Source organism: Streptomyces griseoruber (assembly GCF_001514205.1).
Classification (GTDB): domain Bacteria; phylum Actinomycetota; class Actinomycetes; order Streptomycetales; family Streptomycetaceae; genus Streptomyces; species Streptomyces griseoruber.
The window spans coordinates 55,034-111,366 of the sequence record NZ_KQ948786.1; the positions used below are offsets into that span (position 1 = coordinate 55,034).

Below are 56,333 nucleotides of genomic sequence, written 5' to 3' on the forward strand. Positions count from 1 at the left end.
GGCGACGGGCTGCGCTTCACCGCGCCGGTGACGTTCCTCGTCGGCGAGAACGGCTCGGGAAAGTCGACCCTCGTCGAGGCCCTCGCCGAGGGCTTCGGCCTGGACCCCTGGGGCGGGTCCCACGACTGGCGCTACGCCGCCCACCGCCCGAAGTCCGTCCTGGGCGAGCTGATCCGCTTCGACGCGGCACCGCGCGGACGGCGCATGCTGGGCAACTGGTCGGCCCGCAAGGGCTTCTTCCTGCGCGCCGAGACGGCGAGGGACGCGCTGGACCGGGAAGGGTTCGCCCCGGACTCGGTCAGCCACGGCGAGGGCTTCCTCGCCGCCTTCCGGGGGAAGTTCCTCCAGCCCGGCCTGTACGTCCTGGACGAGCCCGAGGCCGCGCTCTCCTTCTCCTCCTGCCTCGAACTGATCGGTCACCTCGACCAGTTGGCGGCCACCGGCGCACAGGTCATCTGCGCCACCCATTCACCGCTGCTGACCGCGCTCCCGGGCGCCGACATCATCGAGGTCGGCGACCACGGCCTCCGCCGCGTGCCCTGGCCCGACCTCACCCTGGTCGACCACTGGCGCCGCTACCTCACGGACCCGCAGTCCTACCTGCGGCACATCCTCGGCTGAGGCCGGCTCAGGGCCACACCAGGCAGTACGGCTGATGCCCCGCCTCATGCAGCCGGTGCGAGAAGTCCTGCCACTCGTGCAGCAGCTGGTACACGTTGAACGCGTCCCGCGGGCCGCCCCGGTCCGGGACCGTGGACCAGATGAAGGCGGCCGCGCCCACCGCCTCCTCGCCGATGTCGCGGAGGGGGTCGACGACCGTCATGGGGAGTTTCACGACCGCGTAGTCGGGGTGGAGGACGACCAGCTCGAGCGGGGGGACCTTGTGCAGGGGGACGCCTTCGATGCCCGTGAGGACCATCGCGGCCATCGTCTCCGGCTTGATCTTGGTGAACATGCCGTTCATGCCGAGCTCGTCGCCGCCGAGCTCCTCGGGGCGCATCGAGATCGGGACGCGGGCCGCCGTCGCGCCGTCCGGCGCGCCGAAGTACTTGTACGTCACCCCCACCCGACCACCATTCCCGCTCCCGGGCCCATTCGGTACACCCTGGTCCTTACCCGGGCTCATGCCCTGGCTCTGACGTGCGTCGTCGCGTCCCTCGTTGACTTCCTCCACGTCGCGCCGGTGCCTTCCCCGCCGGGCACGTCGAGGACCCAGGTCATCAGTCCCCTCGCCCAGTCCGCCACCGCGATGCATATCTCCACCCGACTGCTTTTCTAGGACGCGTGGCCCCGGCCGCGCAACCCGATCATCGTGTCAGTGACCTCCCCCACGGCCGCCCGCCGAAACGTGCGTTGAAACACCTGTCCGCAGGATCTTCGCAGCCCCTCGACACCCGGTCGTTGTGAGCTACGTCTATCAGCCTCAGTCCGTCTCATATCAGGCTCAGTCCATCTCAGTTTCTCAGATGACGGCCGGTGCGGGAGGGGCCAGTGCCTTCCTGCCCCGCGGGCCCGCACGCCCCCTGGCCTACCCTGGGGAGTCACTGGCAACCGGAGTCCAACAAGTCGGAGAAGGTCGGAGAAGTCGCAGGTCATGAGCGAACTGCCCTATTCATACGATGCGCCTGTCTCGCAGGCGTTGTTCGACCGAGCGGCCGCCGTCACCCCGGGCGGTGTGAACTCGCCGGTCCGCGCCTTCCGTGCGGTGGGCGGAACGCCCCGCTTCATGGTGTCCGGCAACGGTCCGTATCTGACCGACGCCGACGGGCGGGAGTACGTCGATCTCGTCTGCTCGTGGGGGCCCATGATCCTCGGGCACTCCCACCCCGAGGTGATCGCCGCCGTGCGGGAGGCCGTCTCGCGCGGTACCTCCTTCGGTACGCCCGGTGAGGGCGAGGTCGCCCTCGGCGAGGAGATGGTCGCGCGGATCGAGCCCCTGGAGCAGGTGCGGCTCGTCAGCAGCGGGACCGAGGCGACCATGTCCGCGATCCGCCTCGCCCGCGGGTTCACCCGGCGGACCAAGGTGATCAAGTTCGCCGGCTGCTACCACGGCCACGTCGACTCGCTGCTCGCCGCGGCGGGGAGCGGGGTCGCCACGTTCGCGCTGCCCGACACCCCCGGCGTCACCGGCGCCCAGGCCGGCGACACCATCGTGCTGCCGTACAACGACCTGGAGGCCGTGCAGGAGGCCTTCCACCGGCACCCGGGTGAGATCGCCTGTGTGATCACCGAGGCCTCCCCGGGCAACATGGGCGTCGTCCCGCCGCTGCCCGGCTTCAACCAGGGGCTCAAGGACGCCTGCCGGGCCAACGGCGCGCTCTTCATCTCCGACGAGGTGATGACCGGGTTCCGCACCAGCCGCGCCGGGTGGTTCGGGATCGACGGGGTACGGCCGGATCTCATGACCTTCGGGAAGGTCATGGGCGGGGGCTTCCCCGCCGCCGCCTTCGGCGGGCGGGCCGATGTGATGGCGCACCTCGCGCCCGCCGGGCCCGTCTACCAGGCCGGCACCCTCTCCGGGAACCCGGTCGCCACCGCCGCCGGCCTCGCCCAGCTCCGCCTCCTCGACGACGCGGCGTACGCCAAGGTGAACGCCGCCTCCGAGCGGATCCAGACGCTCGTCTCCGAGGCGCTCAGCAAGGAGGGCGTCGCGCACACGTTGCAGAGCGCCTCCAACATGTTCTCGGTGTTCTTCACCGACCGGCCGGTGCGCACCTACGAGGACGCCAAGGCGCAGGAGTCCTTCCGGTTCACCGCCTTCTTCCACTCGCTGCTGGCGAACGGCGTCTATCTGCCGCCGTCGTCCTTCGAGTCCTGGTTCGTTTCCACGGCCCACGACGACCGGGCCATCCAGCGGATCGCCGACGCCCTCCCGGCGGCGGCCCGAGCGGCTGCGGAGGCCACAGCGGCATGACCACCCCGGACAACAGCCTTGACGGCAACAGCGACATCACCGTCGTCCACCTCATGCGGCACGGCGAGGTCGCCAACCCGGACGGGATCCTCTACGGCCGTCTCGCCGGCTACCACCTCTCCGAGCTGGGCCGGCAGATGGCCGACCGGGTCGCCGAGCACCTCTCCTCCCGGGACGTCCGGTACGTCGTCGCGTCCCCGCTGGAGCGGGCGCAGGAGACGGCGACCCCGATCGCCAAGGCGCACGGGCTCGACCTCGCCACCGACGGGCGGCTCATCGAGGCGGACAACGTCTTCCAGGGCAAGACCTTCGGGGTCGGCGACGGCGCGCTGAAGAAGCCCGAGAACTGGAAGCACCTCGTCAACCCGTTCAAGCCGTCCTGGGGCGAGCCGTACGTCGACCAGGTCGTCCGGATGAAGGGGGCGCTGGACGCCGCCAAGGACGCGGCGCGCGGCCATGAGGCGGTGCTGGTCAGCCATCAGCTGCCGATCTGGATCGTGCGGTCCTACGTCGAGCGGCGCCGGCTCTGGCACGACCCGCGCAAGCGGCAGTGCACGCTCGCCTCGCTGACGACCTTCACCTACCGGGGCGACCGGATCGTCTCGGTCGGCTACAGCGAGCCCGCCCTCGACCTCGTACCGGCCCATCTGCGGGCCGGCGCCAAGCCGGTGAAGGGGGCGGCGCCGGGGCAGGGCAAGGCCTTCGGCGCCTGAACCCCCGCGGAACCCCTGCGGAACCCCTTCGGTGCGCAACGCATTCCGGCCGTGGCTGGGTGCTTCCTGGGCGTTCACTGTTACCGAATCCGGACGTATGAGCGGAACCCGCTCGTTCGTCGTGTCCTCTGAATGGGTGACCACCAGAGGACGCGACGAACGGGACTGCCATGCGCGCCATCACCCGAAGGGGAGCACTCGGACTCGGTGCCGGGGCCGCCGCCGCTGCCGGACTGGTCGGATGCGGGAGCCTGACCGGTACCGATCCCTCCCCCGCGGGCGGTTCCGGCAAGGGCGGTTCCGACAAGAAGGGCTCGCCGAAGCCGACCGCCACCGCCAAGCCGATCGGCGACGGTTCCACCGCCTTCACCGGCAAGCAGCCCCACCAGCCCGTCAAGCCGGTGCCGCTGGAGCCCGGCCAGGAGCCGCCGCAGTTCGTCGTCTTCTCCTGGGACGGCGCCGGCGAGGTCGGCAACGGTCTCTTCCCGCGCTTCCTGGACCTCGCCAAGGAGCACGGCGCGTCCATGACCTTCTTCCTCTCCGGGCTGTATCTGCTGCCCGAGTCGAAGAAGCGGCTCTACGACCCGCCGAACAACCCCGTCGGCGCCTCCGACATCGGCTACCTCACCGACGAGCACGTCAAGATGACCCTCACCAACGTCCGCCGGGCGTGGCTGGAGGGGCACGAGATAGGCACCCACTTCAACGGGCACTTCTGCGGCGGCTCCGGCTCGGTCGGCAACTGGACGCCCGCGCAGTGGCGCAGCGAGATCGACCAGGCGAAGAAGTTCGTGAAGGAGTGGCGGACCACCACCGGCTGGACCGATCTGCCCGCGCTGCCCTTCGACTACGACAAGGAACTCGTCGGCGGCCGCACGCCCTGCCTCCTCGGCCAGGACAATCTGCTGCCCACCGCCAAGGCGCTCGGCTGGCGCTACGACGCCTCCTCGCCGGGCGGGCGTCAGGTGTGGCCGCAGAAGAGGCAGGGGCTCTGGGACCTGCCGTTGCAGCAGATACCCTTCCCCGGCCGCAGCTTCGAGGTCCTCTCGATGGACTACAACATGCTCGCCAACCAGTCGGTCAACTCCACCAACGCGCCCAGCCACAACTACCCGGGCTGGCGCAAGCAGTCCGCCCAGGCGTACATCCAGGGGTTCCGGCGGGCGTACGAGTCGAACCGCGCCCCCTTCTTCGTCGGCAACCACTTCGAGCACTGGAACGGCGGCATCTACATGGACGCCGTCGAGGAGGCGTTCAAGCACATCGCCGCCGAGAAGGAGAGCGGCGCCGACGTCCGGCTCGTCTCCTTCCGCCAGTTCGTGGACTGGATCGACGTACAGAAGCCGGAGGTGCTCGACAAGCTGCGCACCCTGGAAGTCGGCCAGCAGCCGGCCGGGGGCTGGAAGGAGTTCATGACGGACACCGCCGGCTCCGCGAGCTCCCCCAGCCCCTCCGAATCCGCCGCCTGAAATGCGGTTTTCCGCCCGCAAGGGGGGTGCGCAAGATCCCCGGAACGGGCATGCGAAACTTTTCACATGAGTGCCAGCCGCACCCCTTCGTCCATCGCCGTCGCCGCCGCCGCGACACTGCTGCTGTCCGCCTGCGCCGCCGGAGGGGTCTCCGGCGGTGGTGGTGACACCAAATTCATCATGGGCAAGGACGGCATCTCCACCGTCGCGCAGGGCAAGCGCGACGCGGCCCCCGCACTGTCCGGCAAGACCATCGACGACCAGCAGCTCGCGCTCTCCTCGTACAAGGGCAAGGTCGTCGTCCTGAACGTGTGGGGATCCTGGTGCGCGCCCTGCCGCGCCGAGGCCCCCAACTTCCAGAAGGTCTCCGAGGACCTGGCGGCCCGGGGCGTGCAGTTCGTCGGCATCAACGTCGCCGACCCCAAGGTCCAGAGCGCCCGCGCCTTCGAGAAGGGCTTCGGGGTCACCTACCCCAGCCTGTACGACCCGAGCAGCAAGCTGATGCTCCGCTTCAAGAAGGGCACGCTCAACCCGCAGGCCATCCCCTCCACGCTGGTCATCGACCGCGACGGGAAGATCGCCGCGCGCTCGCTGGCCCCGCTCAGCGAGGACAAGCTGCGCAAGATGATCGCCCCGGTCCTCGCGGAGAAGTGACGTGAGCGCGCTCACCACCCTCGCCGAGGTGACCGGTCCGAACCAGACGGTGATGAGCGGCGCCCTGATCCTCGCCCTGCCCATCGCCCTGCTCGGCGGGCTGGTCTCCTTCTTCTCGCCCTGCGTCCTGCCGCTCGTCCCCGGCTACCTCTCCTACGTCACCGGGGTGACCGGCACGGACCTGGCCGAGGCCCGGCGCGGGCGGATGGTCGCCGGCGCCTCCCTGTTCGTCCTCGGTTTCACCGCCGTGTTCGTCTCCAGCGGCGCCCTGTTCGGCTACTTCGGCCAGACGCTCCAGGAGAACCAGGGCGTCCTGTCCAAGGTGCTGGGCGTCCTCATGATCGCCATGGGTGTCTTCTTCATGGGCCTGATGCCCTGGATGACCGCGCGGGAGTTCCGCTTCCACCGGCGGCCCGCCACCGGACTCGTCGGCGCCCCGCTGCTCGGCGCGCTGTTCGGCATCGGCTGGACCCCGTGCATCGGCCCGACCCTCGCCTCCGTGATCGCCCTCTCCTCCAACCAGGGGAGCGCGGGCCGCGGTGCCATACTGACCGTCGCCTACTGCCTCGGGCTCGGAGTGCCGTTCGTCCTGACCGCGGTGGCCTTCCGCAAGGCGCTCGGCGCCTTCGGCTGGGTCAAGCGCCACTACGTCTGGGTGCTGCGGGCCGGCGGCACGATGATGATCGTGACCGGACTGCTGCTGCTGACCGGTGCGTGGGACCGAATCGTGCAGGACATGCAGTCCTGGTCCGCCGGCTTCACTGTGGGGATCTGATCCATGAGCAAGACCACGACAAGCGACGAGACGGCGGCCGCCCCCGAGGAAGGGGACCTCGGCGCCGCCGGTTCCCAGCTCTCCACCGCGCCCGCCGAGACCCTGGCGAACGTGCCCGGCCTCGGGGTCGTCGGCTGGGCCCGCTGGTTCTGGCGCCAGCTGACCTCCATGCGGGTCGCCCTGCTGCTCCTGCTGCTGGTGGCGCTGGGCGCGATCCCCGGCTCACTGATCCCGCAGACCGGCCAGGACGCCACCAAGGTCGCCGACTTCGCGAAGGCCCACCCGACCCTCGCGCCGGTCTACGAGAAGCTGGGTCTCTTCCACGTCTACAGCTCGGTGTGGTTCTCCGCCGTCTACATCCTGCTGTTCGTCTCCCTCATCGGCTGCATCGTGCCCCGCACCTGGCAGTTCGTCGGCCAGCTGCGCAACCGCCCGCCGGGCGCCCCCAAGCGGCTGACCCGGCTGCCGGCGTACACGACCTGGCGGACCGGGGCCGAGCCGGAGCAGGTCCGCGAGGCCGCCCTCGCCCTGCTGAAGAAGCGCCGCTTCCGCGCGCACCTCGCCGGGGACGCCGTCTCCGCCGAGAAGGGCTACCTGCGCGAGGTCGGCAACCTCGCCTTCCACATCGCGCTCATCGTGATGCTGGTGGCCTTCGCCTGGGGCCAGCTCTTCAAGGCCGAGGGCAACAAGCTCCTCGTCGAGGGCGGCAGCGGCTTCTCCAACACCCTCATCGCCTACGACGACTTCAAGTCCGGCAACCTCTTCGGGGTCGACGACCTGAACCCGTTCAGCTTCACCCTGGACAAGTTCAAGGGGACGTACGAGAAGACCGGTCCGAACAAGGGCACGGCCCGCACCTTCCAGGCGGCGGTCACCTACAGCGTCGGCGCCTACGGCAAGGGCAAGAAGGACGTCGTCAAGGTCAACCACCCGCTGGAGATCGACGACTCGAAGATCTACCTCACCGCCCACGGCTACGCCCCGGTGATCACCGTGCGCGACGGCAGGGGGAACGTCGTCTTCCATGACGCGGTGCCGCTGCTGCCGCTGGACTCCAACGTCACCTCCAGCGGTGTCGTCAAGGTCCTCGACGGCTACAAGAACGCCAAGGGCGTCACCGAGCAGCTCGGCATCTCGGCCTTCTTCCTGCCGACGTACACCGCCGGCAGCGAGACCGCCTCCACCTTCCCGGCGCTGGACAACCCGGTGCTGAACCTGGCGCCGTACCACGGCGACCTCGGCGTCAACTCGGGCATCCCGCAGAGCGTGTACCAGATGGACAAGACCCACATGAAGGCCTTCAAGGACTCCAAGAAGGCGCAGCTGCGGGAGAACCTCAAGCCGGGCGAGACCATGACGCTGCCGAACGGCGCCGGCACGGTCACCTACGAGAGCACCAAGCAGTGGGCCAACTTCCAGATCACCCAGCAGCCCGGCAGCGGCTGGGCGCTGACCGGCGCGATCGCCGCGATCTTCGGCCTGGCCGGCTCCCTGTTCATCCAGCGCCGCCGGGTGTGGGTGCGGGCCGTGAAGGGCGCCGACGGCGTCACCGTCGTCGAGATGGCCGGACTCGGCCGCAGCGAGTCCGCCAAGCTCCCCGAGGAACTCGGCGACCTCGCCGGGATCCTGTACGACCAGGCCCCCGGGGCGCCCGACCCCGAGAACGACTCCGATTCCCCCGACCCCCAAGTCGTCCCTGCCGAAAGGCCTGAGAAGTGACGCTCGCCGCCGTACCCGATCTCGCCGGCGCGACGAATCTCGCCGCCGCCACCAACGAACACCTCGCGAGCATCAGCAACACGCTGATCTACTCCGCGATGGCCGTCTACACCCTGGCCTTCTTCGCGTACATCGCGGAATGGCTCTTCGGCAGCCGCAGCAAGGTCGGCCGTACCGCCGCCGCGCTCACCGCCACGGCGCGGGCCGAGGCGAGGGGCCCGGCCGTCACCGTCAAGAAGGACGGCGGCACCGCCGTGCTGGAGCGCCCGCAGGTCGTGGTGCGCTCGGCGGCGGGCGCGCGGGACGTGCCCGACGGGCCCGGCGCGCACGGCGGCGACGAGCAGGGCGACATGTACGGCCGGATCGCGATCTCCCTCACGGTGCTCGCGTTCCTGGTCGAGCTCGGCGGAGTGATCGCCCGCGCGGCCTCGGTGGAGCGGGCGCCGTGGGGCAACATGTACGAGTTCAACATCACCTTCTCCACGGTGGCCGTCGGCGTGTACCTCGGCCTGCTGGCGCTGAAGAAGAACGTCCGCTGGCTCGGCCTGTTCCTGATCACCACGGTCCTGCTCGACCTCGGCCTCGCGGTCACCGTCCTCTACACGGCGAGCGACCAGCTGGTCCCGGCCCTGCACTCGTACTGGCTGTACATCCACGTCTCCACCGCGATCTTCTGCGGCGCGGTGTTCTACGTCGGCGCGGTCGCCACGATCCTCTACCTCTTCAAGGACGCCTACGAGAACAAGCTGGCGACCGGCGGCAAGCCCGGCGCGTTCGCCAACTCGGTCCTCGACCGCCTGCCCGCCGCCGCGTCCCTGGACAAGTTCGCCTACCGCGTCAACGCGGCCGTCTTCCCCCTGTGGACCTTCACGATCATCGCCGGCGCGATCTGGGCGGGCGACGCCTGGGGCCGCTACTGGGGCTGGGACCCCAAGGAGACCTGGTCCTTCATCACCTGGGTCGCCTACGCCTGCTACCTGCACGCCCGTGCCACGGCCGGCTGGAAGGGCCGCAAGGCCGCCTACCTGGCCATGATCGCCTTCGGCTGCTGGCTCTTCAACTACTACGGCGTCAACATCTTCGTGACCGGCAAGCACTCGTACGCCGGGGTCTGACCGCCGTACGGCCCGAACGGGTGCGCAACCCCCTCCCACGGGCCACTCTGGTGTCATGCACCTCCTCATCCGGCTCCCGGTCCCCATGGAGACGGTCTGGCCGGCGGTGAGCACGCCGGACGGGCTGGCGGCCTGGTGGGCCGGGGCGGACCTGCTGGAACCCCGGCTCGGCGGCGCGGTCGTGCTGCGGGGGCCGGGGGAGGGCCGGATCACCGCCTGGGACGTGGACCGGGTCGCCGAGTACACCTTCCCGGCGATCGGCCGCGTCCGCTTCCATCTGGAGCGCGACGGGGCCACCGCCTCGGTGCTGCGCTTCACGCACGAGTTCCGGGGCGGGGAGCGGCCGGACTCCGGGGTGGAGCCGGCCTGGCGGGCTCGATTCGAACACCTGATCGAGTTGCTGGCGGCGCCCTCGCCGAGGTGACGCGCCGCAACACCTTGCCCCTCGGTCGTGAGCCGTAGTTAATGGTGCCCACAGAGTGACGGGAATCACCGGCAACTCACTCACCTCATGGGGGACTTGATGACCACACCCGAACCGTCGGGACACTTCGACGTGCCACCCCCGCCCCCCGCGCCGCCGACGCACTTACCGGGTCTCGAACTGCGGGTCAGCAGGCGGCTGCTGTGGGTCGGCGGGGCCTGCTACCCCCTGGCGAACATCGCCCGGGTCTACACCCTCACGATCCATCCGCGGCGCAAGGAGGCCGTGCTGCGGTTCCTGAGGACCTTCCTGATCACCGGGGCCGTGGCCCTCACCCTCACCGTGCTCAGCGGCATCACGATGGTCGCCGACCAGGAAACCGGCAGCGGACTGATGACGTTCGTGTGGCTGGGGTCCGTCGGTGTGGTGGTGTACGCCCTGGTCGAGATGGTCCAGGTCCTCAGCGCGCAGTCGCACTACGTGATGGCCGTCGAGACCTCCGGCCCCTCCCAGGCCGTGGTCACCAGCCGGGACCCGCACTTCCTGAACCAGCTGGTCGGTCAGCTCGCCCACGCGATCGAGCACCCCGACACCGAGTTCCAGGTGCGGGTGGAGAGCATCACGATCAGCCCTCAGCACTACTACTTCGGCGACAACGTGAACATGTACGGCGGCAGCGGCAACGTGGGGATGGCAGGCGCATGAGCACGCACAACTACTACGGCGACAACGTGAACATGCACGGCGGCACCGGCAACGTCGGCATGATCAAGAACCAGGTTTCCGCCGCCCCCGCCTCCCCCGAGCTGGAGGCGGCCGTACGGGAACTGCTGGCGCTGCTGCGGGAGGTGCGCCCGCGGATCCCGGCGGCCAGCGCCCAGGCGCTCGACGAGTCGCTGCCCGCCCTCACCGCCGACTCCACCGCGCCCGCGCAGGAGCGGCACCGCGCCCTCCTCGCCGTCGCGGGCATCGCGGCCACGATCGGGGCGCTGGGTCAGCCGGTGCTCGAAGCGGTGAACCGGGTTCTGGCGCTGGTCGGCCCATGAGTACCGGGCAGGGGGCGGCCGGCGCCCCCTGCCGTGTCCCCACGGCTCACCGCAGCCGGGACGACGACAGGATCGACAGCAGATGGGCCGGGACCATCAGCCAGGTGATGGCGGCGATGGCGGCCAGCGCCCAGCGCGTCGGCTCGATGCCGCCGGTCGCCGCGTCGGCGAACGCGACGACGAGGAGGACCAGGGAGGCCTCGATGCCGTTGGTCACCCGGTGGATCTTGAAGGCGGCGGCGAGCCGGCGGACCGAGGCGACGCCCTGCGAGCGGGGCGCGGACGCCTCGTCGTCGGCCACGGAGAGCCCGCGCCGGGCCCGGGCCACGTCCACCAGGTCGGTGGAGGCCTTCAGCAGGACGACCCCGAGGGCGGTCGCGAGGCCCAGGGACACCCAGCCGTTGAAACCGTGCCAGTCACCGATCCCCGACCCGGCCGCCCGGAAGCCGAAGCCGATCATCAGCGCCGCGTCGGCGAGGTACGCGCCGAGCCGGTCGACGTAGATGCCGGTCGCGCTGTTCTGCCCCTTCCAGCGCGCGACCTCGCCGTCCACGCAGTCGAAGAGCAGGAACAGCTGCATGAGGAGCGCGGCGAGCACCGCCCCCGCCAGGCCCGGGACCAGCAGCGCGGCCCCCGAGAGGACCCCGCACACCACCATCGTCCAGGTCAGCTGGTCCGGGGTGACCGGGGTGCGCACCAGCTGACGGGTGAAGCGCAGCGATATCCGCCGCATGTAGAGGCGGCCGGCCCAGTGTTCGCCGTTGCGGCTCGCCAGCTTGGCCTGCGGCTGGCAGACCTCCCGCAGATCCTCGAGCACCGGCGCAGCAACCATGACCCGTTCCTCCCACACACCCAACTGGACGATTCCCGGGGAATTTTGACACGGTGAAGCGCGTCCGCCGGCCCGAGCCGCGTCACGCTGCACCGACCCGGGCCCTGCCGAGGGCCGCCGCACCGGCCGTCCCCCGCACCACCCGGTGCGCACAGGCCGCCGACAGCAGCTCCCCCAGCAGGTCGGGGTCGTCGATCTCCAGGCCGAGGAGGGACTCGATGCGCTCCAGCCGCTGGTAGAGGGACTGCCGGCCGATGTGCAGGAGGGCGGCCGTGCGGGTCGGCGAGCAGCCGTTGCGCAGATGCACCTCCAGGGTGCGGACCAGGTCGCTCGGGTGTGCCGCCTCCCACTCCAGGAGCGGCCCGAGGGCGTGCTGGACCATCCCCGCGAGCCGCTCCCGGTTGGCGGGGACGCCACCGCGGGTCAGCTCCCGCTCCAGGGCGAAGGCACGTGAGGACGTCACCAGCGGCCCCCCGGGCGCGGCGGGCTCGGCGGGCGGCACGGTCAGCGCGAGCTCCAGCGTCGTACGGGCCGCGCGCAGCGTCTCGCTCCAGTGCAGCCACCCGCTCCCGGCCGCCACCGCGTGCCCCACGGCGACCGTGAGCCCCGGCTCGGCCACCGCCCGGAACGCCTCCTGCACGGCCCGCACCGGATCCCCGGCGCCCCGGCCCTCGGACAGCGCCAGCAGGGCGAGTACGTCCCCCGGGAACGCGGCCCGCAGCGCTCCACCGCCTCCCAGCAGCCGTACGGCCCGGTCGACCGCCCCCGCCTCCCGGGCACCGTGCACGGACACCCCGATCAGCCGCGCCCCCGGCCCCGGATGGAACCCGGCGAGCGCCGCCCGCGCCTCCACCTCCGGCTGGTTCAGCGCGGCCCGGTCGGCGAGGTCGGCGAGCAGGGCGGCCGTGTGGTCGTCGCCCCGGGGCCGTACGACCGAGCGCCCCGACAGTCCCCGGGCCACGATCGCCCGGTTGGCGGCCTCGGTGATCCGTACGAAGGGCACGACCCGGTGCAGCGCCAGCAGGGGCAGCTCCAGCCGGCGGGCCTCGTCGACCACCTCACCGGGCATGCGCGGCAGCGACCGCCCCACCTCCACCGCGAGCCCGACGGCGCCCCGCGCGGCCAGCTCCCGCACATACCGGCGCCGCACCCCGTCTGTGGCGTCCGTCAGCCCGAACCCGTTGGTGAGCAGCAGCTCCCCGCCGTCGAGGAAGTTCGCGCCCTCGCACACCTCGCTGCTGTGCACCCAGCGCACGGGACGGTCCAGGCCGCGGGCCCCGGCGAGCAGCTCGGGCTCGGTGGCACGGACCGGGTCGAGGGCCAGGACTTCACGGAGGGTGAGTGCGGGCACGAGGACCTCCAACGTGCTGACAGAACGTCCGGCTGCCGGCTGCCCGGAGAGTACTTTCCGCACGTTGCCCTGGTGTTTCGACGGCACCAGAGTGGAGTCTTGACTTCCTCCCTCGCCTAAAGACGGGGGATTTCAGCGGTCGCCCGCTGGGTTTCCTGCTTCACCGACGACCGCCCCGTCCGGGAGGACTCCCGTTGAGGTCTTACACCGTCTCCACAGGCAGACACCGCCAGCCCGGCGGCCAGAATGGTGCGGGCCGCGTTCACATCGCGGTCATGCACGGCGCCGCACTCGCACGTCCACTCACGGACGTTCAGCGGCAACTTCGCCGCGACCGTGCCGCAGGCTCCGCACAGCTTGGAGCTGGGGAACCAGCGGTCGATCACGATGAGTTCGCGCCCGTACCAGGCGCACTTGTACTCCAGCATCGACCGCAGTTCCGTCCATGCCGCGTCCGAGATGGCGCGCGCGAGCCTGCCGTTCTTCAACAGGTTGCGGACGGTGAGGTCCTCGATCACGACCGTTTGGTTCTCACGGACGAGGCGAGTGGTGAGCTTGTGCAGGAAGTCCCGGCGTCGGTCGGCGATCCGGGCGTGTACCTTGGCGGCCTTCACCCGGGCCTTGGCCCGGTTGTTGGAGCCCTTCGCCTTCCGCGACAGCTCACGCTGCGCGCGGGCCAGGCGGGTGCGGTCACGGCGCTCGTGCCGGGGGTTGGCGATCTTCTCCCCGGTGGACAGGGTCACCAGGGAGGTGATTCCTGCGTCGATGCCGACCGCCGCCGTGGTGGCGGGCGCGGGGGTGATGGTGTCCTCGCACAGCAGGGATGCGAACCAGCGGCCCGCAGCGTCGCGGGACACGGTCACCGTGGTCGGCTCCGCGCCCTGCGGGAGGGGACGCGACCAGCGGATGTCCAGCGGCTCGGACATCTTCGCCAGGGTCAGCTTCCCGTCGCGCCACGTGAACGCGCTGCGGGTGTACTCGGCCGACGCACGCGACTTCTTCCGCGACTTGTACCGGGGGTACTTGGCGCGCTTGGCGAAGAAGTTCCCGAACGCTGTCTGAAGGTGGCGCAGCGCCTGCTGGAGCGGGACGGAGGAGACCTCCGCCAGGAAGGACAGTTCCCCGGTCTTCTTCCACTCCGTCAACGCGGCGGAGGACTGCACGTAGGAGATCCGGCACTGCTCGCCGTACCAGGCCCGCGTGCGCTCCTCCAGTGCCTTGTTGTAGACGAGGCGGACGCAGCCGAACGTGCGCGACAGCTCAGCCGCCTGCTCGTCCGTGGGGTAGAAGCGGTACCTGAAAGCCCGCTTGACGTGCTGCATCACGCCTCACACCGTATCGGATTCCGTGTGAGCAGCTACCTGGGAGCTTCGTTTCCTCCCCGACCTGAAGGCTGCGGTATCCACGAAGGAGAGACCCGATGAACCCTGTGGATCCGGTCCCCCTGGACCAGCCCACGGCCAGGACCTGGCTGGCCACCGCCGTCGCCGAGGCCCGGGCCGGGCTCGCCGAGGGCGGTATCCCGATCGGCGCCGCGCTCTACGGCCCCGACGGCACCCTGCTCGGCCGCGGCCACAACCGGCGCGTCCAGGACGGCGACCCCTCGACGCACGCGGAGACGGCCGCCTTCCGCGCGGCGGGCCGGCAGCGCTCGTACCGCGGCACCACCATGGTGACCACGCTCTCCCCCTGCTGGTACTGCTCCGGCCTGGTCCGGCAGTTCGGCATCTCGCGTGTCGTGGTGGGCGAGGCCGCGACCTTCCACGGCGGCCACGACTGGCTCGCCGAACACGGCGTGGAGATCGTGCTGCTCGACGACCCCGGGTGCGTCGGGATGATGCGCGACTTCATCGAGAAGAACCCGGCACTCTGGAACGAGGACATCGGTGAGTGAACCGCGTATTCCCACGATCGATCTCACGCCCTGGCTGGACGGTGACGCGCAGGCGCGGGCGGCGATCGCCCGAACCGTCGACGAGGCCCTCCAGACGGCCGGCTTCCTGCTGGTCACCGGCCACGGCGTGGATCCGGCCCTGCGCTCCCGCATCCGGGAGGCGGCCCGGGACTTCTTCACGCTCCCCGCGGATGTCAAGCAGCCGTACGCCGTGAAGGTCGGCGGGCGGGGCTGGCTCGGCCCCGGCGCGGAGGCGAACGCCTACTCGGAGGGCACCGAGACCCCGCCGGACCTCAAGGAGTCCCTGACCTTCGCCACGCACGAGCCGTTCGACGACCCGGTGGTCGACGCGGAGTGGTACGCGCCCAACGTCTGGCCGGCGGAGGTGCCGGAGCTGGAGGCGCTCTGCGCGGAGTACCTGGAGAAGATGGCCGAGCTGGAGAAGCAGCTGCTGTCGCTGCTGGGCGAGGCGCTGGGTCTGGAGCCGGACTTCTTCTCCCGCCACATGGACCACCCCACCTACGGCTTCAACATCAACTGGTACCCGGGCACGGAGGTCATGGGCGAGCCGGAGCCCGGCCAGTTCCGCATCGGCCCGCACACCGACTTCGGCACGGTCACCATCCTCGACCGGCAGGCCGGCAAGGGCGGACTCCAGGTCTGGACGGAGGAGGGCGGCTGGGAGGACGCGCCCTTCGATCCGGCGGCCTTCACCATCAACATCGGTGACCTGATGGCCCGTTGGACGGGGGACCGGTGGCGGTCGGGCCGGCATCGCGTGCTGCCCCCGCCCGCCGACGAGCCCGCCGAGGAACTCATGTCCCTCGTCTACTTCGGCGAGTGCACCCCGGGGACCCTCGTGGAGTCCGTACCGCCACCGGTGGGGCGGGTGGCGTACGAGCCCATCGACTCGCATGTGTACCTACGGGGCCAGCTTGACTCGATCACCGTGGAGTGACCCCGGGAATGGCCCGATACCGCCGTGGTCTTCCCCCTCCCCCACACCCATACTGAATCTTCACAGCCGCTTCACAGGAGGCGGTTGCGATGCATCATGACTTCTCGGGAGGGGACCCCATCGTGAGGAAGTTATGCCTGACCGGACGCCTGAGAGCGGTCTCGGGCGTTCTCGCCGCCGGTGCGCTGATCGTCGGCCTCTCCGGTACGGCGGCGCACGCGTCGGAAACCGGCGCGCTCACCGCCGCCGCGGAGATCGGCATCCAGTTCAACCCCGACGGCGACGCCGGCCAGTGCGGCGGAACGACGGGACAGCAGTGGGGTGGGACACCGGACTTCACGCGCTCGATCCGCTTCGACACCGACAACCGCCCGGGCGGCTGTCAGCTGGCCTTCGGTGTCTACGATCCCGACAACACCCTCGCGGGCGCGTCCCTCACGTACGGCTTCCAGGCCAGCCCCGGCGGCGACGCCGGCCAGTGCGGAAGCCAGGGCACCTACCGGATACCGATCCAGCGGTTCAGGACCTTCGGCCCCAGTGTCCGGGTCGACACCGACAACCGGTCCGGCTGGTGCAACCTCACCTTCACCGTGTCGGGCCGCTCCGACGTGGTCCTCGATGTGCAGTTCTACGCCGACGGCGACGGGGGTCAGTGCGTGAACGCCCTCCCCGCCGGCCAGTACCGCTCGGCGTTCGCGGGCAGCCCGGTGACCGTGGGCATCGACGCCGACGGGCGCCCGGGCGGCTGCCAGTTCCTGCTCCGGCTGCGGACCGTCTAGCGCTCCGGCCGGTTCGGCGCCGCGTACTCGGTGAAGGCGCGGCGGTAGCGGGTGTGCCCGGTCTCCCGGGCATGCCCGCTCTGCCACTCCTCGATCTCGGCGGGGCCGGGTCGCGTGCCGGAGGCGGCGGGGCAGTGGGTGCAGGACATCTCGTACTCGGCCGCGGTGTACTCGGCCGCGGTGTACTCGGGCAGCCCCAGGAAGGCCGTGTGGTAGCGGCGTTGGTGGCGGCGGAGCAGGACGTTCGCGTCGGTCTCCGCGCTGCCGTCGTGGCGGGCGCGGGCCGCGTCGCGCAGTCCGGCCAGGTCGGCGCAGGCGGCACAGTCACGGACCGGGGTGGGCGGGCCGCCGTGCAGCGAGCGGGAGTTGGCGGCCCGCAGGCTCGCGGTGAGGCGTTCGGTGGGGGTGGCGGGGCGGAGCAGTTCGGGGCGGGCCTCCCACTCCCGGCCGCCGCCCAGGGGACGCAGGAGGGCATGGGGACCGGCCTTGCCCTGATACTCGCCCACCTTGTCCGACCTGGGGTCGTAGACGACCGTTCCCGTTTCGAACCCGCCCTCGATGTGTTCGGTCATGCCCTGTCCGTTCCCTCTCCGTACCGGCTTGGTGACTCCGGGTGTGTCGAGCGTGACGGTCGGGCACGGTGCGTATCAATGCCCGACGTGTGACAAGGGCATCTGTCACGGAGGGAGGCGAGGAGAGTGACCACCAACGCCGCCCTGTTCGGGGAACTGTTGCGCCACTTCCGTGAGGCGGCCCTGCTCACGCAGGAGGCGTTGGCGAAGACGATCCCCTGCGATCGCTCGCTGGTGGCGAGGGTCGAGGCGGGGACACGGGTGCCGCAGGAGCCGTTCGCACGGACCTGCGACGAACTGCTGGGTACGGGTGGGGCGTTGGGGCGGCTGTGGGGGCGGATCGACTGGTATCCGCAGGTGGAGCATCCGGACTGGTTCGAGCGCCGGGCGCAGATGGACGCGGAGGCTGTGGCCCTGCGGGCCTATCAGGCGCAGGTGGTGCCAGGCCTGTTGCAGACCCCCGACTACGCCGCCGCGCTCTTTGCCCGCCGTCTGCCCCACGCCGACGACGTGGAGGAGCGCGTCCGGGCCCGACTCAGCCGCCAACAGCGCTTCTACGCCAAGGGCGGCCCGTATTACATAGTCGTACTGGACGAGAGCTGCCTGCGGCATGTGGTGGGCGGACGCGAGATCATGTGGGAGCAGTGCGCACATCTGCTGCGGGTCGGGGAACTGCCCAACATCCGCATCCAGGTGGTTCCGTTGAGCCGTGCCGACATTGACCGGCCCGACACCTCGATGTCTTTGATCAGGCTGCCTGACGGGCATGAGTGGGTGTACTCGGAATCGCTGGACCGTGGCCACTTCAGCGACGATCCGTCCATCTTCCTGGCCCACAGCCAGACCTATGATGTGCTCAGGGCCGATGCACTGTCAGCCTCTGACTCCGCCGCCCTGATCTGTGGCGTGATGGAAGGGTACGGGCACTATGGCGACCTGGATCAAGAGCAGCTACAGCGGGGCCAACGGCGGCGACTGCCTCGAAATCGCCCCCGAATCCACCTCCGTCGTCCCCGTCCGTGACAGCAAGACCCCCGACGGCCCCATCCTGCTCATCCCGCGGAGCGCCTGGGCCGTGTTCGTAGCGGAGGTGCGTGCTTTCCCAGACGGACCCGGGGCCGACGAGGATGCGATCAAGCGCAGGAAGCGCGCGTCCTTCCTGGGCTGGCTCGCGGAAGGCGGGCTGCCCGACCTGACCGGACCGGTCGAAGCCTCGGCGAGTGCGGGCGACCCGCACCGGGCCGTCTGAACGACCGCTGTCTCATCGACAAGTCCGCGCTCGCCCGCTACCCCAAACCCGCCGTTCGTGCCGTGATCGACCCGCTTCACAATGCCGGGCTGCCGGCGGGTTGCGGCGCCGTCGAATTCGAGATCCTCCGCAGCGCCCGTTCGAAGGCGGACGCGGAACGGATCCGGGACGAGATGCGGGGGTTCGACCGGCTGCCCACGCCCGACGAGGCGTGGGACCGGGCGTTGGACGTGCAGACGCGGCTCATCGCCGCGGGCAACTGGAAGGCGCTGTCGGTCTCCGACCTGGTCATCGCGGCGACGGCCGAGCGTAGTGGCGCCACGGTCCTGCACTACGACGGGGACTACGACATGATCGCGGGCGTGACCGGGCAGCCGACCCGCTGGGTGGTTCCGGCAGGTACCGCCGACTGACGCGGCCCACTCAAGCACCCCCGCCGCCCCACCCTCAGCGCGTCCGGCCCGCGCGGGCGTAACGGGCCGCGAGGTCGGCGAGGGCCGCGGTCAGTTCCGGTGGGCCGATGACCTCGATCTCGGTGTCGAAGTGGCCGAGGGTCGCGGCGAGGCCGGGCCAGGACCAGGAACCGAGGGTGAGGCGGCAGCGGTCGGGGCCGAGTTCCTCGACGATGCCGTCCCGGGCGTGGGGCGCGACATCCGCGGCGGGGAGGTGGAGGACGACCTCGCCCCGGCAGGGCCAGTCCGTGGTGGTGCCGTCGTTGCCGCGGAACCGGCCGGTGAGGAAGGTGGAGACATCACCGCCGGGAAGCGCCCGCGGGGTGAAGCGGGGGCCGTTGGGGGTGCGGGGACGGATGCGGTCGACGCGGAAGGTGCGCCAGTCCTCGCGGGTGAGGTCCCAGGCCACGAGGTACCAGCGGTGGTTGCGGGTGACCAGGTGGTGGGGGTGTACCCGGCGGGGGGCGTCGGGGGTCGGCGGGTAGTCGAAGCGCAGTTCCTCGCGGGCGTGGAGGGCGCGGCTCAGCTCCAGCAGGACCTCACGGTCGACCCGCGGGGTGTCGTGGGGCGCGGGCGGCGGGACCGCGGTGATGTCCAGCAGGTCGATGCGGTGGCGCAGCCGGGGCGGCATCACCTGGCGGAGGGTGGCCAGGGCGCGGGTGGCGTCCTCGGCGACGGAGGTGAGGGTGGTGTCCGCGGCCGCGGTCCGGAGCGCGACGGCCAGGGCGATCGCCTGGCCGTCGTCGAACAGCAGGGGCGGCAACTGGGCGCCGGCCTCCAGCCGGTAGCCGCCGGCCGGTCCTTTGAGGGTCGTGATCCGGTAGCCCAGCTCGCGCAGCCGGTCGATGTCACGGCGCACGGTGCGCGCGGTGATGTCGAGGCGGCCGGCGAGATCCCCTCCCGACCAGTCGCGGTGCGTCTGGAGCAGCGAGAGCAGGGCGAGCAGCCGGGCGGAGGTTTTCTGCATGCGGTCGATCTTCCCGGGAGTACAGGACACAACCTGTCCGCTACCTCCGTCAGGGTGGGCTTCACCAACGAGGCGAGGAGCCGACCATGTCCGTCACGACCACCACCCACCTCAACTTCCGGGGCACCGCGCGCGAGGCGCTGGACTTCTACCGGTCCGTCTTCGGCGGACGTACGGTCGCCGTCACCTACAAGGACGCGGGCGCCGTGCGCGACGAGAGCGAGGCGGACTGGCTGATGTGGGGCGAGGTGGCCGGCGACAACGGCTTCCACGTGATGGCGTACGACGTGCCCGCGCAACTGCCCTGGAGCCAGGGCGAGAACCCGTTCTTCGTGTCCGTGCGCGGTGACGACGCCGAGGAGATCGGCGCCCTGTGGGGCAGGCTCGCCGAGGGGTCGACCGTGGTGCGCGCGCTGGAGCCCGCGCCGTGGGCGCCGCTGTACGGCATGCTCACCGACCGCTTCGGCGTCACCTGGGTCCTGGACGTCACCGCCCCGTACCACGGCTGAGCCGGCCGGACCCGGGAACGCCATGACCGCCGTCCTCGACAGCCGCGCCCTCAACCGGGCCACCCTCGCCCGTCAGCATCTGCTCGCCCGCGGCGACGCGTCGGTGCCCGAGGCGGTGGCCCACCTGTGCGGCCTCCAGGCGCAGGAGCCGCAGGAACCGTTCATCGGGCTGTGGTCCCGCCTCGTCGGCTTCGAGCCGGGACAGCTGGACGACGCGCTGACCGGCCGTACGGTGGTGCGCACCCATCTGATGCGCCGTACCGTCCACCTGGTCACCGCCGACGACGCGCTCGCCTGGCGGGCCCGCCACGACGCCATGCTGCGGCAGCGGGTGCTCGGCACCTACCGGCGCGAACTGGCCGGCGTCGACCTGGACGAGGTCGCCGCCGCCGGCCACGCGGTCATGGCCGACCGGCGGCCCCGCACCATGCGCGAACTCGTACAAGCCCTCGAAGCCCGCTGGCCCGGTCCACCGCGCCGGGTCCTGGGCGAGCTGCTCGTCGCGGCCCTCGTCCCGATGGTCCAGCTCCCGCCCCGCGGGCTCTGGCAGCGGACGGCCGGGGTACGCAACCTGCCGCTGGCCACCTGGCTGGAACGGGACGCCGACCCGCTGCCCGTCGGGGAGGGCGATCCCGTCGGCCGGCAGTTGCTGCTCCGCTACCTCGCCGCCCACGGGCCCGCCGCCAGTGCGGACCTGCGTGCCTGGTGCGGCCTCGCCGGGCTGCCCGCCGCCGTCAGGGCCGTCCGGGAGGAACTCGTCGCCTTCCGCGACGAACGCGGCCGCGAACTGCTCGATCTGCCCGACGCGCCCCGTCCCGACCCCGACACCCCGGCCCCCGTCCGGTTCCTGCCCGCCTTCGACAACGCCGTCCTCGGCTACCACGACCGCGGCCGCATCATCGACGCCGCCCACCTCGGTCTGTCCGTCGCGGGCCACCGCATGGTCCTGGTCGACGGACGTGTCACCGCCACCTGGGCCGCGCGCGGTGGACACCTCCGGATCGGCCCGCTGCGCCCTCTCTCCGCCCGGGAGGAGGAAGCCGTCCGTGCCGAGGCCGAGGACCTGGCCGCCTTCCTGGACCAGGACATCGAGCACATCCGGCTCGACACCGAGGACTGACGGTGCTCAGCCATCACTTCGCGGTCCTGCCCGCGGCGGGCCTCGTCGAACAGCGCGACGAGGGGCCCCGCCGGGTCAACCGGCTGCGGCGCCAGGAGTTCGACGCCCGCTTCCCGGGCCTGCTGGACCTCGTCCTGCGCGACTGAGCACGGCGTACAGCCCGGCGCTCACCAGGAACCCCACCAGCGGGGTGATGTCCCCGAACGACGGCCAGTGCGCGGGGACGTATCCGACGTACTTCTCCTGGTTGGAGAAGAGCGGGACCGACACCGCCACGCCGATCAACAGGGCGGCGATTCCCGGCCGGTTGGTGAAGGAGCGGTCGGACAGGCGGGTGGAGAGTTCCTCGTCCGAGGCCGTACGGCCCTGGAGCAGGCGTTCCGTCAGGACGACCCCCAGCCACGGAGCGACCCAGTACGCGATGACGAGCAGGAACGCCTCGTAGGCCGACCCGGCGTCCGACAGGGACGCCCACGCCGCCGCCGTACCCGCCACGCCCGAGACCACGACCAGCACGCTGCGGCTCAGCCAGGTGGGGAGGTTCAGGCCGAGGGAGGTGAGGGAGATCGCCCCGGAGTAGACGTTGAGGGCGTTCGCCGAGACCGCTCCGAGGATGATGGCGATCAGCACCAGATCGCCGAGCCAGCCCGGGAGATGACCGGTGAAGGCGGCGGTCGGGGTGGCGCCCCGCGGGGCCACGATCGTCGCCGAGGCCGCGCCGATGATCGCGACGAGGGCGACGGAGACGAAGAGGCCGGCCGCCGGGTAGAGGACCGTACGGAACTTGTCCGCCGTGCGCGGGAGGTAGCGGGAGTAGTCGGTGGCGTACGGGTTCCAGCCCGCCGCGTACCCCCAGGCCGCGCTGAACGCGAGCAGGAAGCCGCCGATGCCGCCGCCCGTGCCGCCCCCGCCGAGGTCCGCGTGGTCGAGGGTCCACCCGCCGGCCAGCAGGAAGATCACCGCGAGGGCCGGGAAGGCGTACTTCTCGAAGGTGTGCACGAAGTTGTGACCGATGAAACCGATCAGGATCTCGGCCGCCACCACGAGGAGGAGGGAGGGGAGCGGGCGCAGACCGGTGAGCGTGTTGAGGGCGAAGGCCGCGCTCACGCTGTTCACCGCGAACCAGCCGACGCCCGCGACCAGGCCGTTGGCGGCAGCGGGGAGGATGTTGCCCCGGAAGCCGAAGGACAGCCGGCCCACCACCATCTGCGGGACGCCGAACCGGGGACCGTCCAGGGACAGCACCCCCTGTGTGATCGCGCCCAGCGCGGTGCCGAGGACGATCGCCGCCGTGGCCTGCCAGAAGCCCAGGCCGAAGAAGAGGACCGAGATCACGCCGATGTAGACCGTCGCGAACTCGATGTTCGGGGAGGCCCAGGTCCACAGCAGCTGGAGCGGGGAGCCGTGCCGCTCGGCGTCGGGGATGGGGTCCGAGCCCGCCGTCTCGACGGCGATGACCTTGTCACCGTAGGCGGGGGCGAGGGCGCCGGGGGAGTCGGCGGGAGCAGTCGTCATGCGAGGTAAGTGTCCGGTTCCCACCCCTCACGGCCCAGAGGCGCATTGTCCGCTCCGGGAGCCCCGGCGGCGTACAACCTGTAGGGCTGGGCCCTGTCGGCTAGTGCCGCGGCAGGCGACGTTCGCCCCGTCGCGACGCCCGGCACGCACTCCCGCCGCACCGGCCGAAAGCCCAAGTACGTCCAGTACGAGGACTTCCGGCCGGCACGCCGAGAGCACGCACCGGACGCCGCTCCTTGACGGGCAGACGTTGCCTGCCGCGGCACTAGGGCGTGTGTCGAAAGCAGCGCCGTCCGCCCGGAGGGCGGGGCCCGCGGCGTCCGGTGCGGTGCGTCGCACGGCGGAGGGTCGTCCGCGTACCGGGCGTACGCGGACGATCCCGACAACGCGGCGAGGCGCCGTGCCAGGCGTCGCGGGCCAGACGGGACTTTCGACACACGCCCTAGGCGTCCTTGGGGTCCTCGCCCGACTCGCGGCGCTTGAGCTCCTCCTCGCGCCGGCGCAGGTCGTCCTCCCAGTCCTTCAGGAGCTGTTCGTCGTTCCTGGCCTTCTCGTCCTTCAGGGACTTCAGGAATTCGGGGTTGTCGTCGGGTGCCACCCACTTCCCGCTCCCGGCGACGGCACCACCGCCGGGCGCGCCGCGCACCTTGCCCGCCACCAGCCAGGCCACCGGACCGACCAGCACCTCGCCGAAGAGCAGGATGATCAGCACCCACACCACCTTCGGCAGGCCCCGGACCTCCTCCTCGGGGGTGTTCAGGCAGTCGATGAAGGCATAGATCCACAGTGCCAGGACCAGCAGGAACGGCAGATACCTGAGCATGGTGGCGGGTTCTCCCGGAAGACGGCGACGGGGCAGGGGACGGCCCCGGTGACGGGGCCAGGGTAGCGGGTGGCCGATACTGGGACACATGGCTTACGACGATCTTCGTTCCCTGCTCAGGGCACTGGAGCGGGAAGGCGACCTCAAGCGCGTGAAAGCCGAGGTCGATCCGTATCTGGAGGTCGGGGAGATCGTCGACCGCGTCCAGAAGTCCGGCGGTCCCGCGCTTCTCTTCGAGAACGTGAAGGGCTCCTCGATGCCCCTCGCGATGAATGTCTTCGGCACCGACCGCCGCCTGTTGAAGGCGCTCGGGCTGAAGTCGTACGGCGAGATCAGCGAGAAGATCGGCGGACTGCTGCGGCCCGAGCTGCCGCACGGGTTCGTCGGCGTGCGCGAGGCGTTCGGCAAGCTCGGCGCGATGACCCACGTCCCGCCGAAGAAGGTGAAGTCCGGGGACGCCCCCGTCCAGGAAGTCGTCCTGCACGGCGACGACGTGGACCTGGAGCAGCTCCCCGCGCTCTTCACCTGGCCGCAGGACGGCGGCTCGTTCTTCAACCTCGGCCTCACCCACACCAAGGACCCGGAGTCCGGGATCCGCAACCTCGGGCTGTACCGGCTCCAGCGCCACGACCGGCGCACCATCGGTATGCACTGGCAGATCCACAAGGACAGCCGCAACCACTACCAGGTGGCGGCCCGGCGCGGTGAGCGGCTGCCGGTCGCGATCGCCTTCGGCTGCCCGCCCGCCGTGACGTACGCCTCCACCGCGCCGCTCCCCGGCGACATCGACGAGTACCTGTTCGCCGGGTTCCTCGCGGGCAGGCGGATCGAGATGGTCGACTGCAAGACCGTGCCGTTGCAGGTGCCGGCGCAGGCGGAGGTGGTGCTGGAGGGCTGGCTGGAGCCGGGCGAGATGCTCCCCGAGGGCCCCTTCGGCGACCACACCGGGTTCTACACCCCGCAGGAACCGTTCCCCGCGCTGACGATCGACTGCGTGACCATGCGGAAGCGCCCGCTGCTCCAGTCGATCGTCGTCGGCCGCCCGCCGACGGAGGACGGCCCGCTGGGGAAGGCCACGGAGCGCTTCTTCCTGCCCCTGCTGAAGATCATCGTCCCGGACATCGTGGACTACCACCTCCCCGAGGCGGGGGGCTTCCACAACTGCGCGATCGTGTCGATCGACAAGAAGTACCCCAAGCACGCGCAGAAGGTCATGCACGCCATCTGGGGCGCCCACATGATGTCCCTGACCAAGCTGATCGTGGTCGTCGACTCCGACTGCGACGTCCACGATCTGCACGAGGTCGCCTGGCGGGCCCTCGGCAACACGGACTACGCCCGTGACCTGAGCATCGTCGAAGGCCCCGTCGACCATCTCGACCACGCCTCCTACCAGCAGTTCTGGGGAGGCAAGGCGGGCATCGACGCGACGAAGAAGTGGCCCGAGGAGGGCTACACGCGCGACGGGGGCTGGCCGGACATGGTCCTGCCCGATCCCGACACGGCGGCGAAGGTCGACCGCCGCTGGAAGGAGTACGGCCTGTGAGCTCCGCCTCCGCAGCGCTCCCGCAGCCGGGACGCACCAAGGCCTTCCTGCGGCTGGTGATGATCGAGCACTCGGTCTTCGCGCTGCCCTTCGCCTACATCGCCGCGCTGACGGCGATGTTCCAGCTCGACAGGAACATCCACTGGGGGCGGCTGCTCCTGGTCACCGTCTGCATGGTGGGCCTGCGCACCTTCGCCATGGCGGTCAACCGGATCATCGACCGCGAGATCGACGCCCGCAACCCGCGCACGGCCCACCGTGAGCTGGTCACCGGCGCGATGTCGGTGAAGCACGCCTGGACCGGCGCGCTGATCGCGGTGGCCGTCTTCCTGGGCTCGGCGGCGATGCTGAACCCCCTGTGCCTCGCCCTGGCGCCGGTCGCCGTGATCCCGATGGTGGTCTACCCCTACGGGAAACGCTTCACGAACTTCCCGCAGGCCATCCTGGGGCTCGCCCAGGCGATGGGACCGGTCGGCGGCTGGCTGGCCGTCACCGGTGAGTGGTCCTGGGACGCGGTCGTCCTCGGTCTCGCCGTCGGCATCTGGATCGGCGGCTTCGACCTGATCTACGCCTGCCAGGACGTCGAGACCGACCGCGAGATCGGCGTGATGTCGGTCCCGGCCCGCTTCGGCATCCCGGCGGCCGTATGGGGCGCCCGCGCCTGTCACGCCGTCACCACGGCCCTGTTCGTCTGGTACGCGCTCGCCACCGGCGCCGGTGCCTTCTTCTGGCTCGGACTGGTGATCGTCGTCGGCGCCTTCGGTTACGAGCACACCATCGTGCGCCCCCATGACCTGTCCCGTCTGAACAGGGCGTTCTTCTCGACGAACGGTTTCATCGGGATCAGCCTGTTCGTCTGTGCGCTCGCCGACCTCCTGATGCGCGGGCTCACGGTGTAGTCCGGTCCTGAAGACCCTCCTGCTCACCGGTACGCTCAAGGTGTGAACGCAGGAGAAACGCAGCGCGTGCCTTGGATCGTGGGGGTGTCCGGGGCGTCCGGTACGCCGTATGCCGCCGCGGTGCTGCGGGCGCTGCTCGCCGGGGGCGAGAGCGTGGACCTGGTGGTCAGCCGGGCCTCGCGGCTCACGCTGCTCGACGAGACCGGGATCTCCTTCCGGGACGGGCACTGGCAGGAAGACCTGCGGGAATGGCTCGGGCGGGGGGCCGACGGCAAGCCGGGCACCTTCGACGCCGACGTCAGCGCGGTGCGGTACTGGGCCGCCGGGGACCTGGCCGCGGGGCCGTCCTCGGGGTCGTATCCCGCGAAAGGGATGATCATCGTCCCGGCCTCGACCGCGTGTGTCGCCGGGGTCGCGCTCGGGCTGTCCAAGGATCTGCTCCAGCGGGCCGCCTCCGTCACGCTCAAGGAACGCCGGACGCTCGTCGTCGCCGTACGGGAGACCCCGCTGAACGGGCAGACCCTGCGCCATCTGGTGACCCTGGACGACCTGGGCGCCGCCGTGGTCCCGGCCTCGCCCGCGTTCTACGCGGGCGCCACCCACATCCAGGACCTGGTCGACTTCGTCGCCGGACGGGTGCTGGACGCCGCGGGGGCCGCGCACGGGCTCTACCGCCGCTGGGAGGGCGAACTGGGCGGTGGATCCGGAACCCGGAACGCCTGAGCGTCATCTGAGCAAGTCGCAGCACCCCTCATCTCTTCGTCCCTTCATCTCTTCTCGTCTCTTCAGGAACTCTGATCGGAAGGCTTCGATTCGCATGGACGCGGTGGACAGGCAGCTCATCCAGGCCCTGCGGGAGAACGGCCGGGCCTCCTACGCGGAGCTGGGGCGCCTCGTCGGCCTGTCGGGACCCAGCGTCACCGACCGCATCAACCGGCTGGAGGCGGCCGGTGTCATCACCGGTTATCGCGCCACGGTGAACGCCGCCCAGCTCGGCCTCGGCGTCATCGCCCTCATCGGCATCTCCCTCTCCGACGCCGCCGACCACGAGGACGTGGCGAACCGGCTGCGGGACTTCGGCGAGATCGAGGACTGCTGGTTCATCGCCGGCGACGACTCGTTCATGCTCAAGGTGCGGGCGAACGACGTGGACGGGCTGGAGAAGATCATCCGGCGGCTGTCGGGGACCAAGGGGGTCTCCCGGACCCGTACCACCATCGTGCTCTCCACGAAGTGGGAGAACCGGGTCGGGGAGCTTCCCGAAGAGGTCTAGAGCCTTGGGCGTACGGTTGGTCAGTCGCTGGTCGAGGAAAGGTGTGGGCATGGACGTCGGGCTCAAGCGCGAGCTGGAGGAGAAGGTCGGGGCCGGTGAGCGGCTGACCCGCGAGGACGGCATCGCGCTGTACGAGTCGGACGACCTGGCGTGGCTCGGCGGCCTCGCCCACGAGGTGCGCACCCGCAAGAACGGCGACGTGGTGCACTTCAACGTCAACCGGCACCTCAACATGACCAACGTGTGCACCGCCTCCTGCGCCTACTGCTCCTTCCAGCGCAAGCCGGGCGAGAAGGACGCGTACACGATGCGCATCGAGGAGGCGGTGAAGCTCGCCAAGGCGATGGAGAGCGAGAACCTCACGGAACTCCACATCGTCAACGGCCTGCACCCGAACCTGCCGTGGCGCTACTACCCGCGCTCGCTGCGGGAGCTGAAGGCGGCCCTCCCGCACGTCTCCCTGAAGGCCTTCACGGCCACCGAGATCCACCACTTCGAGACGATCAGCGGTCTGTCGGCCTCGGAGATCCTCGACGAGCTGATCGACGCGGGGCTGGAGTCCCTCACCGGCGGCGGCGCGGAGATCTTCGACTGGGAGGTCCGGCAGCACATCGTGGACCACCGCACCCACTGGGAGGACTGGTCCCGCATCCACCGCCTGGCGCACGAGAAGGGTCTGAAGACCCCGTGCACCATGCTGTACGGCCACATCGAGGAGCCCCGCCACCGCGTGGACCATGTGCTGCGCCTGCGTGAGCTGCAGGACGAGACGAACGGCTTCCAGGTCTTCATCCCGCTGCGCTACCAGCACGACTTCGTGGACATGAAGGACGGCAAGGTCCGCAACCGGCTCCAGGCCCGCACCCAGATGGCGACCGGCGCGGAGGCCCTGAAGACCTTCGCGGTCTCCCGGTTGCTGTTCGACAACGTGCCGCACGTCAAGGTCTTCTGGGTCATGCACGGTGTCCAGACCGCGCAGCTCGCGCTCCAGCACGGCGCGGACGACATGGACGGCTCGGTCGTCGAGTACAAGATCACCCACGACGCCGACAACTACGGCACCCCCAACAAGCTGACCCGCGAGGACCTCCTCGACCTCATCCGCGACGCGGGCTTCCGCCCGGTGGAACGGAACACGCGCTACGAGATCATCCGCGAGTACGAGGGCCCGGACCCCCTGCGCCGGGAGTCGCCGCAGCCGATGCGGGTCTGAGACGCCGCGGGTTCGACACCCTGTTGAGGTCGGGGCGGGGTAATGACTACCCTGCCCCTATGGCCCTTACCTTCGTGCTCGATCCGGCCGTCACCCCCGCCCTCCGGGACGGCATCCTCGACCTGTGGGCCGACGTGTCCAACGCGGGTGGGGCCGTCGGCTTCGTGGCGCCGGTGGAGCGGGAGGAGATCCGGCCCGAGCTGGTGAAGCACCTCGTGGCGATGGCCGAGGGGCGGCACCGGCTGCTCGTCGGGCACGACGCGGCGGGACAGGTCGCCGCCACCGCCTTCTTCTGCTTCAACACCCACCGGCTCCAGACCCACTGGCTGTGGCTCTGCACGGTGATGGTGCACCCGCGCCACCAGGGCCGGGGACACGGCCGTGACCTGCTGACGGCGGCCGCCGACGCGGCCCGCGGCTTCGACGGCATCGACGCGATCCGGCTCGGCTGCCGGGGCGGACTCGGCCTGGAGCGGTTCTACGGCTCCTGCGGCTACAAGGAGGTCGGCCGGGTCCCCGGTGCCATCCGGGTCGCCCCCGACGACGACCGCGACGACATCACCATGCTGCTGCCGCTCACCTGACCGCCCGCACCCCGTTGCAAGATCGGGAGCCCGGCGTGCTTCACTGGACGACGGCCCTTTTTGGAGAAGGAAGAGTGGATTGAGATGCTCCGCTACACGCTGATGCGCCTCGGCGTCTTCGCCGGCAGCCTCCTGGCCGTCTGGGGCCTGGTCTACTTCGGTGTCCTGCCGCGCGGCCTCGGCGACTCCAACGGCATGTGGATCGTCCTGCTCGCGCTGGTCGTCTCCGCCCCCATCAGCTTCGTCGTCCTGCGCAAGGAGCGCGACCGCGCCTCGGTGAGCGTCGTGCAGCGGGTGGACCGGATGAAGGCCAACCTGGAGGCCAACCGCTCCCAGGAGGACGAGGCGGTCGACGCGGCCGAGGCCCAGGCCCAGAGCCAGCCCTCCTGACCGAGTTCACTCCCGCCCGGTCCAACTAGGCTGGTCCCATGGGTGCCGTGAAGACCAAACGGATGCCACGCGCGGTCCGTGAGCAGCAGATGCTGGACGCCGCCGTGGAGATCTTCGGGCAGCGGGGGTACATGGCCGCGTCCATGGACGAGATCGCCGAACTGGCGGGCGTCTCCAAGCCGTTGGTGTACCTGTACCTGAACTCCAAGGAAGACCTCTTCACCGCCTGCATCCGCCGCGAGGCGAGCGCGCTGGTGGACGCGGTGCGCTCGGGCGTCCGTACCGATCTGCCGGCCGACCGCCGGCTCTGGGACGGTCTGCTGGCGTTCTTCGCCCACACCGCCGCCCATCCGCACGCCTGGTCCGTCGTGCACCTCCAGGCCCGCACCCACGGTGAGACCTTCGCCGCCGAGGCCGCCGCGATGCGCGAGGAGATCGTCGCGTTCGTCACCCACCTCATAGCCGTGGGGGCCCGTGAGGCGCACCGTGACCCCGACCTGCCCGAGCGGGAGGTCGCCGGGCTCGCCGAGGCGCTCGTCGGCGCGGCGGAGTCGCTCGCCGTCTGGGCCAACGCCACCGAGGGCGTCACGGCCCGGCAGGCGGCGGCCACCCTGATGAACTTCGCGTGGGCGGGACTGGGCGATCTGACGCAGGGACGGTCCTGGTCCCCGCCGCCCGCCGCCGACGACGTGGGACACGCATGACACTTGTCATGCAGGACGCAGGACTCCCGGCACTGGGCCGCCCCGACCCGCCGCTCCTACCGTTCTTCCCATGACGAAGCCCAGCGCGGACCAGACGCAGAAGACCGACATCAAGATCAGCCTCATCGGCGGTCACCGGCTCGACGGCGCCACCCTCCACGAGCGCACCCTCACCGTCTCCCTCGTCGGCGGAGCCGATGTCGACCTGACGGACGTGGAGATCCCGGACGGCGCCGAGCTGCGGATCACCAAGCTGAGCCTCATCGGCGGCGTCTCCCTCAAGGTCCGCCCCGACGTCCGGGTCGAGGTCCGCGGCCTGCGCCTCGGCGGCGTCCGTGACACGGGCCCCACCGAGCCGGGCGGCCCCACCGTCCGCATCGACGCCTGGGGCCTGGTCGGCGGCGTCTCGGTCCACCGCCCCTGACCCGCCCCTGGACCCGCCCTTCCCGGGCCTGCGGCCCTTCTCGTCCAGGCCGTGGCGGTGGAGGATCGGGAGGAGGTACGGGCCTCGACAGCGGCTGTCCGCCGGAAAGTTCACCCGCCTCCTCGGGGCGTGAGCGGGTTCCGCGGGTCGGCTCGGGGCGTGAGCGGGTTCCGCCCGTCCGCTCAGAACGTGAGCCGGTCCACCCGTCCGCTCACATGGAGCCGCGCCGCCGCCTCTCCCGTCCCGCGCAGCTCGAACCGTACGCCGTCCGAGGCGAACGCCACCGTGCCCGGCAGCAGCACCGGCGCCCGGAACTCCGCCCGGGTCCGTACGGCCGGCGGGGTGCCGTGGGCGGCGAGGCAGCGGGCGACGGTCCACATGCCGTGGGCGATGGCGCGGGGGAAGCCGAAGAGGCGGGCGGTGAGCGGGTGGAGGTGGATGGGGTTGCGGTCGCCGGAGGCGGCCCCGTAGCGCCGGCCGACGTCGGCGGCGAGCCGCCACTCGTCGAGGAGGGGGAGCGGCGCGGCCTCCGGTTCCTCCGGCGCGGGCGCCGGCTCACGCTCGGTGCGGTGCCGTGCCAGATACGTGCTGGTCGACTCCCATACGACGGCGTCCGCCTCCCGCAGCCGCGTCACCACGAACGCCTCCGTGCCGCGCCGGTGCGGTGTCAACCGGTCGATGTACACGGAGAGTTCGTACGTCCCGGCGGCGGTGAGCGGCCGGTAGCGGGTGATGTCGACCGAGGTGTGGACGAGGCCGAGCAGCGGGAGCGGGAAGTCCCGGCCGCTCATGAGGCTCATGGCCAGCGGGAAGCCCAGCACATGCGGGTAGGTGAGGGGCAGGGCGTCCTCGCCGGTGGGGAAGCCGCACACCCGCTCGTAGGCCGCCAGCCGGGGCAGGTCGGCCCGCAGTCCGGGCAGGACCAGCCGGGTGCCGGTGAAGTCCGCGCCGGGCCGCGGCCGTTTGAACGGCGAGCGCAGGGCGCCGCGCGCCAGCAGCGGGACGAGGGCGGGGGAGGAGGAGAGGGTCGTCACCGCTGTCATCACGCCCCCAGCAGGCTCTGGCCGCACACCCGTACGACCTGTCCGTTGACCGCGCCCGACGCCGGGTGCGCGAGCCAGGCGGTGGTCTCGGCGACATCGGCGGGCAGCCCCCCTTGCGCGAGGGAGTTCATCCGGCGCCCCGCCTCCCGGATGAACAGCGGCACCGCGGCCGTCATCTTCGTCTCGATGAAGCCGGGGGCGACCGCGTTCACCGTCACCCCGTGCCCGGTGAGCGCGCGCGGGGCGAGGGCGCGGACCAGCCCGGCCACGCCCGCCTTGCTCGCACCGTAGTTCGTCTGCCCCGCGTTGCCCGCGAGCCCGGCGATGGAGGCGGTCGCCACGATCCGCCCGCCCGGCCGGAGCGTGCCCTTGGCGAGCAGCGCGTCGGTGGTGCGCAGCACGCTCGCGAGGTTGACGTCCAGGACCGAACTCCAGCGCTCGGCGGACATGTTGACCAGTCGGCGGTCGCGGGTGACGCCCGCGTTGTGGATCAGCAGGTCGAGCCCGTCGGGGAGTTCGGCGGCGATCCGCTCGCCCGCGTCGGCGGCGGTGATGTCGAGCGTGAGGGCCCGTCCGCCCAGCCGTTCGGCGACCCGCCGGGCATCCGGCCCGGCCTGGGGGACGTCGAGTACGACGACCTCGGCGCCGTCCCTGGCCAGGGTCTCGGCGACGGCCTCGCCGATGCCGCGCGCGGCGCCGGTGACGAGGGCGGTGCGGCCGGTGAGGGGGCGGTCCGCGAAGTCGTGGTCGGCCCGCTGCCCCGCGCCGACCCCGATGACCTGGCCGCTGACGTAGGCCGACTTGGGGGAGAGGAGGAAGCGCAGGGTGGACTCGGCGGCGGCCGCGTCGGTGAGCCGTACCAGATTCACGGTCCGGCCGCGGCCGATCTCCTTGCCGAGGGAGCGGATGAATCCCTCCAGGGCCTGCTGCACGGCCGCCCGGTGGTGGTCGTCGTCGGCGTCGAGGGGGGAGCCGAGGACCACGATCCGGCCGCTCGCCGCGACCGACCGGACCACCGGGTGCAGGGCCGCGTGCACCTCGGCGAGGGTCTCGACGTCCCGGACCCCGGTGGCGTCCAGGACGACGGCGGCGGGGTCGGCGCTGCCGAGGGGGAGGCCGGTGCGGGCGAGGACCGGAGTGAGGCCGAGGGCGGACGTTCCGGCCGTAAGGTGAAGCAAGTTGCCTGTGAGGAACGGGTGTTCGGGGGACCAGCGCCTGAGCGCCGCCGGCTGCGGAAGGCCGAGCCGTCGGGTGAGGAGACGGCCGGGTGCGGTGGCGGTGAAACTCAGATAGCGGTCGGCCATGTTCGTCTCGTCTCCCACGGGCTCGGCTGACTGAAAAAGTTGCTTACTCCGGAGTAAGGTTACCCGGGGTAAGTTTAGGTCAAGGGTGAGGAGCAGGTCGAGATGAGTACCTCGGAGCCGTCGCGGGCGAGTACCCCGGAGCCGTCGAAGGTGACCTATCTGAGAGGCGCGCGGAAGCCCGCCTTCGAACCCCCGCGCGCCCGCCGCGTCGCGGTCATCGGCGGCAGCCGGACCCCCTTCGCCCGCTCCGACGGCCCGTACGCCACCGCCTCCAACCAGGAGATGCTCACGGCGGCGGTCAACGGCCTCGCCACCCGCTACGGGCTCGACGTGCCCGGGGTCGTCGGCGAGGTCGTCGCCGGTGCCGTCCTCAAGCACAGCCGCGACTTCAACCTCACCCGCGAGACCGTCCTCGGTTCCAAGCTCGACCCGCGCACCCCCGCCTACGACATCCAGCAGGCCTGCGGCACCGGCCTCCAGGCCGTCATCGCCGCCGCCAACAAGATCGCCCTCGGCCAGACCGATTCGGCCGTCGCGGGCGGCGCCGACACCGCGAGCGACGCCCCGCTCGGCGTCAACGACTCACTCCGCCGGATCCTGCTCCAGGCCCGCCGCGCCAGGACGACGGCCGGCCGGCTCAAGGCCCTCGCCCGGATCCGCCCCTCCCACCTGGCCCCCGACGTCCCGCGCAACGCCGAACCGCGCACCGGCCTGTCCATGGGCGAGCACGCGGCGGTCACCGCCCGCGCCTGGGGCATCGAGCGCGAGGCCCAGGACGAACTGGCGGCGGCCAGCCACCAGCGGCTGGCCGCCGCGTACGAACGGGGCTTCTTCGGCGACCTGGTCGTCCCCTTCCGCGACCTGACCCGCGACCAGAACCTGCGCCCGGACTCCACCGTGGAGAAACTCGCCACGCTGAAGCCGGTGTTCGGCACCGACGGCCCCAACCCGACGATGACGGCGGGCAATTCGACCCCCCTCACCGACGGCGCGGCGGTCGTCCTCCTCGCCTCCGAGGAATGGGCCGAGGTCCGGGGCCTGGAACCGCTCGCCTACCTCACCGTGTACGAGACGGCGGCCGTCGACTTCGTCCACGGCGATGTCGGCAAGGGCGAGGACGGGCTGCTGATGGCCCCCGCCCACGCCGTGCCGCGCATGCTGGAGCGGGCCGGCCTCGGCATCGAGGACTTCGACCTGGTGGAGATCCACGAGGCCTTCGCCTCCCAGGTGCTGGCCACGCTCGCCGCCTGGGAGAAGCAGGGCCTGGCCCCGGTGGACCGCGACAAGCTCAACGTCACCGGCTCCTCCCTCGCCACCGGCCACCCCTTCGCCGCCACCGGCGCCCGGATCGTCGCGACCCTGGCCAAGCTGCTCGCGGAACGGGGCGTTCCGGGGCGGGGGCTGATCTCGGTCTGCGCGGCGGGCGGCCAGGGGGTGACCGCGGTACTGGAACGCCCCTGATCTCCCCCTGACCAGGGTCAGGGGCGAACCTGAGTCCCTGTCACATAGTCTCCGAGATTGCACAGCCCTGACCCCGGATCATCCCCGAACCCGCACAAGCCCCCCACGCCAACGCCGTACGATCCCCTACCTAACCGCCGGTAACCCCATTCTTCGGGGCCATCCCGGTGAACGCCTCCATACCCGAGGCACGTACGTCTTTGCAGCAAGCAGTTCTTTAGCGCTGCACGCCAAGGGAGCCGCCCGTGTCCACGCCCTACGCCACCTCGACCGACTTCGCCGACGCTCCCCCCGCCCTCGTGGAACCCGAGACGCGCCGGCTGGACGGTCATGTACGCGAGGCCGCCGTACCGGCGTTCGCCCAGCCGGTCACCCACGGCTCCCTCGGCGACCTGCCCTACGACAACGCCGCCGCCGTCCCGCAGGCGGTGGTCCTCAGCCGCAAGGAGCAGGACGCCACCTGGACCGACATCACGGCGGAACGCTTCGCCGACCAGGTGCACGCGGTGGCCAAGGGGCTGATCGCGGAAGGGCTGATGCCGGGCGACCGGATCGCCATCATGGCCCGTACGACGTACGAGTGGACGCTGCTCGACTTCGCCGCCTGGGCGGCCGGACTGGTCACCGTCCCCATCTACCCCACCTCCTCCGTCTTCCAGACCCGCTGGATCCTCCAGGACTCCGGCGCGGTCGCCCTGGTCACCGAGACCCTCGGCCAGGCCGCCGCCCTCGGCCCCGAGCGCGACCGGCTGCCCGACCTCCAGCACATGTGGGTCATGGAGAAGGGCCATGTGGAGCGCCTCGCCGAGGCCGGTGTCCATGTCCCCGACGGCGAAGTGGCGGTACGGCGCGGGGTGCTGGGCCCCGACACCCTCGCCACCCTCATCTACACCTCCGGCACCACCGGCCGCCCCAAGGGCTGCGCGCTCACCCACGGCAATTTCTTCGCCGAGGTCGACAACGCGATCGAACTCCTCTACCCAATCTTCAAGTCGAAGGGCGACTCCCGGGGCGAGGACCTCTCCGTCCTCCTCTTCCTCCCCATGTCCCATGTCTTCGGCCGGATGGTGGCGATCGCCTGCATCCGGGCCCGGGTCCGCCTCGGCCACGCCCCGAGCCTGAAGGCCGACGACCTCCTCCCGGACCTGGCCGCCTTCAGACCCACCTGCCTCCTCTCCATCCCCTACATGCTGGAGAAGGTCTTCAACACGGCCCGCGCGAAGGCCGAGGCGGGCGGCCGCCTCACCACCTTCGACCGGGCCGTCTCCGTCGCCCGCCGCTACGGCGAGGCCGTCGAGGCCCAGAAGACCGGCACCGGCTCCGGCCCCGGCGCCACCCTGCGCGCCGCCCGCACCTTCTACGACCCGCTGGTCTACCGCCGGATCCGCAACGCCATGGGCGGCCGGGTCCGCCACGCCATCTGCGGCGGCTCCCCGCTGGGCCGCCGCCTGTCCTCCTTCTACCTGGGCGCGGGGATCGAGATCTACGAGGGCTACGGCCTCACGGAGACGACCGGCGCGTCCACGGTCACACCCCCCCTGAAACCCCGCCTGGGCACGGTCGGCTGGCCGCTGCCCGGCACGAAGATCCGGATAGCCGCCGACGGCGAGATCCTCATCGCCGGCGACCACGTCCTGCGCGGCTACTGGGACCCGGCGGCGGGCGGAGTCGTCCCCGCCGCCCCCGACGGCTGGCTGCCGACCGGCGACCTCGGCGAACTGGACGACGAGGGCTACTTGACCATCACCGGCCGCAAGAAGGAAATGATCATCACGGCGGGCGGCAAGAGCGTGGCCCCCGCCCCCCTGGAGAACTGGCTCCGCTCCCACCCCCTGATCTCCCAGGCCCTGGTCCTCGGCGACGACCGCCCCTATGTCTCCGCCCTGCTCACCCTCGACCCCGACGGCCTCACCCACTGGCGCAACATGAACGGCAAGCACCCGGTTCCGGTGGAGCTGCTGATCGGCGACGAGGAGCTGAACGCGGTGCTCCAGCGGGCGATCGACGACGCCAACAAACTCGTCTCCAGACCGGAGTCCATCCGGCGCTTCACCGTCCTGCCGGGGGACTTCACGGAGAGGGCGGGCCACCTCACCCCCTCGATGAAACTCCGCCGCGAGACGATCCTGCGGGACTTCTCGGAGGAGGTGGAGGGGCTGTACGCGCAGTAGCTCCGTCGGGGGGACCCGGAGGCGGAGGCGCGGTCACAGGAGGACCTCCGCGAGCCCGTCCACGAACGCGTTGAGGCGGTCGAGGTACGGCCCGCCGCGCGCCACCCGGAACCCGTGCCGCCGCCCGTGGAACGCGGCCCGTACGACATGGAAGTGCGCCCAGCGCCCGACCCGCTCCCGGTCCAGCCCGGCGGCCTCGGAGAAGACGTCCAGGACCCGGAGCGCGGCCTTGCCGACGTCAGCGCGGTCGTCGAGGGAGATCAGCCGCAGCCCGAGCGCCTTGAGGAGCGTCCCTCCGTCGTACGCCGGATCCCCCGCCCACCCCTTCGGATCGACGGCGAGCCAGGGTTCGCGCTCGGCGCGCAGGATGTTCCGCGCGTGCAGATCACCGTGCACCACGAGCCTTGGCTGCTCCGGCCCCAGCTCCCGTACGGTGGCCAGCGCGGCCCCGAAGGACCGCTCGGCGACCCCGTGCGCCAACTCGACGCGATCCAGCCGCAGTTCCTCCTCCCACCCGGCAGCCATGTCCCGTATCCGAGGCAGCCCGCCGGGCGCGGCAACGGCAAGCCGCCGACTGACCGTCCCCGCGACGGCGGCGACCTCGTCCGTGTCCTCCACCTCGGCGAGAGACTCCGCCCGAACCCGCTCCAGCAACATGGCGAACCGCGCGTCGTCCCGCGCCAGCAGCCGCACGGCACCGCGTCCGCCCCAGACGGCGAAGGCGTCGGGCTCATGGACGTTCCCGGGATGCGGATACGACACCTTGATCACGGCGGGCCCGTGCGCGGGCGTCATGACGGGTACGACGATCCCGACCCCGCCGTGGAGGACGTCCCCGTCGGGCACACAGCCCCACGCGTCGGCCAGCTCCCGGAGGATGCCGGGGAGTTCGCCGAGCCAGCGGGCGCCGTGGTCTCCCTCCCGGTCGATGGTCGTGCGGACGAAAGTTTCCGGCAATAAATCAGGAAAGATCATTGACGGTCGCCTTCGGTCGGGGTGGGATCGGGCGGCTGAGGAGGACAGTTGAAGACCACCGTTTCACAGAGAACAGCGCTCGTCGTCGCGGCCGGCGTCATGGGCGCGGCGACCCTCGCCACCCCGGCCACCGCCGCCACGGCCACCTACGACTGCCGCTACGGGGCGGTCACGGCGACCGACCTCGCCGGATCGGCCGTCCCGACCACCCGGCGCACAGGGGTGGCCCTGCACGCCAGGATCCGGGTGCACAACACCGAGAACGTGAAACTGACCAGGGCGACCTACGTCTTCGCCCTCGGCAACCTCATGAAGAACCGGGGCCCGGCACCCCTCGTCCAGTGGCGCGTCGGCACGGGGCACTGGCACAAGGCGAGCCTGCACTGGAACAGCAGGACGAACGGCTCGCTGCCGCTGTGGAACTCCACGGCCCTGTCCCTCGGCACGATCCCGGCCAAGGGCAATGTCGTCACGTCGCTGTCGGTGACCTTCCCCAGGAAGTCGGTCAAGGCCGTCTACTACGACTTCCTCGACTTCCACAGCGTCGGCTGCGGCACCACCCGCCTGAACTGGTACACCGGGAACGGCTTCTCCTACTGGCCGCTGACGGGCACGCCTGGCCGACCGGTGTAGCGCTCGGCGAGCGCGTGGAACGCCTCCTCGGGGCGACGGCCGGGTGAGGCCGGGCCCGTCCTCCGAAACGGGGACGGGCCCGGGCCGGGGGTCTCAGCCGATGGCGATGCGTGTCTGCCAATACGTCTTCGGTGTGACGATCTCGGTGCCGGAACCCGTCAGCGCGGTCTTGCTGCCGGCGTAGAACCGTACTTGGCCCGTGGAGTGGACGGTCCAGATGTCGGGGATGGTGTCGCCGTTGGCGTCGGGGGTGCCCATCAGCTTCGGGATGCCGGCGCGCGACCACCCGGAGCCGCCGTACACCGTGTCCGCTCCGCCCGCGGAGTTCGCGGCGGATGCCAGGGACGTGAGGTTGACCCCGCCCCCGCTCGCCGCGACGCCGGTGCGCAGCAGCAACCGTGCGGAGGGGGCGGATCGGTAGACGAGGTCGGCAACCCCGTCTCCGGAGACGTCCATGACGGTGACCAGATCGCGCGTGGTCCACGTGGAGGACGTCACCAGGAGGGTGGCCTGGTCGACGGTGGCGCCGTGGTAGCCGGTGAGGGCCCACAGTTGGTCGCCGACCAGGACGAGGAAGTCCGTCCGGCCGTCACCGGTGATGTCTCCGGCGGCGACGATCTGCGTGAAGGCGGCAGGGGCCGGAGCACCGGCGGGCAGCAGGATCTGCTGACGTTCGTCGATGTTGACCGCGCCGTAGCCGTCGCCGGGGTAGACCCACAGTTTGTCGCCGAGCCGGACGACGAGGTCCTGGAGGCCGTCGCCGCCGTAGATGTCGCCGTTGTGGGTGATGAGGGCGCCCTTGAAGTGACCGTTGGGCGCCGGCACATACGGGGGCAGGTCGTCGCCGTTGGGGTCCTTGTCCGGGTTGGCCCGGTAGGCGCCCGGCATGGAGTAGTCCAGGTCACCGTCCTTGTCGGCCTGCGCAGGGTAGAGCGCGAGGTTGCCCTCGGCCGTGACCGTCATCATGTCCGGCAGTTCGTCGCCGGTGAAGTCGCCGGCCTTGTCGGCCTGGTCTCGTGGGGTGACGTAGAAGAAGTACCTGGTCGGTTCAGAGATGTTGCCGGAGTTGTCGATGGTGCGGACGTAGAGGACGTTGGGGCCGGCGGCGGGTGGCTTGGCGCCGCTGATGGTCGCGCTGACGGTGACGGCCGTGCCGTTGGTGCGGGCCAGTGTCCCCGTGTACGAGGGCGAGTTGAAGCCGTACTCGTAGCGCACGACATCGGCGTCCAGCGCGCGCACGGTGAAGGAACCGGCCGTGCCGAACTTCTTGGCCGACCACTTGGTGTCCTCTGAGTCGACACCGAACCCGTTCTTGTTGCCGTCCGCGTTGGGGAAGTCGGTCGAGCTGACCACCGGCGGCTTGGGGGCGGCGGTGTCGAGGACGAACTGGCAGGGCACCTTCGGATACCAGGGAGATGTGACGCCTGCGTCGTCCACGGCGCGGACCCGCCAGGAGTAGGTGGTCCCGTTCGTGAGGCTGCTGGTGGAGAAGCCGCTGGTGGTGACCAGGGCGCTGCTGGTGTTGGCGCCGACGGACTTCTTGCCGGCGGTCTTCAGCAGGTCACCGGTGGTGCTCCACTTGTCGGTGGGCCACAGATCGAAGTCGAGATAGTTGAGATTGCCGTCCTTGTCGGTGGCCTTGGCGGTGAAGGTCAGGCTGCCGGAGCCCATACGCACGTACGATTTGCTCGTGGTGCACTCCCCGTCCGGGTTGAGGTCGAGGGAGTCGGTGACGATCGCCGGCGGGCGGTTGTAGACGACCTCGAGGTAGGGCGGGAAGTTGCCGTTGGCCTGGAACTTCTTCCACGCGTACTGGGCATCCTCGTCGCGGGCGCGCAGGCCGAACGTGATGGTGTCCTGGCCCTTGTCGACCGCCTTCTGGGCACCGCTCCTGACGTCGAAGTTCTCGTAGGCGTCCCGGCATCCGGACTTGTAGCCGTGGGCGAAGCTCTTGGTGACCAGCTTGTTGCCGTCGTGCAGCTTGGGCGCGTTCCTCCAGTTGGTGTGGCTGTTGACGGCGCCGGTCAGGTGCACGCTCATGGAGCGGTCCTGGCAGGACCAGGAGTAGGTCTCCAGCATGTACAGCGTGGCGCTGGTGAGCTTGGTGCCCTTGAGGTCCTTGTCGAACTCGATGTTGAAGAAGGACCGGGAGGTGCCCCAGGTGTCGGACTCGAAGCCGACGCGGGCCTCCTGGGTGCCGCCCTTGTTGAAGTCCTTGCCGTTGTAGAACGTGGCGTTGGGATAGCGGTTGTAGGCGGTGGTCCAGTTCTGGACGTGCTTCTTGACCGCCGGGTCGATGAAGACCGGGTAGGTGGTCGCCGCGTCGTTCAGGAAGTCCTGGTCGGGGGTGAGCGTCCACTGGCCGGCGGACAGGTCGGCCTTGACCAGCTCGCCGCGCGAGTCGGGCGAGGGACCGTTCAGCGACGGCAGGCTCAGGGTGGCCGAAGACCCGCTCTGCGAAGGCTGCGGCGTGGGTTCCGCGGGCGCGGACGGCAGCGGCGGCTCCGACACGGCAACGGCGTCGTCGCTGGCCGACGGCAGGACCTCGACAGCACCGTCGTTCTGCTCGTCCGACACGGGAGCCTCCTCCTCGGAGGCGCTCGGGCTGGCCGAGGGCGAGGAGGTGCCGGTAGCAGTCGGGTTGGGGGCTTCCGACGCGGTCGGCTGGGCGGTGGCGCCGACGCCACCGTCGGTCACGGCGGGAGCGCCGCTGCTGTCCCACATCAGGGGCGTCGGTGAGAGCGCGACCTCGTCGCCGTCGGAGTCCAGGGCGCTGACCAGCCCGGTCAACGGATCGAGCCGGAAGGTGAGATCGGAGGAATGGAGACCGTAGACGAGCTGCTGTACGTGCGGGTCCGTGGCAGCCTGGCGGTTCTTCACGACGACGACCTGTCCGAAGCCCTCGTCGTCAGCGGTCAGTACCAGGTCGCCGCCCGGGAACACCTCGGGGTACAGGATCCGGTTGCCGTCGACGACGGGGGTCGGTACCGGGCCCGGCCACGTCAGCTGAATCGCATGGGCGCCGCCATCGACGTACAGGGTGACCAGCGGTGTTCCGGTGTCGGCTGCTGCGGACTTGACGAGGGACACCCGCTGCACGCCCGAGCGCGAGGCCCGCGCCGTCGACGACTGGGCACCGTGCTTTCCGGAGCCGGCCGAGAACACCATCCGGGTGTTGGTGGCCTTCGGCTCCCAGCCTTCCTTGGTCCGGTGCAGGCTGGGGTCGATCTTCTTCCACTCGCCGTCGACCTTGGCGCGGACCGGGGAGGAGTAGAGCCGCTTCTCCATCAGGTGATCGGGCCGTGCCCACGTGGTGGAGTTGGCGGTGCGGGCGGCAGTGACCTCGACCCTCTTACCGGTCCTAGCGGCCTGTTCGACTGCCGCGGCCTCGGTGACCGGGCTTCGGTCCGCCGCTTTCCGCTGACCTCCGCCGTCCAGCTGGAATCCGGCGTAGACGATTCCCGTCGTGGCGACCGCAGTCGCGAGCAGCGCCGCAGTGGCCCGACGGCCGGGCCTGCGACGCCAGGTGCGCGTCATCGGGCGAGTTCCCCTTCCCCATCCCCAGTACCGGCGGACAGGACGGAGCTCCCCCACCGGGCAGCTGATGATGACCGATGAAGGTCCTGTCGTCACCCTGTGATGAACGGCCAGGACCTGTCCCACGTACAGCTCAACCGCGGGCTTCGGCGCGAGGAGCCCGGCGGTACCGCAAGGAAGCAGATGGGGTGAAGCGGCACTTTCAGTGCCAGATCAGCGGAAGCTTTCCACCCTTGCGTGAAAGAAAAATATAAGAAGTCTTACCTGTGCGGAGCGTGTCCTTACCTCCAGGTGGTAGCGCTTTCGCGTTACTTCGCTGCGTAATGAATCGCTACACACCGTGACGATCATCACATGATCACGTGCAACCTGGCGTTCCTCCACAGATCGACCACAGAATCTGCGCTGTTCAGCACCTCAACGCGCGTGGTCCGTCACCGGTCCCGCTTGGACGGTCCGGGGGGACCTAGACGTGTTCGGCCGACTTCCTCGCGCCCGGCGCCGTATCGCACGCACCACCGTGCCGGCCGTCGCAGCCGCGCTGCTCGTCGCACTGCTGCCCGCCCAGGCACTCGCGATCCCACCCGACCCGGATCCGTCTCACGAGGAAACCGGGCGCGAGACGCTCCAGTTGGAGCCGCTGGAGACCGAAGAACCGCTGCCGGGAACGACCGTCTCCGCCGACCTGGACACCCTGAAGCAGGAAGAGCCCGCACCGCAGGAAGAAGCGCCCTCGGGCACCACGCCCCCGCCGGCAGGCACGCCGGGCACGGTGAACTTCGATACGCCCGTCACCCCCGCCTCCCTACGGGCTGCCGACACGGACGACCCCGCCGCCATGCTCCAGGCAGACAACCTGCCGGTCAGCCTCGGCCAGGCCCCCGATCAGCCGAGACCGACCGGTACATGGCAGGTCACCATCTCCGACCGGACCTCGACCACCGGTCAGGGCGTGGACGGCGCGGTGCTGAAGGTGCAGGCCCCCACGACGGGCGCGGTTCCGATCTCCGTGAAGCTCGACTACTCCGGCTTCGAGAGCCTCTACGGCGCCGACTGGGCCTCCCGCCTGCGCTTCGTGCAGTTCCCCGACTGCTACCTGGAGACCCCGGAAGACGAGGCCTGCCAGACGTACGAGGAACTGGAGACCACCAACGACGCCGACGGGAACTCCATCACGGCGACGGTCGACCCGGCCGCCGACGACACGGTGACACCGGCCTCGGCCGACAGCACCACTCCCCAGAACTCGGGCGTAGTACAGGCGGCTTACCGGACGTCCACCACCGCGGCACAGACGGCGGCCTCCGGGAGCACCGCGGTCGTCGGAGCGGTCGACTCCGGTGGAGGCGCGAGCGGCGACTTCAAGGCGACCTCGCTCGCTTCCGACGGCAAGTGGGAGGCGGGTGGCTCCTCCGGGGCCTTCACCTGGTCGTACCCGCTGACCGTGCCCTCCCCGCCCGCCGGGCCGACGCCTCAGATCGCGTTCGGTTACAGCTCCCAGACGGTGGACGGCCGTACCGCCGTCTCCTCCCCGCAGGCGTCCTGGATCGGCGAGGGCTGGAGCTACGACCCCGGCTACATCGAGCGCAAGTACCGCTCCTGCAAGGACGACCGCAAGACACTCGACGCCGGTGCGCCGAACAACACCGCCAAGAAGGACAAGACGTCCGACCTGTGCTGGGTGTCGTACAACGCCGTGATGTCCCTGGCGGGCAAGACCACCGAACTGGTCCGTGACGCCTCCGCCGGCAGCAACCCGGAACGGGACAACGAGCGTTACCGCCCCGCGAAGGACGACGGCACACGCGTCGAGCACAAGGTCGGCGGCGACAACGACGACAACAACGGCGAGTACTGGGTAGTCACCACCAGGGACGGGACCAGGTACTACTACGGCCTCAACAAGGTCGGCGGCGGCCACGACGACACCGGCTCCGTCTCCACCGTCCCCGTCTTCGGCAACCACCCCGGCGAGCCCTGCCATGCCGACACCTTCGCCGACTCGCGCTGCGGTTCGGGCAAGCAGCAGGCCTGGCGCTGGGGACTGGACAAGGTCGTCGACGTCCACGGCAACACGATGATCGTCAACTGGACCCAGGAGACGAACTACTACGCCGCCCGCAAGAGGTTCAAGCAACCCGAGCAATACGACCGTTACGCATACCCGAAATCCATCGAATACGGCATCCGCACCGACTCCTCCGGCTTCACCACGCCCGCCGCACGAATCCTCTTTGACGTGCAGGAACGCTGCCTGCAGTCGACGACCGCCTGTGCTTCCGCCAACTTCGCCAAGACTGACGACCCCGGGGCCTACCGGGTGTGGTGGGACACCCCCGGCAACCTCAACTGCAAGTCCACCTCGAAGCTGTGCCCGGCGTTCCCGTCCTTCTGGACGCAGAAGCGCCTGGACAAGGTGACCACCGAGGCCGCCCGCCCCGGCCAGACCGGTCTCAAGCCGGTCGACGCCTACACACTGCACCAGTCCTTCCCCAAGGACTGGTACGACACCGCGCCGGGCCTGTGGCTCAACTCCATCACGCGCAGGGGCTTCGCGACGGGCGACGCCGTCGGCACCCTCCAGTCCGACGCCGGTGTCAGCTTCGCCCCCTACACGGTCGGCGACGACTCACCGCTGCACGGCCGTCTTCTGGACCGGCAACTCCCCAATCTGGTCCTCAACGGAAAGAAGGACAAGCGCCCCGGCTTCACCCGCCCCCGCATCGGTGTCGTGTCCAACGAGTACGGCGGCGACATCGAGATCGAGTACACCGGCGGCTGCATGAGCGAGCCCGCCGAGGACAAGGGCAAGAGCAACGGGACCTGCTACCCCGTCCGCTGGTCACCCGACGGTGACGAGAAGACCCCCAAGAAGGCCTGGTTCAACAAGTACGTCGTCGCGAGCGTGACCGAGACCGACAAGATCAGCTCGCACGGCAAGGACATCACCACCCAGTACGAGTACGACGACCCGGCCTGGGCCAAGAGCGACGACGAGTTCACCCGCCCCGCCCTGCGCACCTACAGCGACTGGAGGGGCTACCGCACCGTCACCACCCTCAAGGGTGCCAAGAGCACGTCCGAGATCGTGGACGGTGTCCGCGCGGTCAACGCGCAGTCGAAGACGGTCACCCGCTACTTCCGGGGCGCCGGCGGCACGGTGAAGGATTCCTCGGGCACGTCCACCCTCCTCTCGGACGACGCCGAGCAGTACGCGGGCATGACCGCGGAGACCATCACCTACACGGACTCCGGCGGGAAGGTCCTCAAGCGCACTCTGAACTACCCCTTCTCGCAGCTGACCGCCTCCCGCGCCCGCGAGAACGAGGACGGCACGGCAGGCGACCCCCTGCGTGCCTACCGCACCTGGGTCAAGCGCACGGACGCGATCCAGACGGTCGGCGCCTCCTGGCGCGCCGTGCGGACTCTCATCGAGGTCGACGGCACCTATGGCCTGCCGACCCAGGTGGAGTCGTACGTCGTCAAGCCCGACGGCAGCGGCGAGGCCTTCTCGGACCGGACCTGCACCACGACGACGTACGTCCACAACACGTCGGTGTGGCTGATCGGCCTGGCGAAGGACCAGAAGACGACGGCGACATCCTGCGTCGATCAGCCGACTGCGGATCCGGCGACCCTGCTCAAGGCGCAGGTGCACAACACCTACGACGACCTGGCCGACGACGCCACGCCGACCAGGGGCCTGATCACCACCCAGGCCACCAACGACGGCGACGGCGTGTCGGGTGCCGTCACCACGAAGACGACGTACGACACGCTGGGCCGGGTACGCACCGTCACGGCGCCCGGATCGGGGAAGACCGAGACGCAGTACACCCCCGAAGCGGGTGGCCCGGTCACCCAGGTCAAGGTGATCAACGCCAAGGACCAGGTCACCACCACGACCTACGACCCGGGCCGCGGCGTGGCCCTGACGGTCACCGACCCCAACGGCCGTGTCACCCGCAGCGAGTACGACGCCCTCGGCCGCCTGGTGAAGGGCTGGTCGCCGTCGGCCACCGGTTCACCCACCGTGCAGATCGCCTACCAGACAGCCGTGGCCACCCCGGATGAGACCCGCCCGGCCGCGGTCACCGTCCAGTCCCTCAAGGACGACGGCACCTACTCCCGGCAGACCACCATCTACGACGGCCTCCAGCGCGAGGTCCAGACGCAGAGCGAGGCCCACGGCCCGGGCCGGATCATCGTCGACACGCACTACGACGACCACGGCCTGGTCGCGGAGAAGACCAGCGGATACCTGGCCAAGGGCGAACCGACCACCGAACTCTTCGCCCCCAAGGCCAAGACGCTCATCCCCAGCTCCGTCAGCTACACGTACGACGGCCTGGACCGGGAGACCCGAGCCGACACCTACTTCGCCGACGTCAGGAAGTACTCGGCGACCAAGACCTACGGAGACACCAGCACCACCGTGAACCCGGCGGGCTCGACCTCCCCCCGGACCCGCACGGAGACCGACGCCCTCGGCAGGGTCACGTCGATCCGCTACTACAGCCAGAACGCCTCCGCCTCCACCGTCGGGCGCGACACGACCTACGACTACGACGCCCGCGGCAACCGCAGCAAGGTCACCGACGCCGCTGGCAACATCTGGTCCTACCTCTACGACGCCCGGGGCCGGCTGAAGTCCTCCACGGACCCCGACTCCGGCACAGCGCAGATGGGGTACGACGCGGCCGACCGCCTGAACTACACCAAGAACTCCCGCGGGCAGGAGACCTTTACCGAGTACGACCCGCTGGGCCGTGTCCGGTACGTGCGCCAGGGCTCCGCCACCACGAGCCCGGTCAGGGAGTACACCTACGACGACGTGTCCGGCGGCATCGGCAAGCTGAAGGAATCCACCCGCCACACCGCCGACGGCGACTACGTCAACCGGGTCACCGGCTACGACGCCAACTACAACATCACCGGCACCGAGACCGTCATCCCGGCGAACGCGATGACCGCGGGCGTGTCCGGCACGTACGCCCACACCTACACGTACACCCCCACCGGCAAGCAGCAGTCGGTCACCCTCCCCGCGATCGGCGGCCTGGCGAGCGAGAAGGTCGTCACCCGCTACAACAGCGACGGCCTGGCGGACACGACCTCCGGCGCGACCTGGTACACCTCCGACGCCACCTACTCCCCGTACGGGGAGGTCCTGCGCACGGTCTCCGCCCCGCAGCCCTACCGCGTGTGGACGACCAACTTCGTCGACCCCCACACCGGCCGCCTCCAGCGCTCGGTGACCGACCGCGAGACCGACGCCCCGCACCGCATCACCGACAGCCTCTACTCCTACGACGTCTCCGGCACGATCACGTCCAACAGCCGCGCCATGGCCGACGCGACCGGGACGACGTGGGACACCCAGTGCTTCACCTACGACGTCATGGGCGAGCTGGTGAACGCCTGGACGTCGAACATCACCCCGGACTCCCACTCCACCGGCTGCAAGGCGACCGACGGCACCACCTGGGGCTACGACACCGATTACACGACGTCCTCGGGACCGGTGTCCGACGCCCCCGACGCGGCGACGGACAACACGAGTCCCGACACGGCACTGACCTCGTCCCTCGCGGCCACCGCCCCGGCCTCGGGCACGGTGTCGACCGGCACGACGGCCTACCACCAGTCCTTCACCTTCGACTGGCTCGGCAACAGGGCCACCCTCACCGAGCACGACACGGCCGACGCGACGAAGAACGTCACGTACACGTACGGCTACGGCAAGACACTCGCGAATGGCGCGATCACCCAGCCGCACACGATGACGTCGATCGGCTCGACCCCGACCGGCAAGAGCAGCTCGTACGTGTACGACGCCACAGGCAACACGACCGACCGCGACCTGGTCGGCACGACCCAGGACCTGGTCTGGTCGCAGGACAACAAGCCGGAGTCGATCACCAGCAACGGCACCAAGACCACCTACGTCTACGACGCCGACGGCAACCGCATCCTCGAGAACTCGCCCTCCGGCTCCGTCCTGTACCTGGGCGAGACCGAACTGACGACCAACGCCACGGGCAGCATCACCAAGGCGTCCCGTGCCTACACCCAGGCCGGCGCCCCGACCGTCGTCCGCACCACCACCAACGGTGCGACGACCGGCCACAAGCTGAGCGTCCTCCTCGCGGACCACCTGGGCACGGCGACCACCTCGGTGGACGCCGCCTCCGGCCAGACGGTCACCCGCCGCGCCTTCAAGCCCTACGGCGAGGTCCGCGGCACGAAGCCGACAGCCTGGCCGAACAAGCGCAGCTACCTGGGCGTCGGCATCGACGACACGGGAACCGGCCTCACACACATCGGCGCCCGCGAATACGACCAGAACTCGGGTCGCTTCATCTCTGCGGACCCGATCATCGACGTCACCGACCCGCTCCAGATGAACGGGTACGCCTACTCCAAAAACAGCCCCGTCTCACAATCGGACCCCACGGGCCTGCGCCCGGACGGCCTCTGCGGCGGAAACTCGTCCACCTGTGTCCCCAGCGACTCGCTTTCCGGCCAGAGCGTTCACCACAACGAGTCCTGGGAGCGCAAGAGGGGCGGCTGGAAATGGCAGACGTACACCGAGAACAGTGAGGGCAAGCGGTACTACACCGTCGCCGGCGTCAATTGGGGTTACGCATACACCCTGAAGCGCCCGAAGATGACGGTGATCGACTGGCTCGACGTCGCGGGCACCATCACCGGTATCGATGCTCCGGCAGATGTCGCGCATGGGTATGAGGACATCAAGAACGGGGACTACGAGAACGCCATCTGGGACGCACTGGCACTCATGCCCGAAGTCCCGAATTTCCGATCCCCGAGGCCCAAGGGCTGCAAGTGCTTCCTGGCAGGCACCGACGTCCTCATGGGAGACGGCTCCACCAAGGACATCGAAGACGTAAAGATCGGCGACGAGGTCCAGGCGACCGATCCGGAAACCGGAGAGTCCGGCAAGCGCAAGGTAACCCGGCTCATCGTCACCGAAAGCGACAAGGAGTTCAACGAACTCACCCTGGCGACGAAGAACGGCCTCGAGAAGCTCACCGCCACGCACGAGCACCCGTTCTGGTCCGAGTCGGAGCACCGCTGGGTGGAGGCAGGCGACCTCACCCCGGGCATGACCCTCCTCTCCAACGACGGCACCCTGGTCACGGTCAAGGGCAACCGCGCCTACACTCAGCGGGCACGGACGTACAACCTCACTGTTGATGACCTGCATACGTACTATGTGCTGGCGGGCGAGACTCCGGTCCTGGTTCACAATTCAGGCTGTGGAAGCGCTGACCCCTTCAGCTTTAGACGTACTGAGGCGCTGTCTGGCAATGCCTCCAAGAGGAATGTCGATTCACTGGCGGCATCGATGAAGGAAAACGGCTGGCAGGGTGATCCGATCTCGGTGGCGAAGATCGGCGACGACCTCTACATCCTTGATGGCCATCACCGGGTCGCTGCCGCCAAGCGTGCAGGCATCGACGTGCCGTATCGGATCCTTCCGGACTCCGAAATCCGGGCCAGATATCCTGGGGGCGCCGATGACATCACGACTGCCTGGGCTGAGGTCGGGCCGGACAAGCTAGTGAACAAGTACAGGAAGCCGGGGTATCGATGACAGGTGAGCCTTTGAGGGAAGTCGAGGCGTACTTGCAAGCCCTGTCCCGGGTGCGCAGCGCTGTTCAGCGCTGTCACCCGGAGTTCGGGGGGCTGGCCGATCTCCTACGCCTATACCGGTCGGGAGCCCTGGAAAAGACCGGAACTATCTGCGCAGGTCTTGAATACAACTTCCATGGCTCTGGGTGTCTTTTTACTGAGATCGATGGTGCTGAAATTGACCTCGACTTCTTTGAGGAGGGGTTGGAGGTCTTTGACTCCTGGCGGATTAGGCGCTTTTTGATGAGCGTTGATGGCGAGCCGTCAAGAAGTATTGAGGAGATTACCGAAGTCTGTCGATCCTTGGTTTCTCAGGGTCGATTGGTGGAGCCGCGCAGCGGATGGTTTTCGATGGCGGCATAGTGCTTTTTCTGGGTAGCGGTGGAAGAAAAAACCACCCTCTCGTGCCAGTGCTGTAGAAAATATCGGGGCTCCCTCTCCTAAATTTCTTGGAGAGGGAGCCCCGTGGCGCGTTGACGGCAACGCTGACGGCAACGTCAGCGGACGGTGGCTGCGGCGGGTGGGTCGTCGGTCGGGCCGAGGGCGTCGCCGAGGGTGTCGATGGCTTGGCGTTGGAGGCGGAGTCGGACGTGGGCGTAGACGCCGGCGGTGACGCCTATGTGTGCGTGGCCGAGGAGTTCTTTGATCACGACGAGGTCGACGCCTTGTTCCAGGAGCAGCGTGGCGGTCGAGTGGCGGAGGTCGTGGAAGCGGATACGGCGGAGCCCGGCCCGTTCGAGGAAGCTGCGGAAGCGCCGGTTGAGGTTGGCCGGGTCGAGAGGCCGTCCAGTCGGTGTGGTGAAGACGAGGCCGCTGTCTCTCCAAGCTGACCCTGCGATCTCACGCTCCTTGTACTGCTGCTGCCTGTGCTCCCTGAGGGAGCGGATGCATTCCGTCGGGAGCGCGATCCGGCGCTCGGACGCCAGGGTCTTGGTGGGCAGATGAGTGAGGCCGCCGGTTCGGGTGCGCTGGAGCGAGCGGCGGATGCTGGCAGTTCCGTTGCTGAGGTCGAGGTCTTCCCAGTGGAGGCCGAGGAGTTCGCCTTTGCGGAGTCCGGTGCGCAGGGCGAGTGCGTACAGCGCGTGGAGTCGGTCGGCGCGGGCGGCGACGAGGAACTGGCGGGCTTCGGCTGCGGAGAACGGTCGGAATCGCCGAGGCCGAGGTGTGGTTGCCTTGACGTTTCGGGCGACGTTGCGGGGCAGCTCGTCTTCGCGGACGGCGTGCTCCAGCGCCGACTTGAGCACCGAATGCACGTACGTCACGGTCAAGGGGGACAGCCGCTTCTGGCAGCACTCGCCGACCGCGCAGCAGCTCTTCCGTTCGGCGTCCAGCCCTTGGGTGCAGCACTGGCACGTGGTGCGCAGGCGGTCGAGGAAGGTGCGCACGTCTTTGGCGGTCAGCCGTGCGACCTTCTTGGTGCCGAGGCCGGGCATGAGGTGGAGACGGACGCAGGCGGCGTATCGGACGTGGGTGTTCTCCCGAAGCCGGTGGACAGCGACGCCATTCAGCCAGTAGGTCAGGTAGTCGCCGACGGTGCTGTCGGCGGTGGCGACAGGCAGGCCGCGGTTGCTGTCGGCGATCTTTTCGGTGAGCTTGTCGGCCGCCTCTTTGCGGGTGGTGCCGTAGACGCGGACGCGTTTGCGGGTGCCGTCGGCAGCGAGGACGTAGCCGGCGGCTTCCCAGCGGCCGTCCTTGCGCTGGTAGATGGTGCCTTCGCCGTTGGCACGGCTCTTGCGCTTGGGTGCAGTCATCAGGCGGCCTCTTCCAGGTGACGCTGGATGTAGTCGTCGAGTGCGATGGAGGGGATACGGCGAGCGCGGCCGATGGTGATTGAAGGGAGCCGACGGGAGCGGATCAGGTCGTAGACCGTGGAGCGGCCGAGCTTGAGCCGGGCCATGACGTCCGGGACGGTCAGCAGTTTTTCGTCACGCATAGGTGGGTTCTCCTTCCGTTTCGGGGGCCGGTTCGATGGATGCGGCCAGCCAGGCTTCGGCGTCGGAGAGGCCGGTGCCGGCGAAGACCCAGTGCGCGAGGACGTACGTCGTCTCGGGTCCGTTGTCGGGTGTGGTGGCTGCGGCTTGTGCTCGGCGCCATTCGGCGCGGGCGTCGCGGAGGGCGCCGAGGGTGGTGGAGTAGCGGCGGGACTTGGTGGAGAAGTGGCCGCGGAAGCCGAGCATGTGGGCCCAGGCGCGCAGGCGGAGGTGTTCGAGGTCTTTGCGTGCGCCGAGGGTCCAGGCGGTTCGGATGAGGCGGCGGGCATGGTCGCTGATGTCGAGCTGGGCGAGTTCGGCGGCGAACTTCAGGGGGCGGTCGAGAGCTCCCGTGGCTGTCTCGGCGCCCTTGGTGGCGTACTTGGCGATGTACGCGGCTACGGCACGCTCGGTCAGCTCCTGGCCGTCGTTGAAGTCGGCGGAGCGGATGATGCGGACGTCGAGTTGGCGGCCGAAGGTGAAGGTGTGAGCGCGGTCGTCGATGGTGGGGCCGTCGACCTGGACCTTGGACGCGGCGGCGGTGATGGCGTCGGTGAGCAGTTCGGCCGTGGCCCAGGCCGGGGGCGGGGTGTCTCCGCCGCCGGGGCCGTCAAGGCGGATCACGGCGTGAAAGTGGACGGCTCCGCGCTTCTGGTACTCGGCGACCTTGGCGAAGGAGACGCGGGCGTGGTCACGCAGATGCCGCTGTGAGAGGCCCGCCCGTTTGGCGATCTCCCGGCGCAGGTGGATGGAGAAGCGCCGCCAGAGGAGGCCTACGTGGGCGTTCCAGAGGACGGCCGCGTCGTAGTCGTAGGTGTCGGGGTTGAGCGGGGTGCCGAGTGTCTCGTCCTCCTGGTCGTGGTGGGTGCCGCAGCGGCAGGGGCGGCCGGAGGACGGGCGGTTGTGGACGGGGCCGAAGCTGGGGGCGGTGAAGGTGGCGAAGACGCGGGGGTGGGTGGCGACGTGTTCGGGGGTGCCCTTGCCGCCCCGCAGTCCGGCGGTGATCAGTTGGAAGGTGTCGCGGCGGTAGACCTCGGCGCAGGCGGGGCAGCGGGTGGTGCGGCGGTTGTTGCAGCGGACGAGGAGTTGGCCGGCCGGGAGGGTGGACGAGTCAAGGTGCTGGAGGATGCGGCCGATCTCGCCGGTGGCGGTGTCGATGTCGTACTCGGTGCGGTGGCCGTCCAGGCGGATCGGGTGGGTGCAGCCGCCGAGGCCGGAGAGCTGGCGGAGGATACCGGGCAGGGTGCCGTCTGCGGCGAGCTTGCCGAGTTCCGGGAGTGGGGGCGGGGTGGGGCGGGCGAAGATGGCGATCTCCTTCTGACGGGCACTGGTCGGGAGGGTGGGCCACCGGGGCGGCGGATGCTTGGGCGTGTCATGCCGCCCCGGAGGCCGGACCGCTGATCAGCGGCGGTGGTGGTCGCGGAGCAGGGAGCGCAGGACCACGGCGGCGACGGCCACGGAGATGGCCGTGACGGCGACGGCGGCCAGGAGCGCGGTCAGGACGACTCCGCCGACGAGGACGGCCGCGACGGTCTTCTGGTCGATGGAGACCGAGGGGAGCGCGGGGCGCCGGACGGGGGCCGGGTCGGTCGGGGCGTGGGTGTGGGTGTGGGTGGGCTGCGGGGTGGGGTTGTCCGGGTACTTGGGCAGGAACACGGCTGCGATCTCCTGTCTACTCGTCTAGATGTGTTGGCCGTTTATGACGGTCACGCCGTTGCGCGTGCCGGACTCGATGGCGGGGGCGAGGAAGGTGTGCGAGAGCCAGAAGCCGAAGAGGGCGATGAGGACGACGGTCCAGGTGCGGACGCCGAGGTATTTGACCGCCGCCCAGGCGAAGAAGCCGAGGACGACGACGAGGGGGAGGTTGAGCGTCACGGGGTGCGGGGTCCCTTCAGCGGACGGGGCAGCGGTGGGTGCGGGCGGCCAGCTCGGCGGCGGCGCGGCTGTCGTAGTCGGCGGAGAAGTTGCAGCGCGGGGCGGTGCAGGCGGCGGTGTGCTTCTCGCGACCCCGGTGGTCGTAGGCGGTGCCGACCTGGACGGGACCGATCCGGGTGACGTTGCGGAAGCGGCGGTTGGCGGGCATGTCAGCGCTCCTCTCGCGGGGTGGGGGCGGGGAAGGCGTCGAGGATGCGGGCCGCTTCGGCGGGGTCCGGGGTGCAGTCGGCGGCAGCTTCGGCGAGGAGTCGGGCGAGCGCGGGCCGACCGCTGGCGGCCATCTGGCGGGCCGCGTCGAGGTAGTCGGCGGCGGTGTTGAAGGTGAAGAGGGGCACGGGTCAGCTCCCTGTCGGTGCGAGGCGGGCGGCGATGGCTTCGGCCATGGGTGCCGGGACGCCGAGGCGGGCCCGGAGGGTGGGGGTGTCGATCGGGGTGCCGGTGCGGGTGTGGTGCTCGGCGGCGACCTTGCGGGCGTGGTGGATGAGGGCGGCCGGGACCGGGACGGGAGGGGGTTCCGGGGGTGCCTCGATGGCGGGCGGGGTGGTTGTCTCGGGGGTGGGTTCGGGGTTGTCCTCCTGGTCCTCGATGACTTCGGCGGCCGGGGCTGTCTGGGGTGTCGAGTGGGCGAGGAGGGTGCCGCCGAGGAAGGCGACGGCGGGCCAGCCCGCGACGAGGATGCGCAGCCAGGCGGGGACGTCGGCGAGGTTGAGCAGGCCGGCGGTGGCGACGTTCGCGCCGAGGGAGGCGGTGATGGCGATGACGAACCAGCACCAGGCCGCTGTCTTCCCTGTGCCGGAGCGCAGCCGACGCCAGGCAGCGACGAGCAGCAGGTCTACGGACACCGGGTAGGCCCAGGCTTTCCAGCCGTCTTGTCCGGCGGCCATGGCGATGTCGTGGATGTGGGCGAAGGACAGCGCGGCGGCGATCAGCGCCTGTACGAGCACCGCGTCCACGCGAGCCAGTTGGGCACGCATGATGGCGGCTCCTTCCGGGTTCAGGCATGGGAGGGGTAGGGACGTGGCGCGAGGCGGTCACGCCGACCGGGGAGGGAAGGGCGCGTCAGTCGGTCACGGGGTACGGCTGGACGGCCGGAACCGGGGCCTCAACAGCCCGTACGGGCACGGCGGGCCGGAAGGGCTTCAGCGCGGGCAGGTCGGGCACCAGGTGGGCCGTCTCCTGGCAGATGTCGGCAGCATCGCCGAGGGAGAGATAGGGGGTGCGGATGCGGGACCAGCCGCCGGAGGTGTCCCCGGCGACCGCGAGGCCGGGCAGCTCAGGGGCGATGGCACAGGCGGCCATGACCGCTTCCGGGGCGATGTCGCCCAAAGCCATCTTGGCGGAGGCTTCATCGTTGACCCGGTGGCAGACGCGAACGGTGAGCTGGGCCCGGAGCATGGTGGCGCCCTTGCCGAGTTCGGCGCCGAAGCGCTGCCCACACACTTCGAGATAGATGCCGGCCGCGCGGCCGAGCTGGGCGAGGCGGATGAGCTGAGTGACCATCTCGTCTCGCCGTTCCTCGTCCTTCTTCGTGGCGACGAGGAAGAGTTCCGCCACCTCGTCGACGAACAGCACGACGGGCACGGGCCGTTCGCTCTCGGGCAGGCCCCAGATGTCCGAGGTGATCTCCTCGTCCGGGGTGCCGGGGGCGATTCCCTGCCGGGCTCTGATCAGGTCGTATCGGTCCTCCATCTCTTTGACCAGGGCGGGCAGCAGCTCGGCGACCTCATCCGGTTCGGTGGCGAGGGCGGACAGCCGCGGGGCGAACGGGGCCAGCTCGACACCGCGCTTGCAGTCGAAGCCGACGAGGGCGACGTTCTGACGGGCGAGCCCGGAGACGAGATGCCGCAGGTACATGGACTTGCCCGACAGCGTGGCGCCGAGGGTGAGTTGATGAGGCACGGTCCGGTAGTCGCGTACGAAGGGCATGGCGTCCTCCCGCAGCGCGACCGGCACCTTGAGGAACCCGGCATCGAGCTTGCGCGGCATCCGCACCTTGCGCAGGACATCGAAGCCGACGAGCCGCAGTTCGACGACACCGGGCTTGACGGTGGTGACATAGACGGCGTGGACGCCCCAGGCGTGCCGCAGCCGTTCGGCCGAGGCGGCGACGTCGGCGGGTTCCTGCCCCGGAGCGAGGCGGAGCCGCAGCCGCAGCCCGGTCGAGGTGGGCCGGATGATGCCCCGCCGGGGCGGCACGGGCCGGATCTCCCGCCGGGTGGTGGCCTTGACTGCGAGGACCCGCAGCCGGGACGGGGCCACGGTCAGGCCGCAGGCTTCCATGACCGAGGCGTACGAGCTGAGGAGGCGGACGGTGGATATCGGACCGCCGACGGCCGACCAGTACAGGGCCGGGTGGTTGGCCCGGGTGTAGGCGGCCCCGCCGCCGAGCGCGGCGAGGGGACCACCCACCTCCAGAAGCGTCGTCAGGTCGGTCATCAGGCCGTGGCCCCCATGGCGGCCGGGAAGGCGGCCGGGGTGACGGCGGCGGCGCGGTAGGCGATGCCGTGACGCTGCTGCCCGTTGAACACGGACTCCCACGGCCGGGCGATCAGCCCCGGCAGCGAGACGGGCGAGCCCAGGATCAGGCCCTCGGTGACGCCGCCCTCCGGGACGGTGACCTTGATGAGCGAGGACTCTCCGTCCTCGATGTACACGACGCCGATGGTCATCAGCGCCTCACCGCTCACGGCGTCCTTGGCGATCTCGCCGGTCTGCCGGTCGCGGACCTTCGGTTCCGGGGCCTCCGTCAGCAGGATCGTCGC

The 56,333-nt window shown here is 70.3% G+C and carries 56 protein-coding genes (2 of these 56 running past the window's edge); 34 read left to right on the forward strand and 22 right to left on the reverse strand.

All coding sequences use genetic code 11. From position 1 onward, the window contains the following. Positions 1–621, forward strand: the 3' portion of a protein-coding gene (locus AQJ64_RS40835; protein ID WP_055633731.1) for an AAA family ATPase. 111 nt of this gene lie to the left of the window's left edge; the window shows 621 of its 732 coding nt (coding positions 112–732); the start codon falls outside the window, past its left edge; it ends in the stop codon at positions 619–621. A gap of 7 nt (positions 622–628) precedes the next feature. Here the strand turns inward: AQJ64_RS40835 and AQJ64_RS40840 are convergent, their stop codons facing one another. Beyond that, positions 629–1,255: a hypothetical protein gene (locus AQJ64_RS40840; RefSeq protein WP_206189687.1), complete on the reverse strand. Its 627-nt coding sequence runs from the start codon at positions 1,253–1,255 to the stop codon at positions 629–631. Between the two features lie 339 nt (positions 1,256–1,594). On the opposite strand from AQJ64_RS40840, the gene hemL reads away from it, so the two are divergent. The 10 genes from hemL (at position 1,595) to AQJ64_RS40890 (ending at position 10,829) form a co-directional block, all read left to right on the forward strand. After that, positions 1,595–2,914 (forward strand): glutamate-1-semialdehyde 2,1-aminomutase, encoded by a 1,320-nt coding sequence (hemL, locus tag AQJ64_RS40845; protein WP_055633730.1) that lies wholly within the window; start codon positions 1,595–1,597, stop codon positions 2,912–2,914. Next, positions 2,911–3,627 carry a histidine phosphatase family protein gene (locus AQJ64_RS40850; RefSeq protein ID WP_055633729.1) on the forward strand — a complete coding sequence of 239 codons (717 nt, stop codon included), beginning with the start codon at positions 2,911–2,913 and terminating at the stop codon, positions 3,625–3,627. Before hemL ends, AQJ64_RS40850 begins: the two co-directional genes overlap by 4 nt. A 170-nt stretch (positions 3,628–3,797) precedes the next feature. After that, positions 3,798–5,096, forward strand: a complete 1,299-nt coding sequence (locus tag AQJ64_RS40855) for a polysaccharide deacetylase family protein (RefSeq protein ID WP_055633728.1) — start codon at positions 3,798–3,800, stop codon at positions 5,094–5,096. A 66-nt stretch (positions 5,097–5,162) separates the two neighbouring features. Further along, positions 5,163–5,750: a TlpA family protein disulfide reductase gene (locus AQJ64_RS40860; RefSeq protein WP_055633727.1), complete on the forward strand. Its 588-nt coding sequence runs from the start codon at positions 5,163–5,165 to the stop codon at positions 5,748–5,750. 1 nt (position 5,751) lies between these two features. Further along, a complete protein-coding gene (locus AQJ64_RS40865) occupies positions 5,752–6,525 on the forward strand; it encodes a cytochrome c biogenesis CcdA family protein (RefSeq protein WP_055633726.1) in 774 nt (257 codons plus the stop codon). Between the two features lie 3 nt (positions 6,526–6,528). Then, the gene (gene resB / locus AQJ64_RS40870) at positions 6,529–8,244 is read left to right on the forward strand and encodes a cytochrome c biogenesis protein ResB (protein ID WP_055633725.1); all 1,716 of its coding nucleotides are present in this window, start codon (positions 6,529–6,531) and stop codon (positions 8,242–8,244) included. Next, positions 8,241–9,359, forward strand: coding sequence for a c-type cytochrome biogenesis protein CcsB (ccsB, locus tag AQJ64_RS40875; protein WP_055633724.1), 1,119 nt, complete (start codon positions 8,241–8,243; stop codon positions 9,357–9,359). The genes resB and ccsB overlap by 4 nt, the downstream gene beginning before the upstream one ends. Positions 9,360–9,414: 55 nt before the next feature. Further along, entirely contained in the window at positions 9,415–9,783 is a 369-nt protein-coding gene (locus AQJ64_RS40880; RefSeq protein WP_055633723.1) for an SRPBCC domain-containing protein, read from the forward strand. A 99-nt stretch (positions 9,784–9,882) separates the two neighbouring features. Next, on the forward strand, positions 9,883–10,488 hold the full coding sequence (locus tag AQJ64_RS40885) for a DUF6232 family protein (RefSeq protein WP_055633722.1): 606 nt from the start codon (positions 9,883–9,885) through the stop codon (positions 10,486–10,488). Then, positions 10,485–10,829: a hypothetical protein gene (locus tag AQJ64_RS40890; RefSeq protein ID WP_055633721.1), complete on the forward strand. Its 345-nt coding sequence runs from the start codon at positions 10,485–10,487 to the stop codon at positions 10,827–10,829. Before AQJ64_RS40885 ends, AQJ64_RS40890 begins: the two co-directional genes overlap by 4 nt. A gap of 46 nt (positions 10,830–10,875) precedes the next feature. On the opposite strand, the gene AQJ64_RS40895 is transcribed toward AQJ64_RS40890, so the two are convergent. The 3 genes from AQJ64_RS40895 to AQJ64_RS40905 form a co-directional block, all read right to left on the reverse strand. After that, entirely contained in the window at positions 10,876–11,661 is a 786-nt protein-coding gene (locus AQJ64_RS40895) for a CDP-alcohol phosphatidyltransferase family protein (protein WP_055633720.1), read from the reverse strand. An 82-nt stretch (positions 11,662–11,743) separates the two neighbouring features. Then, positions 11,744–13,012, reverse strand: coding sequence for a PucR family transcriptional regulator (locus AQJ64_RS40900; protein WP_055633719.1), 1,269 nt, complete (start codon positions 13,010–13,012; stop codon positions 11,744–11,746). A 116-nt stretch (positions 13,013–13,128) separates the two neighbouring features. Further along, positions 13,129–14,337, reverse strand: coding sequence for an RNA-guided endonuclease InsQ/TnpB family protein (locus AQJ64_RS40905; protein ID WP_055633718.1), 1,209 nt, complete (start codon positions 14,335–14,337; stop codon positions 13,129–13,131). Positions 14,338–14,432: 95 nt separating this feature from the next. On the opposite strand from AQJ64_RS40905, the gene AQJ64_RS40910 reads away from it, so the two are divergent. The 3 genes from AQJ64_RS40910 (at position 14,433) to AQJ64_RS40920 (ending at position 16,643) form a co-directional block, all read left to right on the forward strand. Next, positions 14,433–14,906, forward strand: coding sequence for a nucleoside deaminase (locus tag AQJ64_RS40910; RefSeq protein WP_055633717.1), 474 nt, complete (start codon positions 14,433–14,435; stop codon positions 14,904–14,906). Continuing rightward, positions 14,899–15,864, forward strand: a complete 966-nt coding sequence (locus tag AQJ64_RS40915) for an isopenicillin N synthase family dioxygenase (protein ID WP_055633716.1) — start codon at positions 14,899–14,901, stop codon at positions 15,862–15,864. The genes AQJ64_RS40910 and AQJ64_RS40915 overlap by 8 nt, the downstream gene beginning before the upstream one ends. A 122-nt stretch (positions 15,865–15,986) precedes the next feature. Next, positions 15,987–16,643 (forward strand): hypothetical protein, encoded by a 657-nt coding sequence (locus AQJ64_RS40920; RefSeq protein WP_240512597.1) that lies wholly within the window; start codon positions 15,987–15,989, stop codon positions 16,641–16,643. Here the strand turns inward: AQJ64_RS40920 and AQJ64_RS52135 are convergent. Further along, positions 16,640–17,215, reverse strand: coding sequence for a DUF7848 domain-containing protein (locus AQJ64_RS52135; RefSeq protein ID WP_059203466.1), 576 nt, complete (start codon positions 17,213–17,215; stop codon positions 16,640–16,642). The two genes, AQJ64_RS40920 and AQJ64_RS52135, sit on opposite strands and share 4 nt — an antisense overlap. Before the next feature lie 102 nt (positions 17,216–17,317). On the opposite strand from AQJ64_RS52135, the gene AQJ64_RS40930 reads away from it, so the two are divergent. The 3 genes from AQJ64_RS40930 to AQJ64_RS40940 are packed head-to-tail and all read left to right on the forward strand — an operon-like array spanning position 17,318 to position 18,877. Further along, a complete protein-coding gene (locus tag AQJ64_RS40930) occupies positions 17,318–18,238 on the forward strand; it encodes a helix-turn-helix domain-containing protein (protein WP_063808104.1) in 921 nt (306 codons plus the stop codon). Continuing rightward, positions 18,144–18,464, forward strand: coding sequence for a DUF397 domain-containing protein (locus AQJ64_RS50330; protein WP_059203467.1), 321 nt, complete (start codon positions 18,144–18,146; stop codon positions 18,462–18,464). Before AQJ64_RS40930 ends, AQJ64_RS50330 begins: the two co-directional genes overlap by 95 nt. Then, the gene (locus tag AQJ64_RS40940) at positions 18,461–18,877 is read left to right on the forward strand and encodes a PIN domain nuclease (protein ID WP_055636661.1); all 417 of its coding nucleotides are present in this window, start codon (positions 18,461–18,463) and stop codon (positions 18,875–18,877) included. The genes AQJ64_RS50330 and AQJ64_RS40940 overlap by 4 nt, the downstream gene beginning before the upstream one ends. A gap of 34 nt (positions 18,878–18,911) precedes the next feature. Here the strand turns inward: AQJ64_RS40940 and AQJ64_RS40945 are convergent, their stop codons facing one another. Further along, positions 18,912–19,883 carry a helix-turn-helix transcriptional regulator gene (locus tag AQJ64_RS40945; protein WP_059203468.1) on the reverse strand — a complete coding sequence of 324 codons (972 nt, stop codon included), beginning with the start codon at positions 19,881–19,883 and terminating at the stop codon, positions 18,912–18,914. Positions 19,884–19,969: 86 nt separating this feature from the next. Between AQJ64_RS40945 and AQJ64_RS40950 the strand changes: the two genes are divergently transcribed. The 3 genes from AQJ64_RS40950 to AQJ64_RS49385 are packed head-to-tail and all read left to right on the forward strand — an operon-like array spanning position 19,970 to position 21,658. Then, positions 19,970–20,392: a VOC family protein gene (locus tag AQJ64_RS40950; RefSeq protein WP_055639176.1), complete on the forward strand. Its 423-nt coding sequence runs from the start codon at positions 19,970–19,972 to the stop codon at positions 20,390–20,392. Between the two features lie 22 nt (positions 20,393–20,414). Beyond that, positions 20,415–21,512 (forward strand): winged helix DNA-binding domain-containing protein, encoded by a 1,098-nt coding sequence (locus AQJ64_RS40955; protein ID WP_059203469.1) that lies wholly within the window; start codon positions 20,415–20,417, stop codon positions 21,510–21,512. 2 nt (positions 21,513–21,514) lie between these two features. Continuing rightward, entirely contained in the window at positions 21,515–21,658 is a 144-nt protein-coding gene (locus AQJ64_RS49385) for a helix-turn-helix domain-containing protein (protein WP_159060344.1), read from the forward strand. Here AQJ64_RS49385 and AQJ64_RS40960 read toward each other — a convergent pair. Next, positions 21,588–23,027, reverse strand: a complete 1,440-nt coding sequence (locus AQJ64_RS40960; RefSeq protein WP_055638134.1) for a purine-cytosine permease family protein — start codon at positions 23,025–23,027, stop codon at positions 21,588–21,590. The two genes, AQJ64_RS49385 and AQJ64_RS40960, sit on opposite strands and share 71 nt — an antisense overlap. Before the next feature lie 442 nt (positions 23,028–23,469). After that, positions 23,470–23,850 (reverse strand): PLD nuclease N-terminal domain-containing protein, encoded by a 381-nt coding sequence (locus tag AQJ64_RS40965; RefSeq protein ID WP_055637796.1) that lies wholly within the window; start codon positions 23,848–23,850, stop codon positions 23,470–23,472. An 88-nt stretch (positions 23,851–23,938) separates the two neighbouring features. On the opposite strand from AQJ64_RS40965, the gene AQJ64_RS40970 reads away from it, so the two are divergent. The 9 genes from AQJ64_RS40970 to AQJ64_RS41010 all read left to right on the forward strand — a co-directional run bounded on the left by AQJ64_RS40970 (position 23,939) and on the right by AQJ64_RS41010 (position 30,883). Further along, the gene (locus tag AQJ64_RS40970; RefSeq protein ID WP_055637797.1) at positions 23,939–25,396 is read left to right on the forward strand and encodes a menaquinone biosynthesis decarboxylase; all 1,458 of its coding nucleotides are present in this window, start codon (positions 23,939–23,941) and stop codon (positions 25,394–25,396) included. Further along, the gene (gene mqnP, locus AQJ64_RS40975; protein WP_055637798.1) at positions 25,393–26,295 is read left to right on the forward strand and encodes a menaquinone biosynthesis prenyltransferase MqnP; all 903 of its coding nucleotides are present in this window, start codon (positions 25,393–25,395) and stop codon (positions 26,293–26,295) included. Before AQJ64_RS40970 ends, mqnP begins: the two co-directional genes overlap by 4 nt. Positions 26,296–26,361: 66 nt before the next feature. Then, complete coding sequence (locus tag AQJ64_RS40980; protein WP_055637799.1) at positions 26,362–27,018, forward strand: UbiX family flavin prenyltransferase; 657 nt, start codon at positions 26,362–26,364, stop codon at positions 27,016–27,018. A 94-nt stretch (positions 27,019–27,112) separates the two neighbouring features. After that, positions 27,113–27,568 (forward strand): Lrp/AsnC family transcriptional regulator, encoded by a 456-nt coding sequence (locus tag AQJ64_RS40985; protein WP_055637800.1) that lies wholly within the window; start codon positions 27,113–27,115, stop codon positions 27,566–27,568. A gap of 49 nt (positions 27,569–27,617) precedes the next feature. Continuing rightward, positions 27,618–28,781 carry an aminofutalosine synthase MqnE gene (gene mqnE / locus AQJ64_RS40990; protein WP_055637801.1) on the forward strand — a complete coding sequence of 388 codons (1,164 nt, stop codon included), beginning with the start codon at positions 27,618–27,620 and terminating at the stop codon, positions 28,779–28,781. A 59-nt stretch (positions 28,782–28,840) separates the two neighbouring features. Beyond that, a complete protein-coding gene (locus AQJ64_RS40995) occupies positions 28,841–29,365 on the forward strand; it encodes a GNAT family N-acetyltransferase (RefSeq protein WP_055637802.1) in 525 nt (174 codons plus the stop codon). A gap of 84 nt (positions 29,366–29,449) precedes the next feature. Beyond that, the gene (locus AQJ64_RS41000; protein ID WP_055637803.1) at positions 29,450–29,755 is read left to right on the forward strand and encodes a DUF4229 domain-containing protein; all 306 of its coding nucleotides are present in this window, start codon (positions 29,450–29,452) and stop codon (positions 29,753–29,755) included. Between the two features lie 38 nt (positions 29,756–29,793). After that, positions 29,794–30,459 carry a TetR/AcrR family transcriptional regulator gene (locus AQJ64_RS41005; RefSeq protein ID WP_055637804.1) on the forward strand — a complete coding sequence of 222 codons (666 nt, stop codon included), beginning with the start codon at positions 29,794–29,796 and terminating at the stop codon, positions 30,457–30,459. A gap of 70 nt (positions 30,460–30,529) precedes the next feature. Further along, a complete protein-coding gene (locus AQJ64_RS41010; protein WP_055637805.1) occupies positions 30,530–30,883 on the forward strand; it encodes a hypothetical protein in 354 nt (117 codons plus the stop codon). Positions 30,884–31,065: 182 nt separating this feature from the next. Here the strand turns inward: AQJ64_RS41010 and AQJ64_RS41015 are convergent, their stop codons facing one another. Together AQJ64_RS41015 and AQJ64_RS41020 are read right to left on the reverse strand one after the other, a co-directional pair. Next, entirely contained in the window at positions 31,066–31,926 is an 861-nt protein-coding gene (locus AQJ64_RS41015) for a MaoC family dehydratase (RefSeq protein WP_055637806.1), read from the reverse strand. Continuing rightward, positions 31,926–33,230: a 3-oxoacyl-ACP reductase gene (locus tag AQJ64_RS41020; protein WP_055637807.1), complete on the reverse strand. Its 1,305-nt coding sequence runs from the start codon at positions 33,228–33,230 to the stop codon at positions 31,926–31,928. Before AQJ64_RS41020 ends, AQJ64_RS41015 begins: the two co-directional genes overlap by 1 nt. A gap of 102 nt (positions 33,231–33,332) precedes the next feature. Here AQJ64_RS41020 and AQJ64_RS41025 point away from each other — a divergent pair, with 102 nt between their 5' ends. Continuing rightward, positions 33,333–34,691, forward strand: coding sequence for an acetyl-CoA C-acetyltransferase (locus tag AQJ64_RS41025; RefSeq protein ID WP_079062243.1), 1,359 nt, complete (start codon positions 33,333–33,335; stop codon positions 34,689–34,691). A gap of 245 nt (positions 34,692–34,936) precedes the next feature. Then, positions 34,937–36,862 (forward strand): AMP-dependent synthetase/ligase, encoded by a 1,926-nt coding sequence (locus AQJ64_RS41030; RefSeq protein WP_059203470.1) that lies wholly within the window; start codon positions 34,937–34,939, stop codon positions 36,860–36,862. Positions 36,863–36,895: 33 nt separating this feature from the next. Here the strand turns inward: AQJ64_RS41030 and AQJ64_RS41035 are convergent, their stop codons facing one another. Continuing rightward, the gene (locus tag AQJ64_RS41035; protein WP_055632815.1) at positions 36,896–37,837 is read right to left on the reverse strand and encodes an aminoglycoside phosphotransferase family protein; all 942 of its coding nucleotides are present in this window, start codon (positions 37,835–37,837) and stop codon (positions 36,896–36,898) included. 48 nt (positions 37,838–37,885) lie between these two features. On the opposite strand from AQJ64_RS41035, the gene AQJ64_RS41040 reads away from it, so the two are divergent. Beyond that, complete coding sequence (locus tag AQJ64_RS41040) at positions 37,886–38,470, forward strand: hypothetical protein (RefSeq protein WP_055632814.1); 585 nt, start codon at positions 37,886–37,888, stop codon at positions 38,468–38,470. Positions 38,471–38,563: 93 nt separating this feature from the next. On the opposite strand, the gene AQJ64_RS41045 is transcribed toward AQJ64_RS41040, so the two are convergent. Then, positions 38,564–42,007, reverse strand: coding sequence for a DNRLRE domain-containing protein (locus AQJ64_RS41045; protein WP_055632813.1), 3,444 nt, complete (start codon positions 42,005–42,007; stop codon positions 38,564–38,566). 520 nt (positions 42,008–42,527) lie between these two features. Between AQJ64_RS41045 and AQJ64_RS41050 the strand changes: the two genes are divergently transcribed. Then, positions 42,528–49,628, forward strand: coding sequence for a polymorphic toxin-type HINT domain-containing protein (locus AQJ64_RS41050; RefSeq protein ID WP_157880877.1), 7,101 nt, complete (start codon positions 42,528–42,530; stop codon positions 49,626–49,628). Positions 49,629–49,639: 11 nt separating this feature from the next. Further along, positions 49,640–50,029 (forward strand): DUF6896 domain-containing protein, encoded by a 390-nt coding sequence (locus AQJ64_RS49390; RefSeq protein WP_159060345.1) that lies wholly within the window; start codon positions 49,640–49,642, stop codon positions 50,027–50,029. A gap of 134 nt (positions 50,030–50,163) precedes the next feature. Here the strand turns inward: AQJ64_RS49390 and AQJ64_RS41055 are convergent, their stop codons facing one another. The 10 genes from AQJ64_RS41055 to AQJ64_RS41100 form a co-directional block, all read right to left on the reverse strand. Next, complete coding sequence (locus AQJ64_RS41055) at positions 50,164–51,417, reverse strand: tyrosine-type recombinase/integrase (protein ID WP_055632811.1); 1,254 nt, start codon at positions 51,415–51,417, stop codon at positions 50,164–50,166. Next, on the reverse strand, positions 51,417–51,599 hold the full coding sequence (locus tag AQJ64_RS41060) for a helix-turn-helix domain-containing protein (protein ID WP_055632810.1): 183 nt from the start codon (positions 51,597–51,599) through the stop codon (positions 51,417–51,419). Before AQJ64_RS41060 ends, AQJ64_RS41055 begins: the two co-directional genes overlap by 1 nt. Continuing rightward, on the reverse strand, positions 51,592–52,878 hold the full coding sequence (locus AQJ64_RS41065; protein ID WP_079062244.1) for a replication initiator: 1,287 nt from the start codon (positions 52,876–52,878) through the stop codon (positions 51,592–51,594). The genes AQJ64_RS41060 and AQJ64_RS41065 overlap by 8 nt, the downstream gene beginning before the upstream one ends. Before the next feature lie 159 nt (positions 52,879–53,037). Then, positions 53,038–53,292, reverse strand: a complete 255-nt coding sequence (locus AQJ64_RS41070; RefSeq protein ID WP_059203472.1) for a hypothetical protein — start codon at positions 53,290–53,292, stop codon at positions 53,038–53,040. A 24-nt stretch (positions 53,293–53,316) separates the two neighbouring features. After that, on the reverse strand, positions 53,317–53,511 hold the full coding sequence (locus AQJ64_RS41075; protein WP_059203473.1) for a hypothetical protein: 195 nt from the start codon (positions 53,509–53,511) through the stop codon (positions 53,317–53,319). A gap of 16 nt (positions 53,512–53,527) precedes the next feature. Further along, the gene (locus tag AQJ64_RS41080; RefSeq protein WP_037684465.1) at positions 53,528–53,719 is read right to left on the reverse strand and encodes a mobile element transfer protein; all 192 of its coding nucleotides are present in this window, start codon (positions 53,717–53,719) and stop codon (positions 53,528–53,530) included. Between the two features lies 1 nt (position 53,720). Next, positions 53,721–53,906 carry a hypothetical protein gene (locus AQJ64_RS41085; protein WP_059203474.1) on the reverse strand — a complete coding sequence of 62 codons (186 nt, stop codon included), beginning with the start codon at positions 53,904–53,906 and terminating at the stop codon, positions 53,721–53,723. A 3-nt stretch (positions 53,907–53,909) separates the two neighbouring features. After that, positions 53,910–54,545 (reverse strand): DUF2637 domain-containing protein, encoded by a 636-nt coding sequence (locus tag AQJ64_RS41090; RefSeq protein WP_059203475.1) that lies wholly within the window; start codon positions 54,543–54,545, stop codon positions 53,910–53,912. Positions 54,546–54,630: 85 nt separating this feature from the next. After that, entirely contained in the window at positions 54,631–56,007 is a 1,377-nt protein-coding gene (locus AQJ64_RS41095) for an FtsK/SpoIIIE domain-containing protein (protein ID WP_055635082.1), read from the reverse strand. Next, on the reverse strand, positions 56,007–56,333 hold the 3' portion of the coding sequence (locus AQJ64_RS41100) for an SCO3933 family regulatory protein (RefSeq protein WP_055635081.1). The gene runs 30 nt beyond the window's last position; only the last 327 of its 357 coding nucleotides appear in the window; its start codon lies off the right edge, out of view; the stop codon is at positions 56,007–56,009. The genes AQJ64_RS41095 and AQJ64_RS41100 overlap by 1 nt, the downstream gene beginning before the upstream one ends.

Excerpts from the sequence above, each read along its gene's own strand:
- AQJ64_RS40840 (WP_206189687.1), bottom strand. The coding sequence starts at position 1,255 with ATGCATCGCGGTGGCGGACTGGGCGAGGGGACTGATGACCTGGGTCCT.
- hemL (WP_055633730.1), top strand. The coding sequence starts at position 1,595 with ATGAGCGAACTGCCCTATTCATACGATGCGCCTGTCTCGCAGGCGTTG.
- AQJ64_RS40850 (WP_055633729.1), top strand. The coding sequence starts at position 2,911 with ATGACCACCCCGGACAACAGCCTTGACGGCAACAGCGACATCACCGTC.
- AQJ64_RS40855 (WP_055633728.1), top strand. The coding sequence starts at position 3,798 with ATGCGCGCCATCACCCGAAGGGGAGCACTCGGACTCGGTGCCGGGGCC.
- AQJ64_RS40860 (WP_055633727.1), top strand. The coding sequence starts at position 5,163 with ATGAGTGCCAGCCGCACCCCTTCGTCCATCGCCGTCGCCGCCGCCGCG.
- resB (WP_055633725.1), top strand. The coding sequence starts at position 6,529 with ATGAGCAAGACCACGACAAGCGACGAGACGGCGGCCGCCCCCGAGGAA.
- AQJ64_RS40880 (WP_055633723.1), top strand. The coding sequence starts at position 9,415 with ATGCACCTCCTCATCCGGCTCCCGGTCCCCATGGAGACGGTCTGGCCG.
- AQJ64_RS40885 (WP_055633722.1), top strand. The coding sequence starts at position 9,883 with ATGACCACACCCGAACCGTCGGGACACTTCGACGTGCCACCCCCGCCC.
- AQJ64_RS40890 (WP_055633721.1), top strand. The coding sequence starts at position 10,485 with ATGAGCACGCACAACTACTACGGCGACAACGTGAACATGCACGGCGGC.
- AQJ64_RS40895 (WP_055633720.1), bottom strand. The coding sequence starts at position 11,661 with ATGGTTGCTGCGCCGGTGCTCGAGGATCTGCGGGAGGTCTGCCAGCCG.
- AQJ64_RS40910 (WP_055633717.1), top strand. The coding sequence starts at position 14,433 with ATGAACCCTGTGGATCCGGTCCCCCTGGACCAGCCCACGGCCAGGACC.
- AQJ64_RS52135 (WP_059203466.1), bottom strand. The coding sequence starts at position 17,215 with ATGACCGAACACATCGAGGGCGGGTTCGAAACGGGAACGGTCGTCTAC.
- AQJ64_RS50330 (WP_059203467.1), top strand. The coding sequence starts at position 18,144 with ATGGCGACCTGGATCAAGAGCAGCTACAGCGGGGCCAACGGCGGCGAC.
- AQJ64_RS40945 (WP_059203468.1), bottom strand. The coding sequence starts at position 19,883 with ATGCAGAAAACCTCCGCCCGGCTGCTCGCCCTGCTCTCGCTGCTCCAG.
- AQJ64_RS40950 (WP_055639176.1), top strand. The coding sequence starts at position 19,970 with ATGTCCGTCACGACCACCACCCACCTCAACTTCCGGGGCACCGCGCGC.
- AQJ64_RS40955 (WP_059203469.1), top strand. The coding sequence starts at position 20,415 with ATGACCGCCGTCCTCGACAGCCGCGCCCTCAACCGGGCCACCCTCGCC.
- AQJ64_RS40960 (WP_055638134.1), bottom strand. The coding sequence starts at position 23,027 with ATGACGACTGCTCCCGCCGACTCCCCCGGCGCCCTCGCCCCCGCCTAC.
- AQJ64_RS40965 (WP_055637796.1), bottom strand. The coding sequence starts at position 23,850 with ATGCTCAGGTATCTGCCGTTCCTGCTGGTCCTGGCACTGTGGATCTAT.
- AQJ64_RS40970 (WP_055637797.1), top strand. The coding sequence starts at position 23,939 with ATGGCTTACGACGATCTTCGTTCCCTGCTCAGGGCACTGGAGCGGGAA.
- AQJ64_RS40985 (WP_055637800.1), top strand. The coding sequence starts at position 27,113 with ATGGACGCGGTGGACAGGCAGCTCATCCAGGCCCTGCGGGAGAACGGC.
- mqnE (WP_055637801.1), top strand. The coding sequence starts at position 27,618 with ATGGACGTCGGGCTCAAGCGCGAGCTGGAGGAGAAGGTCGGGGCCGGT.
- AQJ64_RS40995 (WP_055637802.1), top strand. The coding sequence starts at position 28,841 with ATGGCCCTTACCTTCGTGCTCGATCCGGCCGTCACCCCCGCCCTCCGG.
- AQJ64_RS41000 (WP_055637803.1), top strand. The coding sequence starts at position 29,450 with ATGCTCCGCTACACGCTGATGCGCCTCGGCGTCTTCGCCGGCAGCCTC.
- AQJ64_RS41005 (WP_055637804.1), top strand. The coding sequence starts at position 29,794 with ATGGGTGCCGTGAAGACCAAACGGATGCCACGCGCGGTCCGTGAGCAG.
- AQJ64_RS41010 (WP_055637805.1), top strand. The coding sequence starts at position 30,530 with ATGACGAAGCCCAGCGCGGACCAGACGCAGAAGACCGACATCAAGATC.
- AQJ64_RS41015 (WP_055637806.1), bottom strand. The coding sequence starts at position 31,926 with ATGACAGCGGTGACGACCCTCTCCTCCTCCCCCGCCCTCGTCCCGCTG.
- AQJ64_RS41020 (WP_055637807.1), bottom strand. The coding sequence starts at position 33,230 with ATGGCCGACCGCTATCTGAGTTTCACCGCCACCGCACCCGGCCGTCTC.
- AQJ64_RS41025 (WP_079062243.1), top strand. The coding sequence starts at position 33,333 with ATGAGTACCTCGGAGCCGTCGCGGGCGAGTACCCCGGAGCCGTCGAAG.
- AQJ64_RS41035 (WP_055632815.1), bottom strand. The coding sequence starts at position 37,837 with ATGATCTTTCCTGATTTATTGCCGGAAACTTTCGTCCGCACGACCATC.
- AQJ64_RS41045 (WP_055632813.1), bottom strand. The coding sequence starts at position 42,007 with ATGACGCGCACCTGGCGTCGCAGGCCCGGCCGTCGGGCCACTGCGGCG.
- AQJ64_RS41055 (WP_055632811.1), bottom strand. The coding sequence starts at position 51,417 with ATGACTGCACCCAAGCGCAAGAGCCGTGCCAACGGCGAAGGCACCATC.
- AQJ64_RS41060 (WP_055632810.1), bottom strand. The coding sequence starts at position 51,599 with ATGCGTGACGAAAAACTGCTGACCGTCCCGGACGTCATGGCCCGGCTC.
- AQJ64_RS41080 (WP_037684465.1), bottom strand. The coding sequence starts at position 53,719 with ATGCCCGCCAACCGCCGCTTCCGCAACGTCACCCGGATCGGTCCCGTC.
- AQJ64_RS41090 (WP_059203475.1), bottom strand. The coding sequence starts at position 54,545 with ATGCGTGCCCAACTGGCTCGCGTGGACGCGGTGCTCGTACAGGCGCTG.
- AQJ64_RS41095 (WP_055635082.1), bottom strand. The coding sequence starts at position 56,007 with ATGACCGACCTGACGACGCTTCTGGAGGTGGGTGGTCCCCTCGCCGCG.